Source organism: Enterococcus sp. 9E7_DIV0242 (genome assembly GCF_002140975.2).
In the GTDB taxonomy this organism is placed as follows: Bacteria; Bacillota; Bacilli; order Lactobacillales; family Enterococcaceae; genus Enterococcus_L; species Enterococcus_L clewellii.
In genome coordinates, this window is the sequence record NZ_CP147247.1 from 4,010,343 (window position 1) to 4,068,013 (window position 57,671).

Here is a 57,671-nt window from a genome sequence, read left to right on the forward strand (position 1 = left end):
GTTCGAACATTCACGCCCCACATTTCAGTGATGGGCTGGACCTTCCATAAGGTATTTGGAAGATCTTCGTAACGCCACTCAGCAATCGAATTTCCTGTATGTTTTGCTTGAACATCTAAAGCAACTTTGGCAAGCAGAGGATTATCTCCAATACCGATTGTTACATGGAGCCCGGTTTCTTTAAGAATTCGTTCTTTTATCTCTTCGGCCAGTCCAAATGCGTCTTTACCAAATAGTTTTTTACTATGCGTAATGTCAATGAATGTTTCATCGATAGAATAGACAAGAATATCACTGCTGGATGTGTACTGCTTATAAATTGCATTAATTTTCATATTTTCATCAATATATAGCTGCATTCTTGGCGGTACGATTTTAAGATCAGGATGATTGGGGATGTCCCATTTTCGCATAACGTTAGAAAGGCCAAGTCTTTCTTTGGCGGCAGGAGAAGCAGAGAGAACCAAGCCACCTGTGTTTTCAGCGTTACTCATGACTACCAGCATTGTGTCCAGTGGTGATAGACCTAGTTTGACACATTCTACAGAAGCGTAGAAGGATTTGACATCAATACATAAAATATCTCGGCGGGGTTCCTTTTCGTAATCGAATTTCATGAGTAAGCTCCTTTCTATGAATAAGTCTAAAGTAATTATACGAACGTTTGTTCGTTTTGTCTAGCATAAGATAATTTACTGGGAGCAAAAACTTTTTTTGAGAAAGAAATTAAAGAAAAAAGCTGCTAAATGAAGACGTTATCTCATTGGAAGCCATTATACTGGAAATAGTTGAGGATTTACTTACGAAGAATGAATGAATATAGTATAATTGAAAATGATAATCATTATCAATCGTTGAGAATAAAATAATGAAAGGATGAATACTGTGATCATTCAATCAGTAACATTTATTGTTAAAAAAGAGGGCAAAGAGCGTTTTGAGAATAAAACAAAAAAAGACGTTGCTTCAATGCTGGAAAGAGAAGCCTGTATATCCAGTGAATGTTGGTATACGGAAACAAAGGAAAGCTGTGAATTTGTCCTGGTTTCTAAGTGGCAGACAAAGAAAGACTTTCAAGATTGGCTGAAACGTCCGGAGCATCTGCAGCAGCACAGAGAAGCGCATAAAGAAAGAGGAACTAAGCCTAGTATAGTTTTGGAGAAAAGCCAGAAAAGCTATACTGTTTTGACATAGGATGGGAAGGAATAATCAGTAATAAAAGCATAGTGGATGAAGGGGTTCTAAAAAAGACCTTTATCTACTATGCTTTTTTATATTTCTGACTCATAGATAAAATTTTGATGCTGATACGTAAACATTAGAAAATTCTTATTTTTCTTTTTATGGATTTATATAAATTTTTAAAAGTCTAGACTGAGATTTTTTTCAAAAGAATGCATATATGCAATGTTTTTGTATAATGAGAAAAATTCGACATTTCTAAAGGCAAAAACACGATGTGAAAGCGTCTACATTTTGGTAGCATTGAGTTGTACAAAAGAATAGAGGGGGAAATAACCTATGGAAAAAGCAATTAATGTTTTTTCAGAAATTGGAAAATTGAAGCAAGTGATGCTTCACAGACCTGGTAAAGAATTGGAAAATTTGATGCCAGATCATCTGGAACGATTACTGTTCGACGATATCCCGTTTTTAGAACAGGCAAGAAAAGAGCATGATATTTTTGCGGATACGCTTCGTTCTAAAGGAGTTGAAGTTCTGTATCTGGAAGACCTTGCGGCAGAATCATTGACTTCACAAGAAATCAAAGAGCAATTTTTAACAGAGTATTTGGATGAAGCCAATATCAGTGGCACCAATATCAAGCAAGAAATAAAGGAATATTTTTTATCACTTGGTTCAAATCGGGAATTGATCGATCAATCAATGGCAGGACTTAAAAAGAGAGACTTGGTGCTAAATGGTAACGCGAAATCTTTGACCGACTTAGTAGATGATAATTATCCATTTTTCATTGATCCAATGCCAAATCTTTACTTTACCAGAGATCCATTTGCAACAATCGGAAATAGCGTGTCACTGAATAAGATGTATTCAGAAACACGACGTAGGGAAACACTTTATGGAAAATACATCTTTAAGTATCACCCAATGTTCAGAGATAACCCAATCAACTTACTTTATAACCGTGATGATAGTACACGGATCGAGGGTGGCGACGAACTAGTCTTATCCGATAAAGTTTTGGCGGTAGGTATCTCTCAAAGAACCGATGTGGCTTCGATTGAAAAGCTGGCTAGAAATATCTTTGACAGTGAATTAAGCTTCGAGCATGTCTTAGCATTCGATATCGGCGAAGAAAGAAAATTCATGCATTTGGATACAGTCTTTACAATGGTCGATTACGACAAATTTACGATCCATCCTGAGATCGAAAGTGACTTGACTGTTTACTCTATTTCAAAAGAAAACGGTGAAATCAAAATCTTGGAAGAGGTCGATTCTCTGGAACACATTCTATGTCGCTATTTGAATATACCAGCGGTTCAATTGATTCGTTGCGGTGGGGATGATATCACAGCTGCTGCGAGAGAACAATGGAATGATGGATCAAATACCTTGACGATTGCTCCTGGTGAAGTAATCGTGTATGACCGAAATGTGATCACGAATAAGAAGATGGAAGAGGCCGGCGTCAAACTGAATTATATTCCAGGAAGCGAACTAGTTCGCGGACGTGGTGGCCCTCGCTGTATGAGTATGCCGTTTGTTAGAGAAAATATTTAAAAATCAAGGAGGAAAAAACAATGACATCAATTTTTCAAGGACGTAGTTTACTAGCAGAAAAGGATTTTACAAGAGAAGAGCTGGAATACCTGATCGACTTCTCCATTCATTTAAAAGATTTGAAAAAGAGAAATATCCCGCATCGTTATCTTGAAGGAAAAAACATTGCTTTACTGTTTGAAAAAACATCTACACGTACACGGGCAGCATTTACTACAGCATCCATCGATTTAGGCGCACATCCGGAATTCTTAGGTGCTAATGATATTCAATTAGGGAAGAAAGAATCTGTTGAAGATACCGCGAAGGTTTTAGGTAGTATGTTTGATGGAATCGAGTTCCGCGGCTTCAGTCAGGAAGTTGTCGAAGACTTAGCGAAATATTCAGGCGTTCCCGTTTGGAATGGTCTAACGGATGAATGGCATCCAACACAAATGATCGCTGATTTTATGACAATCAAAGAAAATTTCAATACGTTGAAAGATATCACACTTGTTTATGTAGGCGATGGTCGTAACAATATGGCAAATAGTTTGCTTGTTACTGGCGCAATTCTAGGTGTAAATGTACGTATCTGTGCACCGAAAGAGCTGCATCCGGAGCAATCAGTGGTTGATTATGCGAATAAGTTCGCTTCAGAATCTGGAAGTCAGTTAATGATTACAGATGATGTTGCTAAAGGCGTAAAAGATGCCAACGTTTTATATACAGATGTTTGGGTATCGATGGGTGAGGAAGATAAGTTTGAAGAGCGAGTGAATTTACTGAAAGACTATCAAATCAATATGGATATGGTGAAAGCTACTGGAAATACAGAGGGTGACTTGATTGTTCTTCATTGTCTGCCGGCATTCCATGATACAAAAACAGAATATGGAAAAATGATCAAAGAGAAATTTGGCATCGATGAAATGGAAATCACTGACGAAGTATTCCGCAGTAAATATGGTAGACAATTTGAAGAGGCAGAAAATCGGATGCATTCAATCAAAGCGATCATGGCAGCGACATTGGGCAATCTCTTCATTCCAAAAGCATAGAGGCAGAAAGGAGCAGTTAGATTGACTCAGAAGAAAAAAATAGTCGTTGCTTTAGGCGGCAATGCGATTCTATCAGATGATGCAAGTGCACAGGCACAACAGCAAGCATTGGAAATGACTGCAAAGCATCTGGTTCAGTTGATTGATTCAGAAACTCAGTTGATTATTTCACACGGGAACGGACCACAAGTCGGCAATCTGTTGTTGCAGCAACAGGCGTCTGATTCAGAAAAGAATCCCGCAATGCCATTAGATACTTGCGTGGCTATGACCCAAGGGAGCATTGGCTTTTGGTTGCAAAATGCTCTGGAAAGAGAACTGAAAAACGCCGACTTGAAAAAAGAAGTTGCAACGATTGTTACACAGGTAATCGTTGATAAAGACGACGAAGCGTTCAAAAATCCAAGTAAACCAATTGGTCCATTCCTTACGCATGAACAAGCTCAAGCTCTGGAAAAAGAAACAGGAGCTGTTTATAAAGAGGATGCCGGGCGAGGCTGGCGCAAGGTCGTGCCGAGTCCCAAGCCAATAGCTATCCAAGAGCAGTATAGCATAAATACATTGATAAATAATGATATCATCACAATTTGTGCCGGTGGTGGCGGGATTCCGATTGAAAAACAATCGTCCCGTGGCGTAGAAGCAGTAATCGATAAGGATTTTGCTTCCGAAAAGCTAGCAGAGCTGGTAGATGCAGATTTGTTCATTATTTTGACTGGGGTAGATAAGATTGCTCTGAACTTTGGGAAAGAAAATGAGAAATGGTTGGATAAAATGACTGTTTCAGAGGCAGAGCAGTACATGAAAGAAGGGCACTTTGCACCAGGCAGCATGCTGCCGAAGGTTGAAGCAGCCGTACAATATGTAACAGCAAGACCGGATTGTAAAGCAGTAATTACCTCACTGGAAATGCTGGGAGGTATCGGAAAGGAGCGTGTGGGGACAGAGATAGTTTGTTGAACCGATAGGGTAGGAATGAACTAGGAGAAGAATAGCCTTTGGAGTGATTCGTATGGAAAAAAATGCTACAACTTCTAAAGTATCAATAATAAACGAGCATCCTTATTTCTTGAATTTGGATGAAGAAAATCGTGGGCTTCTAAACGAGAACATGTATTGCCGTTCTTATAAAAAAGGACAGGTTCTTTTTGACACGGGTGATAAGCGAGACAGGATATTTTTCTTGAGCAAAGGTCTGATTCGTATTGAACGATTGGATGATACAGCGTCGTATAATTTCTTAGAGTTTATTAGTGACAAGCAGCCATTTCCGTTACTTGATATGTTTGAATCTGAAAAATACTACTTCTCCGCTGTTGCCATCACAGACATAGAGGTCTGTTATGTCTCTTCCACAATTTTTGAAAAAATCGTTCAAATGGATTTGGATCATTTGCGCGTATTCAATACAGATTTGAATCGACTCGTAAAAAAACAGATGCGGAGAATTCAATACTGTGTGACATCAAAAGCGAAGCAACGAGTAAAAAACACCTTGTCTATTTTGATGGAGGATCTAGGGGAACGGGTGGATGATAAAATCATCATCCCCCATCCGATCCTCATTAATGATATTTCAAAATACAGTGGTACGACCAGAGAAACAGTCGGTCATACGATCAGAGAGCTGATCAAGCACAAGAAAATAACGTATAAATATAAAGAATTGGTATTTATCGATATTGATTATTTTACTTTAGGAAAATAAATGATATGAATTTGCTAAGATAGGCAATCGGGAAATAGAATACCAGTGGTCAACACAAAGCAATCCCGAAGATTCATATAATTAATCAATACAGAAAGGAGAACTATGAATGAGCTCCGATTGATTCATGAAGAGCGAAACAGTTTTTCTATAGGGCTTGTTTATAGTATAGAAGACTATGACGACCAAAAAAGAGAAAAAAGAAAAAAAGTCCATTTCATCATTTAGTATTCTATTCATCATTATTATATTACTGACTGTCGTTTCCTGGCTGTTTGCGGGTCAGTCGTTTACACCTACTATACCAGCCGGAGGAACCGAAGAAGTCAGCCAAGTTGTTGGGGCAAAGATTTCTGATCTGGTAATGTCCCCATTTAATGGCTTTAGAGATGCCATCGATATCTGTGTATTCATTTTGATTCTAGGCGGATTTCTGAATATCGTGAATCGGACGGGTGCTTTGGAGGCTGGTATACAGCATATTGTGCGAAAGCTGAAAGGTAACGAACTAGTGTTGATCCCCATATTAATGATTCTATTTTCAATTGGTGGTTCAACCTACGGAATGGCAGAAGAAACGATTCCGTTTTATTCACTATTGGCCGTAACAATGGTTGCCTCAGGCTTCGATACGATTGTTTCAGTAGGAACAGTTATGTTGGGCGCCGGAGCTGGGGTTATTGGTTCGACAGTTAATCCATTTGCAACAGGGGTGGCAATGGATGCCCTTCGAAGTGTTGGCATTACGCCAAATACGGGGACTATTTTAGCAATAGGCTTTGTATTATGGATCGTGACAACAGCCTATTGTATCTTCTGTGTAATGGGCTATGCAAGAAAAGTAAAAGCTGATAAAGGGTCAACGATTCTTTCACTGCAGGAACAAAAAGATATGGAGGAATCATTTGAAAAAACAGGTGCTCAGAACCTAGAGTTTACGGGCAAACATAAAGCAATTTTGTCTGTTTTTGCCTTCTCATTTGCCATCATGGTTATTTCCCTTATTCCGTGGGGATCATTTGGCATCACGATTTTTGATGGCTGGACTTCTTTCCTTACCGGAGAAAGCTTTGGCGATTGGTATTTTGGTGATTTAGCTATGTGGTTCTTCTTAGTAAGTTTAGTTGTTTCATTGATTCAGGGATTTTCAGAGAAGGAAATTATCGACACCTTTATCGATGGGGTAAAAGATATTCTCTCCGTTGTTCTGATTATTGTTGTGGCACGTGGCGCTTCTGTAATCATGCAAGTCACTCATTTAGACTTATTCATTTTGGATAAATCTGCCGGATTGCTTCAAGGGCTGTCGCCGATTCTGTTTGTTATCGGAGCATACGCATTATATCTGTTCCTATCTTTCTTGATTCCATCTACCTCAGGTTTAGCCTATGTATCAATTCCAGTCATGGGTGCGTTAGCTCATAACATCGGCTTGAATCCAAATGTCATGGTTATGATCTTTACCGCCGGCTGTGGATTAGTTAACTTGATTACACCGACTTCAGGCGTTATTATGGGCGGATTGGAAATGTCAAAAATCAATTATTCCACATGGACAAAATTCATGGCCAAGCCGCTTATTGTCATAGGTCTTAGTAACCTGGCGATCTTGATTGCGGCAATGCTGTTTCTTTAGGAAATAGGTTAGGGATAGGAGTAAAATCTCAGACTGTTCTTGTACTAAAATCTGAATAGGTGGTGGGTAGAAAGAACATCTGCCTCCACCTAGGCATTAAAACAAAGCAGGTGAAAGGTGATATGAAAAAAAGTGATCGGCAGGATATTATCAAGAAAATCATTGTTGAAAATGAGATAGAGACACAGGAAGAATTACTGGACTGTCTTAAGAATGAAGGGTTCAGCTTCACTCAGGCAACGATTTCAAGAGATATGCGTGAACTGAATATTGTGAAATCCTATACAAAAGAAGGAAGAAAAAAATTTACCATACTGGCTGTGGATAAAAATGATTCTGAATTAGAGCAAAAAATAAGGAAAACTATGAATGAATATACGCAATCGATCGAACGAGTAAATTTTATCGTAATCATTCATACTCTGCCTAATGGAGCGGACGTAATCGCCAATTATATGGATGAAAGAAGGTTTTCTGAAGTAGTAGCTACTGTCGCAGGATATGATACCCTAATTATTGTGACACGTTCAGATAAAAATGCAGATCAGTTTATTGCTAAGTTAAATACGTATCTTGATGAGTAAGCGAAAGGTATGGAAAATGGATTAAATCTTTTAAAGCAGCAATAAAAAAATTCTTCGTAAGTAAAAAAGTACACTCAGAAAGCTTTCGTGAAAGGGCTTCTCTGGATGTACTTTTTTAATGGTAACAGAGTCATTAATTATTTCTGCCAAACAAGGCTGAAACAACAATAACAACAATTGCTGCGCCCAAAATAGATGGAACGATTGCCATCCCGGCAAGGCTTGGTCCCCAGCTTCCGAACAATGCTTGTCCGACAGAAGAGCCGATCAAACCTGCAATGATATCAAATAGGCAGCCACTCGGCTTATCTTTATTCGTAACAGATCCGGCAATCGAACCAATAACAGCGCCAACGATCAATGTCCATAACCAACTCATAGATGATTCCTCCTTAACGTTCGTTTACTTCTTTATAATAGCATAAAGCAATCAGGGGAAAATCGGGCGGAGGACCTATCTAAATCTAGGTTTTATCGCTATACTTAGTAAAAAGGGGGCAGAAAAAAATGCTTACAAAAGAAGAACAACGAATCAGTAAAACCATTTCCTATGCGCTAAGGCATAAGCCGGAAGAATTTGACTTGTTACTGGATAGTGAAGGCTATACGGAGCTATCTGAGTTTATTGAAAAAATGAATAAGACGGCAGGTCTTGCGCTGACTGTCGACAAGCTACATTCTCTACTGGAACGAAGTGATAAAACGCGTTGGGAAATCACGGACCAAAAAATTCGAGCTGTCTATGGACATAGCATCAAAAAGAAAATAGAAAAAGAAGTAGCGGTCCCCCCGGAGTATCTGTATCATGGAACGCCACATAAATTTTTAGACAGCATTTTAACGAAGGGCTTGATCCCAAAGGGCAGACAGTATGTTCATTTATCACAGGAGCAAGAAACAGCTGTCACTGTAGGGAAAAGAAGAGATGATTCACCAGTGATACTTAAAGTCGATACTCGTAGTGCAGTCAATGAGGGCGTTTGCTTTTATCAAGAGCTGGAAGGCATTTGGTTAAGTGATCCGATTCCAGCGAAATATCTGGAAGTAGTAACAGACTAGTTAGATTTAGTGCTTGAATTTCCTTTTGTAATAATTTTTGAAAACCATCCATCAAAAGCCCGTTCAAAATGGGGAGCTTTTGATGGATGGTCATTTTTTCTAAAGAGTATTATTTAGGATTCGGTTGCTTGTTTATTGGCTGTCACATGTTGTTTGCTCAAGAGAGAGCTGTTGGTCAATACGATAGCAAGCAGACCTAAAAGCAACAGTAACGTCGCCATTCCGTATTTTCCTATGAGTGGAGAAATCATCATTGACAGGGAAGCCAGAATTTTTCCCAACTGAAAAATGATGCCATTGAAGGCGACATAGGAGCCGCGGCTGGATTCATCAATAATCTCTGCAAGAATTGTCTGTCGTGTCGGAACATACAAAAGCTCACCGAAAGAAAAGACCACTGTTGCGGCAAAGAGAATAAGCAGCTGATTTGAAAAGGCTGTTACAGCATAGCCTAGACTAAATAACAGGAAACCTGTAAACATGATTTTCTTTTGAGGGCGCCCTGTGACCCATTTCGCAATTGCTCCGGTAAAAAGAACGATAATAACTGTGTTGACTGCTGTCAGCAGACTGAGTATTCGAACACCATCAAGAGTGAGTGTACCAATATTTCCTAAGCTGATAGTCAAATGCTTCAGTTCCTCTGCTAAACGCACAGAGACGAAATTATTCCGTTGAAACTCTACAGTCATGATCGCAATTCCGGCCAAGGTGAATAGTAGGAAGCGCCGATCTTTCATCACCTTTTGGTAGCTCCTAAAAACAGCAGCAATACCTACATTCTTACCTGTACTCTCCTGTTTTACCAGTGTTTCTGAAAGGAGATGTACCGTTAGTCCCGTTGTCAGCAGCGAAAGTATAAACAAGGCAATCAGTAACAAGAAAAGGTGAGATTGGAAAAACCAACCGCCGACCATGACTCCAATCAATATCGATAAATTATTGGCCCAATAGCTGATAGAATACATAAATGCACGATTTTCTACAGTACTGACGTCGATCAGCATAGCATCAGCTGCCGGATTGATCATACCTTGGGCAATACTCACGATCAACATCATTAGGAATGTCAACCAGACAGAGTGGAAGATAGGCGAATTTGCCAGCAGCATACCTAGATAAGCAGCTGACTTCAATGCTTCTCCGGCAATCATGAGCTGTCGCCGACCAAAGATATCGGTCAGGTGCCCACCGTAAATACCGGCAATAAATTGAATGACTACATTGATTGTTACTAAGATTCCGGCAACTCCACTGTTCAATTCCTTCGTGAAATAAACAGCCATGAATGGAAAAATCATGGAGCCAACCACTTTACTGAGAAATTGAATGATGATCCGGGCCCGAATATTCGGATGTAAGCTTTTAAACATTTCATCACTTCCTTTCTTTAGATACCTGTGTTCCTTTTGTATTATGTGTAGCCATAGCTTTGGAAAATTACTTAGCAGATTAGGTATTGCACTTAATAAAAGGTTTGATATGATTATAAAAGAGGTTTTGAAAATTAAAAAGGGATTAAAAACGGGAATCATGTCCCCTTTTATTTGGAGGGAAGAGAATGGACTTTTCTTATTATCAGCTGCGAGCTTATTTATTGAAGAGGGAAGAAGCACAACACGCGGTATTCAAATTGACGGAGCTTGAGGAGCTGTGGCGGTGTACGGTCAAGCAATGCAAAAGACGTTTAAAACAGTACCAAGAATTGGGGCGGCTTGAGTATATTCCGGGAAGAGGGCGAGGCAATTACTCAGAACTGATTTTTCAACAGGCGTTTCAGCAGGAAATACAACGGGTCGTGGAGAAGGCGCTGAAGGAGGATTCTTTGACAGAGGTTATCGAATTGCTTCAGTTGGACATTCCGAAAGAATGGTTTGAAGAAGTATTCACAGAGATTCAGGGGATGTTTGGTGTTAAGCAAAGTCCAGATAATCAGGAGATTTTGCGGTATATTTTACGAAGACCGATCACTTCTTTGGACCCATTACAGACGGCAGTTTCCAGAGAGGCCTTTCTGATTCATCAACTGGGTGACACACTTCTTGTTCATGATGCAGCAACTCATCGGTTGAAAGCTGGTTTAGCTCATCATTGGCGAGTTTCCGAGGATTATTGCTGTTGGACCTTCTTTTTGAGAAAAGGGGTTCGTTTCCATCACGGTCGAACGATGACCAGTGAGGATGTTCGTCATACCCTGATGCGGGCAAAAATGGCAGGCTCGGTTGTTTCTTGGCAGCTGCAGAATATTGTAGCTGTTCGTTGCATCGATACTTATACGGTGGCTGTTGAGCTGAGAAAAGGGGAACCGTTCTTCGGTCATTATGTATCAACAGGTAACTTGACGATTCTACCTCATGACCTACCTTTTGAAGAGCAGAAATGGGTGTCAACAGGGCCATTTCGAATCAAAGAATTTTCAGATCAAAAGGTTATTTTGGAAGTTTTCGAAGAGTACTATGGAAAGCGACCATTAATGGATCGGATCGAGTTTTGGGTGATTGAAAGTCAGGAATTGCCTGTGACAGTTTCTACGGAAAGAGCTTTTTCCAAGGAGGATAGTTATGTTGAGAAATATAAAAAGAATACAGGTGTGGAATTTTTGATTTTCAATTTTCGACGTCAGAATATTGTCCAGCACCCTGACTTTCGTGAAGCAATTTATCATTTGCTGGACCCAGTATTGATGACAGAAGAGCTGGAGATGGGCAAAGTAGCGTCGAGATACTATCCTGAAAAATCCTGCATAGAGCCGCGAATGCCGGAAAAAATTCGTAGGCTGCTAAAAAAAGCTGATTATCAAGGGGAATCGATTGTTTTGGGGTCCTTCAATTATCTTGAAGCTAGAAAGAAGGCGCAATGGGTAAAAAACAGAGCGTCAGAATTTGGCTTGAATATTGAAATCAAGGAGCTTGCTATTGTCGATTCTTTTTATACAAAAGAGTTTGAAAAGCAAACGGATATGATGATGATGGGGGATATTCCAGCGACGGATAAAGAATTGGCTTTTCTGGATTTTTGCTGTAACCCGAATCTATTGTGCCAACGATTCTTTTCTGCAGAGATTCTTGAAGAGCTAGACAAGAAAGCTGAAAAAATGAAATTCGATCCGAATTATGAACAAAGGCAGATAGAGTATGAGCAGATCGAACGCTGGCTGACAGAGAACAATTATCTGGTCTATGTATCCCATCCGATAAAAAAGGAGCTCGTCCATTCTACAATTGAACAGCAAAATGGTGCCTTTTTTAGCTATTTGAATCTGCGGACAGCATGGGCGGAGAAAGATTATTAATCCGGATTATTTAAGAAATAGAGGAAGTCGGATAACGGAGTTTGATGGAGGATATGAATACAATAAACGAGCAGCTGAAGTGTATCAGACTGCTCGTTTTTGATTCTATTTCATTTTGTTTTTTTAGAAAATTAAAAAGTAAAAAATCAGAAAACCTATTAACGGAATGACCATGATAATGCTGATTATCAAAGGAATTAGCGGGAGGGCATACCAGCCATTCCCAAATTTCTTTTTCCTTTTCACTGTGGCGAGAGCACCAATCGAAAACAAACTTAAAACGAATGTGATGATCCCAGTCAGACCAACGATTAGAACACCTCCAAGAATGACTAGGAAGGCAATCATGAAAAGCATAAAAAATAATGCACCCAAAGCCAATACCCTCAACTCCTTTCATAGACCCCTTTTATTTTCTGGTCAACTTTACAACAACCTCACAACGAGCTGTTTGTGGAAACATATCGACTGATTGTAGATAGTTTATTTTGAATACTTTTGCCAGCTGAACTAAATCTCTGGCTAAGGTAGAAACATTGCAAGAAATATAAACCATTTTTTTCGGTGGTTGTCTGAGAATAGCTTGCAGCAGCTTATTGTCTAAGCCAGTTCGTGGTGGATCAACGATGATTCCATCTGGTCGGAAGCCTTCGTTCAGCCATTTTGGTAGCAGCTCTTCGGCAGTGCCTACCTCATAACGCGTATTCGTTACTCCTAGAGTTTCTGCGTTGTGGCGTGCATCATCGATTGCTGCAGGGATTGTATCCATTCCTCGAACTTCCCTTGCTTGTTTTGCCAGACTAAGGCCGATCGTTCCAACCCCACAATACGCATCAACCACTGATTCATTGGTTTTTAGATTCAGTGCTTTACGAGCCTCTTCATACAACCGTTCGGTCTGTTCAGGGTTCAGCTGGAAAAACGCTCGTGGTGACAAATCGAAGGTGATTTCACTGATTTTTTCTTCGATGCTTTCCTTCCCTGTAAGGTGGATGGTTTGGTCGCCCATAACTAAAGAGGTTTTCTTATTCTGAATATTTTGCATAACAGAAACCACTTCCGGCAGCTGTTCTTCCATCTCACGGAGGATCGCTTGTTTTTGCGGAAATTTTTGTGACTGGGTAATAAATACGACCTGTACCTCACCGGTCTGCACACCGATTCGAACCATCAGTGTTCGGAAAATCCCACTGTTTTTTCGTTCATCATAAATTGGCAGCTGATACTTATTTAAAAGCTCAACCAACTTGTTCATGACCTTAGTCACTACGACATTTTGAACGAGACAATCATCAATAGGAACAAGATGATGCGATTCCGGTTGATAAAGCCCGGCTTCGATTTTATCTTCATTTTGCCGTAATTGGAATTGCGCTTTGTTTCGATAATGCCAAGGATCGTCCATTCCGATTGTTTTTCTAAGCTCATAATTTTGATAATTTTCCGGTTTAAATTTTGTCAGCGCCTGCTTCAGCAGATCCTTTTTATAGACTAGCTGTGCCGGATAATTTAAATGCTGCAGTTGACAGCCGCCGCATGTTTCATAAACCGGGCATGGAGGTGTGATCCTGTCAGGAGACGGCTTGGTGATTTTAAGAAGCTGTCCCTCTATGAATTTAGGGTTTACTTTGGTTACTTGGATAGATACCTGTTCATTAGGTAGTGCATTTGGAACAAAGACGATCGTGCGCTTGTAATAGCCTAACCCTTCGCCGTTGATACCCAAACGTTTTATTTTTAATGGAATGACCTGTCCAATTTTTACTTGTTGATTATTCATAAGACCGTCCTCTTAAAAGAAATTTTTTTTGTTGAAAGCTTGTGATTTTTCGTATGTTATAAAGAGTCTTGTATAATTAAGCATTGAACTCCTGTTGGAACACTGTTCATTAAGCTTCTAAGAAAAGTTGCAATAGATAGCTTATAATTCCCAATATCCTGATGTTCTTCATTTTAGCATAGATTTTTCGGTTTGGCTCCCTCATAATAGATGTGATATAGTAGAATGTATGTTCTGATTAAGAAAGGCGGAAAAAGATGGAAACGATTGTAAAAATAACTAGAGAAAAAATGCAGTTCTATCTTATCTGGCTGTCTTCCGGTGAAAAATTGCGTGTATCGGAGGATATACTGGTCAAGCATCGACTGTTAAAAGGACAGGAAATGTCAGAGCAGTTGATTGCGGAAATCAAAAAAGCCGGTTCCTATGACGTTGGCTTACAGCTGGCTCTGCATTATTTGAGCTACCAGTTGCGCACCAAAAAAGAAATTCGCGACTACCTTAGAGAAAAGGAAGTTGCCCACCAAGATAGAGAGAAAATTATTGCACAGCTTCAAGAGTTGGCGTTACTGGATGACTACATATACAGCGAAAGCTATGTACGTACGGTGATGAAGACTTCGGACAAGGGGCCTTCACAAATTGCCCAACAGCTGAAACTAAAGGGAATTGAAGAAGAGGCTGTACAACAAGGCTTGTCACTTTATACACCGGAAGAACAGCTGATCACAGCTTCGAAAGCCGCTGAAAAAGGAATGCGGCGTTACCGAGAGAAAAGCTTTAAAGATGCAATTCAGAAAACGAAAATGTACTTGATTCAACGTGGCTTTTCAAAGGATATTGCGGAGCAGGCGATGGCTGATCAAGAGTTTGAAAAGGATGAGGATCAGGAGCTTGAGCAGTTAAAAAAACAAGGCGATCGACTGTGGGCAAGACACCGTAATTTAGAATCTGGAAAGCGAAGCTTAAAAATCAGACAGTCTCTATACCAAAAGGGATTTGATTATGAGTTGATTTCACAATTTATCAGTGAAAAGGAATTAGAAGATGACGAAGAATAGCTGGGCAGCATGGACGCCTGAAAAAACAGAGGAATTCCAATTAGCATTTATTGCATGGTATGAAAAAGAAAAACGTAACCTTCCATGGCGAGTCAACCTGGACCCTTATCGGATCTGGATATCAGAAATCATGCTCCAACAGACACGAGTAGATACAGTTATTGATTACTATTATCGGTTTATGGACTGGTTTCCGACAATCAAAGATTTAGCAGAGGCACCTGATGAGCGCTTGCTAAAGGCTTGGGAGGGATTAGGTTATTACTCCAGGGCGAGAAATTTGAAAGCAGCTGCCCAACAGATCATGGCCGACTTTGATGGACAAATGCCTCAAACAATTGATGAAATCAGAGAATTGAAAGGCATCGGACCATATACTGCTGGTGCAATCGGCAGTATCGCTTTTGAGTTGCCTGAGCCGGCTATCGATGGCAATGTGATGCGTGTTGTCAGTCGTTTGTTTGAGATCGATGCAGATATTGCTAAGGCATCTAGTCGAAAAGTATTTGATGAAGCCATGCGAAAAATCATTGATGAGAAGCGTCCGGGAGATTTCAATCAGGCAATGATGGATCTTGGCTCGTCCATCTGTACACCGACATCGCCGAAGTGTGAAGAATGTCCAATCAGTGCTTATTGCGATAGCTATGCGCAAGGGACGATGGTCAATTATCCTGTAAAAACGAAGAAGCTGAAACCAAAGGATGTCTATTATGTTGGAACGATCATCGAGAATAATCAGCAGGAATTTTTGCTGGAACAGCGGAGTGCAACAGGACTTCTTGCGAACATGTGGCTGTTTCCGATCCAAGAAGTCAGTCAGGCATTATTCGAACAGTTGAAAACAGAATGGTCAGAGGAAGAGCAGCAGCTATCACTGGCATTGGATCAGGAACAAGAATTGATGGTAGCAGAAGAACATGTAACACCACTAGAAGGGTATGATCATGTTGTTTGGCAAAAACGAAATTTAGGCGAGGTTACTCACATTTTCAGTCATTTGAAATGGCATATTCTGGTTTTTTACGGAAGAAATACTGGAGAGCTGATACTAAAGGAGAAGCAAGACTGGGTGCCCGCTGAACGTTTTTCTGAATTGGTCTTTCCCAAGCCGCAACAGAAGATGGTGGCGTTGTTTGAAAAAGAGAGACACTGAGACCGGACAACAAAGTAAGCATAAAAGTGGCTGGAACAGTATGTTGTTTCAGCCGCTCTTTCCTATACAAAATGAAACGATAGACGGAATGAAAGTGTATAAAAGATGGGATGTACTATATTTTCTGAAGATGGACAATCAAAGGAGATGAGAAGGTGGAGCTAAAGAAGAAGAAGGTACTGCTTGTTGATGATGAGCAAGCTATCCTTGATTTGTTGGAAGAAGTGTTAAAAAAGGAAGGCTTTCAGCATGTTTTGAAAACCTCAACAGGGGAAGCGGCTATTGAGCTCTGCCGAACAGAACAACCTGACCTGATTGTCTTGGACGTTATGCTGCCTGGAATCGATGGAATAGAGACCTGTAGGCGAATACGGGAATTTTCTTATTGCAGCATTCTATTTCTATCTTCAAAGGATGATGACATCGATAAAATATTAGGTCTTAGCATTGGCGGAGATGATTATGTAACGAAACCATTCAGTCCTAAAGAAGTGGTTTTTCGATTAAAAGCACAGCTGAGAAGGAAGAGATATGAGGAACAAGATCACCAAGCTAAAGAAACAATCAAGATCGGCAACATTCATATAAATATAGAGAGTCAACGAGTGTACAAGAACGAAAAAGAAATTGTTCTCACGGCTCGAGAATATGGACTGCTTACTTATTTTGCGCAAAACCCCGATAAAATTATCAGTAAGGACCGATTGTATGAACAGGTATGGGGAGAAAATAGCTTTGGAAGCGAGAACACTCTGATGGTTCATATCCGACATCTGCGTGAAAAGCTGGAAGATGATCCCTCTGCGCCTAAAATTATTGTAACGGTAAAAGGACTAGGCTATAAATTGGTAAAATCTTATGCATAAAATATCGGGATTTAAAAGTGTCATTTTTATCTATACCATCTCCATCATTCTTCTGATTGCGGCAACTCTTTCAATTGCTTGGTATGTAACACATCTTACAACGATTGTTCGTCCCGATGGACAATCCTCTACTAGTAACTGGCCGCAGCAGTATACAGAAAGTTTTATTGATAATATTACAGTTGAAAAGGGAATTCCGGTAATTAGTGAGCAAGGACGAGCTTCTTTGAGAAGGAATCAGCTTTGGATACAGCTTCTAGATAGCGAAGGGAATCAAATTATTCAATACGATAAACCAACAGATGCAATGGATAGTTACTCGTTCAGCGAGTTGCTTACAGTGCAGAAAACCAATCGCGTAGCGGAGCATACGGCATTTATCATGCCAATGACAGTTGACGGGGATGATCTGACCTATATTATCGGGTTTCCAGTGAACCTATCAAAAAGAACAATGTATTTTAACAGCGATTCCTACGGAGGTATGCGTTCAAGCATCTTTGCGTTGCTTATAGGTGTGGTTATTTTTGTTTTGATAGCTGGCTTGATTTATGGAGTATGGCTGACGAAGCACTTGTCAAAGATCGTTGTATCGTCAAGAGAAATTGCTACGAGAAGCTATTCATCGATAAAGGAGACAGGCGTTTTTTCTGATGCCTATAGCAGTCTAAATCAATTGGATATTGAAATACAAAAAAGTGATGCATTTCGGGAAAAAGCAGATGCAATGAAACAAGAATGGATCGCCAATATCACCCATGATTTAAAGACGCCGTTGTCTCCAATAAAAGGTTATGCAGAGTTATTAACGGATGGATTTTCAACGAATTCTGAAGAGGACATCGTACGATATGGGGAGAACATAGTGAACAACGTTCTCTCTACAGAGCGGCTGATCAATGATTTGAAATTGGTTTATCAGATGGAAAGTGGAGCTGTTCCCTTAAATATGCAACAGATCGATTTATCGAGTGAGGTCAGAGAAACAATAATTGACCTGTTGAATCAGCCGAAGTTTGCTGATCGGTCAATAGAATATCGGTGTGAAGATGCGCCTGTAAAAATAACAGTCGATCCCATGTTGATCAAGCGAACTATTGAAAATATCATCATCAATGCCTTGATTCATAATCCTGTTGAAACAGAAATCATTGTTGTGTTGGAAGTAGCTGACGAAATCACACTTTCTATCAAAGATAACGGAAAAGGGATTTCTGATGAAGAAATGAAAAAAGTATTTGATCGCTATTATCGAGGAAATCATAACGATGAGAAACCAGAGGGCTCAGGTTTAGGGCTCGCGATAGCGAAGCAAGTCATTGAATTGCATAATGGGAAAATAGCGATTCGAAGCACGAGTGATGAAGGAACAACAATTCTTATTCACCTACCCAAAAAAGCAGAAGAAAATTAAGGTTAAACTAAGGTTTACTGAAAGTTGCTATAAGGCTACAGGTCTATACTCATTTATGAGAGATCTGTCGTCTTTTTTTATTACTGGGAGAGGAGCAATAGATATGGAGCTTTCTATTCAGAATTTAAGTAAAAAATATCACGATAAGCTAGTTGTAAAAGAGATGAATGTAACGCTGACGCCAGGTGTGTATGGTTTGCTAGGTGCTAACGGTGCAGGGAAAACTACGTTAATGAGAATGCTGGCTGGTGTATTGAGACCAACTACAGGCAGTATTTCTTTTAATGGCGAAGCAATCCACATACTTGGAGAGGAATATCACGCTCAATTAGGGTATCTTCCTCAAGAATTTGGTTATTATCCTGAGTTTACTGCTAGAGAGTTCATGTTGTATATGGCGGCAGTCAAGGGCTTGGAGAAGAGCGTGGCAAAAAGAAAGACAGAAAAACTGCTTCATTTAGTCAATTTACAAGCAGTTGCTGATAAAAAAATCAAGTCCTACTCAGGAGGGATGAAACAGCGTTTGGGGATTGCTCAGGCAGAACTGAATGATCCTGCTATTTTATTGTTGGATGAACCAACAGCAGGACTTGATCCAAAGGAGCGTGTACGCTTTCGCAATCTTATTTCTGATTTTTCAAAAGAAAAAATTGTACTTCTGTCTACTCATATTGTTTCAGATGTAACTTACATTGCAGATAAGATATTGATGATGAAAGAAGGCCAGCTTTTCTTGCAGGGGCCGATGCAGACAGTTGCTGCGAAGATAAAAGGAAAGGTTTGGGAGGTTCTAGTTGATGCTCAGAAGGCAGTTGAATACAGTAAACGTTTTTCAGTGGTCAATCTTCGACATGAAGAAGTAGGAGTACGATTAAGAATCGTTCATGACACACAACCGAACAGAGAGGCACACCTGGTAGAGCCAAATTTAGAAGATTTGTTTCTTTATTACTTTGGAGAAATTGAGCAGAGAAGAGAGGAGCAGACAGATGCTGATCAAATATGAATTTCTCAAAATTATACGTAGAAGGTCAACGCTTATTATGCTGGCAGTTAGCTTGGTAGTAACAGGTTTTCTGTTTGGATTGCCAATCATGCAATATCAAACAGTTACTCAAAGCGAAACATTAAAGGGAACCGAAGCAATCTCCTATGAAAAAGAAAGGCAAGAAGCATTGTCTGTTGTCTTAACAGATGATTATGTTCAGGAAACGATCGAAGAGTACCAACAGCTTTTTCAAATTCCTGAAAATGTTGGTTATGATGGTGATGAGAGCTTTCTAATTGGTGATGCCTATTGGTCATTTGTTTCTCCGCGAACAAAATTGCTGAATATAGTAGCGGCAAATTATGATCGACCAGGAGAAAATTCAGGGTACAATAAACTACCGGAAATGGATCTGAAAAATGAACTTGACTTTTATCAACGACGTGAAAGCAAAATAAAAGAATTATTGGATACGCCATCCAGAGAATTAACGAAACAGCAAAAAAACTATTGGCTCACAATGAGTAGTAAAGTAAAGACGCCACTGCAATATGGCTATTATGAAGGATGGGAGATCATTATCAGTAGTTTTGAACTGTTAATGTTCGGGTTGCTGGCGGTTTGTATTACACTTGCACCTGTATTTTCGGGAGAGTATCTAACAGGAACGGCTGCCGTTCTTTTGGCGAGCAAATATGGAAAAACTAAATTGATCACAGCAAAAATCATTGCTTCGTTATTGTTTGGACTACTTGCGTTTACTATCCATGTCGTAGTGGCTTTTGGCTTACCTCTGGCTGCTTTTGGGATAGATGGCTGGAATTTAAATGTACAAATAGCCAACATGAGTATCCCATATCCACTAACTTTTTTACAAGCTGCGAGTATCAATCTTGCTGTAATTTATGTTCTGTTGCTCGCTATGATAGGCTTGACACTTTTGCTGTCTGCAAAAATGAAAAGTCCGTATCTTGTATTAACAATAATAGTACCAGTGCTCTTTATTCCGCTATTTCTCTCTCCCTCTGGCACTACTGGCTGGTATAATGGCTTGTTGTTTCTATTGCCTTATCGGGCTACCAGACCTGAATTAAATAATTATGTGTCCTATCAGATCGGTCAGTGGGTTGTAGATGTATTTACTATGCGGTTGGTGTGTTATGGTGGCATCTTTCTAGTCACACTGCCATTTGCACGATCACTATTTAAGAAGCATCAAGTTTCAGGATAAATAGACGACTGGATGGTTATAAAATTGAAGCACTGCACTAAAAAACATAGATAAAATTCTTCTTATAATTTAGACAGAATTTTATCTATGACTATTAGGTACATCTTAATAAAACCATATTGGCAGTTATTCACTATTGATTTTTAAGGAAGTCTTGTTTTAATAGGTAGTAGTAATTCATATCTCTAAATCTACCATACATTAATTTTTCTTCTTTTTGTGTTCCTACGAAAGTAAAGCCATTTTTTAATGCTACTTTATTACTTGGTATATTTTCGGTATCCGCTACGATAGTTAGTCGATTTAGTTCTAAATTTTTAAAGGCATATTCACATAACTTCTTAACTACCTTAGAAATTATCCCTCTATTTTCATACTCCGAATGAATCCAATAACCGATTTCAGCTTGTTGGCTAGTCAAGTCTATTCCATGAAAATCTGTACAACCGATTAATTTATTATTAATAGCTATAAAGAAGAGAGCATCGGTTTGCTTAGCTACACCTTCTAATTTCATTTTGAAATATTCTTCTTGGTTCGTGTATTCAACAACCCCGTCAACAAAATCTAAAAATTGTCTAAGATGTTCTCTATCGGAATCTATTAACTCAAACAATTCTTTTGCCATTCTTATCTCTGGATAAACAAGATACAACTCATCTTCAATAGGCATTTTAAAATAATTTTTATTCATAGTAATTCTCCTTTTGCATGCAATAATAGATCGTTCCTATCTAATTTATTTCAGGTAGTATATTCTTTTCTATTCTATCAAAGAAGTTCAATAGAAAAAAGAGAGCTAGTAGAAGTGCCAATATATGAGGAACAGTTGGATTTAGAACATCTATTTGAATTCATATCATTACAATAAAGAAATGAAGTGTTATTTTACATGTCGGTATCAAGAATAATTAGGACGTAAACAAATAAAAAGAAGAGAAAATTGTCCATAAAAAGTGGATTTTTTTCTCTTCTTTCTGTCTTTATAATAACATAAAATGCCCTAAAAAAACAGTCTGTTTATTTTTAGAAATCTATGGTATTAAGCATATACAGAAAGGGAGGGGCTAGTGTGAAATATGATATGGTATCGTTATTTAATGAACTGCAGGATCAGAATGGTATTTCGCTGAATCAGGTAATTCAACGACAAGAGCTGCATTTATCAGAGCTTCAGCTTCAAGAGCTTGCTGTAAAAAGAGAGGAATCGTTGGAAGCCAATCACCTCATTGATTTATCCTCAGATAGCCAGCGATACATTGCGACACAATTGGATCAATCAACATTGACAACAACGAAGAACTATTTTCAGCATTTGATCGACTTGCAGGAGAGTTTTTACTTTTTGAGAAGCAATCTACCATTTTCTTATTCGGATGAAGAGCTGCTGGAAAAATTGATTGCTACTTTTGAAAAATATGAAGGATCTATTTCTCCTATGCAAGGCGCGCTTGAGGAATGGTTGATCGAAGAAAATCTCAAGGGAGGCACACTAGATGACGGAATTGACAACTCGCTTGGAAAGAAATGACATTCTAATTCTATTGAGAAAAAAGATGTTAGAAAAAATGAGTGGTACGACAACTATGCCTATTGACGAAGCAGAAAATCTGCTGCAATCCATTTTATATGTTTTGGCCCATGCTGAGAGGATAGGAAAAGATGCATCTTCTGTATTTGAAAAATTTGAGCAAGGTAAGCAAGCGATAAAACAACAGCTTGCTCATGCTGCGGATGTGTACCATCTTGTATTGAAAACAAATAATCAGCTGCCGATAGACTCCTATCAGAATCTGCTAAAAGACTTTTCTGATTTTTTTACCAGCTATGATCTGGACTACGCTGCTCATCAAACAGGGCCACTATGGATCGATTATCAATTGGCATTTTCAGTGGATGACCAACAACTGAAGGGCGTCGATTTTGTTTCTGTTTATTTAGAAAATCTACTGTATGAGAATTTGTTTTGCCAATGTTTTCCCAAGCATGTGTTGAAAGAAATGTTTGATGTTTATGGAAAGCAGCTGCAAATGGATTATCGAACAGATATCAACAATATTTATGATCGTGTGCTTTTTCAAGTGTTCGGACGCTGGCTTACAGGGAGAAAGCAGTCTGATTCTCTTTTACTGACAGAAACTGATTTTCAATCGTTGGAGATTATGTTCGAGTATCAAGAAGAAGGTCAAATAGGAGAAGCGTTCAAAAAACTTTTAGTAGAGCTGCGATTACCGGAAGCTGCATACTATTGGCACACCTTTCAGCTTTTTTTTGATAGGGTGAACGAAGCGGGTTCCGAGGCAAATCGACGAGCCTTGTTCATTTTTGAACGTCCTGTGACTACCGTTTTTTTAGTGAATGAGGGAATGCTGGCAACTGATTTTTCAGCTGTATCAATAAGTGCAGAACATATGAATGGAGAAGAAAAAATCAAATTATTGATGAACAATTTTCAATCGATTTACGATTATCTGGACTTCTTCGAGCTGGGGGTTTTAGAGGATAATGAATACTTTTTGCTGTTCAACTGTTTAGGCTCAGAAATGCTTGCCGTGTTCATCAAATTTGCACTGAGAGACTTGCGAGAGGAATCTGGAAATTTGGAGGTATTCAGCCAGCAATTTGTTGAGGAGCGGTGGAAACAATTGCTGCAAAGCTACTTAAGATCAACGGATAAAAAAGTAAGAGCAGTGTTGGATAGCTATTTGAAAAAACTTGAGCTACCACCTGTAGATTTTCGATGAGAATAGGAACTCTCTTGTATGCAAAAAGAAAAATTGTGCTATAATTAAGGGGATATCGATGTAATGAGCACCTGAATGAAAATTTAGTTAAAATTTTCATACACGGGAAAGTAGGGGTACTATGAAGATTCCTAAAGAAGGAGAGTTTGTAACCATTCAGAGTTATAAACATGACGGTCACTTACATCGAACCTGGCGAGATACCATGGTATTAAAGACAAGTGAGTATTCTCTTATCGGCGTGAACGATCATACTTTGGTCACAGAGTCTGATGGTCGTCGTTGGGTCACTCGTGAGCCAGCTATTGTTTATTTTCACAAAAAATACTGGTTCAACGTAATAGCAATGATCAGAGAAAAGGGGGTTTCTTATTATTGCAATCTGGCTTCACCGTTTCTTTTAGATGACGAAGCTTTGAAGTATATCGATTATGATTTAGATATCAAGGTTTTTCCTGATGGCGAAAAACGCTTGCTTGATGTAGATGAATATGAATTTCACAGCAAAATCATGAATTATCCGAATGATATCGATTTTATTTTGAAGGAGAATGTAAAAATTCTTGTAGATTGGATTAATAATGAACGCGGACCATTTTCTGAGGCTTATATTGATATCTGGTATCAGCGTTATCAGCAACTAGCTAAAAAGTAGTCGATGTAAAGATCCGATTGAACATAAAACACCCTGCGCTGTTGAGCGTAGGGTGTTTTATTGTGTGTGGTAATGTTTACTGATCAAGGGAATCCTATCAACAAATATGATAAACTTCTGTCAGCTTTTCAATGGCTGCTAGTACATAAGGCTCTGTTGTCGCTTCAAGGCTGGCGAACATCAACGGTTTGTCATGCTTCAAGAAGCTGAGAATTTGGTTGTATTTCATCCAACCCGTTCCAACAGGCACGATTTTGACTTGATTGTTTTCAATGACAAAATCTTTGAGGTGGAAACAGCTGATGTCATCACGCAGCTCAGTCAAAGCATTGAAGACAACTTCTTCCTGTTTTTGATAGTTGTCTAATGAGATCAGATTCGCGCAATCCATGATGATTTTCAAATTGGGCGACTGAATTTCATCGATCAGCCGCCGTGCTAGAGCTGAGGTATGAAGCGGATGATTGATTCCTGCTTCAATGCCGACCGTAACACCAAAATTTTCTGCAAATGCCACTAGCTCGATAATTGATTCCCGTGCAGCGACATAGGCTTCTTCTGTAAAATTCTTCATTGTATAGCCATTTCCAACACTTCCGGTTTCAGTCCCAACCAATGCAGCGTGGTAATCCTTTGCCAGAGTAATATGGTGTTTAAAAATAGCCAGTTCTTTTTCCCTGATGAACGGATCTGGGCTGGCAAGGTTGATATAACAGCCAAGTATAGAGACTTTGATACCCATATTTTGCAGATAATCCCCAATGTAACTGGCTGTGCCGCTGGAAATACTGGTCAAATCCGGTGCTAGTTCAGGAAAGGATTTTTTCACAGCAAATTGAATATGAGAGAAGCCGTATTTTTGGATTTTGTGCCCAAGCTCTTCACGTGTTTCAGCAGTAAGATCATGGGCGCGAATCCCTAGATTTAAAGGAATCATTGTGTAACCTCTTTTCTTAAGTGGTTCATTGATTATTGCTAAATGATCGATATTCTCTGCTATTTAAAACGCAAAATAGTTTTCTGCATTCGTGTAGCTGACGGCTTTCACCAGATTACCTAAAAGCTGTTCATCCGTCGGTGCTTCCCCACGTTCAACGATTTCACCGACAAACTCACAAAGGACGCGACGGAAGTATTCGTGACGTGTATAAGATAGGAAACTGCGCGAATCCGTCAGCATACCTACAAAATTATGAAGCACACTACCATCTGCCAACTGAGTCAATTGTTGGCGCATACCGGCACGTGTATCATTGAACCACCAACCTGATCCTAGCTGTAGCTTGCCGGCAACCTCTTTTTGGAAACAGCCAAGCAATGCAACTAATGCAGGATAGTCATTTGGATTCAGAGAATATAAAATTGTTTTTGGCAACTGATCCGTCTGTTCTGCTCGATCAAGCAACTTTTGTAAAGGAATTGTTAGTGAAAGATCGTTGATTCCGTCATAGCCAGTATCCGGGCCTAACTGTGCTTGCATCCGTCCATTACAATTACGATAGGCATGGATGTGGAGCTGCATTGTCCAGTTGTACTTGTGGTAAAAATGGATCAGACGAGTCAGTGTTTCTGTTCGGTAGGCATCGACTTCTTTTTCAGTCAAGGCATGGCCAGCCAATCCTTTTTGGAAAATTACTTCTAGTGTGTCGCTATCTGCCTTTTCATAGCGAAGAATATCTAATGCGTGATCAGAAAGACGACCACCAAGCTCATGGAAATAATCAACCCGACTGCCTAACGCTGCAATCAGCTCTTCATAGGTAGTGACAGGTTGTTCGCAAGCGTCCGCTAAACGACTGATCCATGCTGAAAAATCCGCTTGGTTGATATTCAATGCTTTATCAGGACGGAAAGAAGGGAGGACTTTAAAACGTGATTCCTCTTGTGCTAATAGCTTGTGATAGCTTAGATCATCTGCGGGATCATCTGTTGTGCAGACAACCTTTACATTGGAGCTGCTGATGATTTCACGACGCTTAAAGCTGTCAGCTGCCAGTTTTTCATTTGCTAGTTGCCAGATTTTTTCTGTGTTCTCTTTATTTACCAGCAGATCGATACCAAAGAAACGTTTCAACTCTAAATGAGTCCATGTATAAAGCGGGTTTCCAATGATTTTTGGAACAGTTTCACACCATACGGCAAATTTGTCATAGTCTGAGGCATCTCCTGTAATATGAGATTCCGGAACACCGCATGCTCGCATCAAGCGCCATTTGTAATGATCGCCATAAAGCCAAGCAGCAGTAATGTTCTCAAAATTCTTGTTTTCATAGATTTCCTTTGGTTCCAAATGGCAGTGATAATCTATGATCGGCATAGCAGCTGCGTGATTATGATAAAGCTTTTTTGCCCAGTCTGTGGATAGTAAAAAGTCGTCGTTTAAAAACATAAATTTCAGTCCTTCTTTCTGGATAATTTCGTGTTGTATTAGGATAAGTGATGGACATCACAAAATGTGATAGGTCAATTGTATGAATAACAGACATACAATTGCTATTCGACATAGAAGCTATTTAGTAAGAACAACAATTGTATGCTTAGCGAGCAGTGATACTCAGATTTAGAGGTTGGGACAGAAGTGTTCAGCTTCAAGCAATAAGGCGGAATTCACGAAAAATGCATCACAAATTTTTCGTGAATTTCGACTTATTGTCGAAGAAGTTGCTTCTGTCCCACCGTTTATTCGGTTTTAGATGTATAGAGGTGTGTGGGATTGAGTTATCTCCCACACTCTAAAGTGTCACACCATTTTTAAAGATAGCGACTTCGCGAACGTCATTTTCTTCATTGCGCGTTTGTTCACCACTGGCAACGGCCACTAGCTTATCAATAAAGTCCTGTAAGACATCATCCATTGAGCGCTCAAGTAAAGAGCCTGCGTTGAAATCCATCCAATGACCTTTTCTTTCAAAAATCGTGTTGTTTGTTGCAATCTTGACTGTTGGCACATAGGCACCAAATGGCGTTCCTCGACCCGTTGTAAAGAGAACCATATGACAATCTGAGGATGCCAATGCAGAAGCAGCGACAAGATCATTACCGGGCGCTTGTAATAAGCTCAAGCCTTTCTTAGAAAGCTTTTCGCCGTATTTTAAGACATCGACAACGGGGGCAGTACCGGCCTTTTGTGTACAACCTAATGATTTATCTTCTAGAGTAGTGATTCCACCTGCTTTATTTCCAGGAGATGGATTTTCATAAACCGGCTCACCGTAGGATAAGAAATACTGTTTAAAATCGTTGATCAAATGAACAATGTCTTCGAAGACTTCTTTATTCTCTGCTCGTGCCATCAGCATTTGCTCCGCTCCGAACATTTCCGGTACTTCAGTCAAAATAGTGCTGCCGCCTTGGGCAATCAGAAAATCAGAAAAAGCACCCAAGAGCGGATTTGCCGTGATTCCTGAAAAACCATCGGAACCACCACATTTCAAGCCGACATTTAGTTCAGACAGTGGAACATCTTCGCGTTGATCATTTTTCGCTGCTTGGTAAAGCTCTTCCAGAAGCTCTACGCCTTTTTCTACTTCATCATAGACCTCTTGGGCAACGAGGAATTTTACACGAGTTTCATCATATTCGCCTAGCTTTTCTTGGAAGGCTGGAATCGTATTGTTTTCACAGCCAAGTCCGAATACCAACACTCCACCGGCATTCGGATGCTTCACTGCATCGATCAGGACATCACGTGTATTTTGATGATCGGTTCCCAACTGTGAACAGCCATAGGGATGTTTAAGGATCGTGATATTATCGAAGGGACCAAGATCAGGATGATTGGCCTTAAATTCTTTCAGCATCAATTCTGCCATACCATTCACACAGCCAACAGTAGGGATGATGAATAGATCGTTTCGAATCCCGACTTTTCCATTTGGACGTTTGTAGCCTTTGAAAGTTAGATTCGTTTTTGGATAGTGGACCTGCTGTAAATTCGGCTGATAGGAATAATCCAGTTCACCAGCTAAATTAGTTTTTACGTTGTGTGTATGCAGCCAGTCACCGATGACTACATCACTAATCGTATGACCAATAGGATAACCGTACTTGATGACATTATGGCCGTCCGGCATATTTTGCAAGGCAATTTTGTGTCCCTGAGGAATTTCTTGATTTGCTGTGATCTCTTGCTCATCGATAGTCAGATGTTCTCCTTGTTCGATCGGACGAAGTGCAACTGCTACAGTGTCGTAAGGATTGAGCTTCATTAAGGGTGATTTGGTCAATAATTCAGGCATAAACTTTCTCTCCTTTGTTTAATTGCTGGATCAGATTGCGAGAGCCAATTGTTTCCAGTTGTGTGATATAGTGTTGGACTTGGGTTGAAAGACCGGGTACGGTTGTTAAATCCTGTCCCCACAATACGTCGTCAGAAAGAACTGTCTCGACAACAGATTCCGGTGTTTGCCACGCTTTTTCAAAGCGGGTGACAATGGCAGCATCATCTTGCGGTGCAATTTTTTCGCCTCGATAAGTCAGTATCAAAGCAGCTAAGGCAGCAGTCATATATGGCGGCAGTTCATTCCTATTTTTCTGATAATCCAAAAGAACTGGAAGAAGCCGAGCCTTGTATTTTGATACACTATTTAGAGCAATTGACGTCAACTGATGATGAACAAACGGATTTAAGAAGCGTTCTTTGATTTGTTCGGCGTAGGCGGTCAATTCATCTTCAGGAAGACTGAGCATTGGGATCAATTCATCAGCGAATAGATGGTCGACAAAGTAACGGAAGTCTTGATCCTTCATGACCTCTTCTACTGTTTCTATATCTGCAAGCAATGCTAATGGAACCATTGCAGTATGAGGGCCATTCAATAAGTGAACCTTTCTTTCTCGGTAGGGGGTCATATCGTCTGTAACGATGACATTTAGACCGGCTTTTTCTAAAGGCAATGTGTCTTTCAGTGATTGCGGACCTTCGATGACCCAAAGCATGAACGGTTCAGCCTTGACCATCAGGTTATCTTCATAGCTGTGCTTCTTGTTAAGTTCAGCTGCTGAATCTCTTGGATAGCCGGGAACAATTCGGTCGACCAAGCTACAACAGAAGATATTTTCGTTTTCCAACCAATCGGTGAACGCGTCTCCTAGCTTCCAATCTTGGGCATAAGTCAGTACGATCTCTTTCAGCTTTTCGCCATTACGGTCAATCAATTCACAAGGAATGATCGTAAAGCCTTTTTTCCCAAGCTCAAATCTGCGATATAAAAGAGCAGTCAGCTTTCCGGGATAGCTCTGCTGCGGATGGTCAGAAAGTTGGTCAGCTGGATTGTATTGAATGCCGGCTTCGGTTGTATTTGAAACAATAAATTCGATTGTATCGTTTTCAGCTAATGCCAAATAATTAGCCCACTCTTTATAAGGATTGATGACTGTATCGATCACAGAAATAACTTCAGAAGTGTTGATGATTTCCTTATTCAACAAGCCTTCAAGTATCACTGTGTATAGATAATCTTGTTCTTTGAGCATATCACCTAACCCTTGATCGATAGGTTGTACAACAGCGACATTTCCCTTAAACAGCTGTTGCTTGTTCATTTCTTGAATTTGCCAGTCGACAAACCCTCTCATAAAGTTTCCTTCCCCAAATTGAATGATTTTCACTGGTTGCTCTTTGTTGGTTTCAATTGTTTTTCTCGATAATTTCTCCATTGTTTCATCAAGCTCCTTTTTAGTTTTTTTGCACACGTGAACATTTTTATTCAAAACAAAGACATTACGTCTTTGAAATAGTTGATACAGACTCTCTTATCTGTAGACTGGTTTTGATTCGATATTGTTGTGGGCTGATTTTTTCTCCATTGATCATTTTCAATAGCAGTTCGGTTCCTGTTTGACTGATTTTTTTGATTGGCTTGTGCACCGTTGTCAGCGGAGGATTTAAATAAGCAACTAGTTTACTGTCGTCGAATCCGATTAAAGAAATGTCTGTCGGAATTTGAAAATTCTTTTCTGCAGCAGCTCTCATTGCACCAATAGCCATATCATCATTCGCACAGAACACAACTGTAGGGAGGGGAGAAAGAGCCAAAATGTGCTGCATTTCAGTAAATCCACTTTCAATGCTATAGTCTCCTCTGAAAAAGTAGTCATGATTGACAGGGAGTTGATTTTTTTCCATGCTGTTGATCATTCCCTGTTTTCGTTCATTCGAAGAACGAAAATCATCCTTACCTCCGATATAGGCGATTTTTTCATGTCCCAACTCTATTGCATAATCGATCGCTTCTGTTACACCTTCTGCATCGTCTGCAAGGACATTGATGATATCCTTGTCGTCTAAAGGACGGTTCAGGACCACAAAAGGAATTTTTTGTTGTTTGACATAGTCAATAAAGGAACTATCATTATCGCTCTGACTCATAATAACTATTCCATCGTAGCGCTGAAAATTGACGCGCTCCAAGGCTTGAATTTCATCGATTCCTTCAACAGACAGACTATAGCTTTCATCTAAAATAGAGTGGATACCGGTGATTACATCAACCAGAAAGCTCGAGCTGGTACCTTGATCGATACTGGAAAAAAATAACCCAATCATATAATTTTTTTGATTGACCAGACTTTTGGCATTGAAATTTGGGACATAGTTTAATTCTTCTGCAATTTTCTGGATTTTTTTTCGTGTATCAAGCTTGATCAAGGGGTTATCATTCAGCGCGCGTGATACGGTTGTATGAGAAACACCGGCTACTTTTGCGATGTCTTTTATTGTGACCATAACCCACCTCGTTTTCAATAATTGTGAACGTTAACATCATAGTATGAAATAAGTAGATTGTCAACATTAAAATGCTTGTTTAACAGCAATGCACACGTGAAAATGTTATTGGAATTTTTACGGAAATATGATAGGCTATTGATGAAGAGCTGATTTTGGATGAATGCTTCTGTTTTAAGATGAAAAGGCATTCAATGATGAACAGAGTAGCTGGAAATAAATGAGAGGAATCATAATAAATCAAGAAAAAGACTGTAACTATTCTACTGCAGAAACAGTTTTGCTTTTGTTCGGTTCCTACTCAGAAAATACTAGGAAAGTCACATTTTTTATTTAATGAAAGGGGTTTGATCATGATACAGGTGGATTATATAATTACAGATTTTGGTGCATCATCTGACAATCAGATGAATACACAGGCGATTCAGAAGGCCATTGATACTGCAAGCCACGCGGGAGGAGGACGAGTTGTTATTCCGGCAGGTACATTCGTAACAGGAGCATTGTTTTTAAAAAGCAATATTACTCTTTATTTAAATGCAGGTTCTGTGCTCAAATTTTCTGATGATCAAAAGGAATATCCGGTCGTCATTTCACGTTGGGAAGGAGTGGAGCAACAAGTTTACGCTTCTTGCGTTTATGCTGAACATGCAGAGAATATCTCAGTAACTGGTTTTGGTGTACTTGATGGGAACGGAAAAAATTGGTGGCATGTTTTTCGTAATGACCAGTCAGCGCTTAAGTTTCCCCGCCCAAAACTGATTAGCTTCCACAAATGCAGCAGAATCACGATCAGAGATGTTCGATTGATTGATTCACCAAGCTGGACGATCAATCCAATTCTTTGTGAGGATGTCACAGTAGATAATGTATCGATTCTGAATCCAAGTGATTCGCCTAATACAGATGGAATCGACCCAGAATCTTGCAAAAATGTTCGTATCAACAATTGCCATATCGATGTCGGTGATGACTGCATTGCGGTGAAAGCAGGAACGGAAGAGACCGAAGAAAGAGTTTCTTGTGAAAATGTGACAATCACGAACTGTACGATGGTTCATGGACATGGTGGAGTTGTTTTAGGAAGTGAGATGAGTGGGGGTATTCGTAATGTGACTATTTCCAACTGCGTTTTTCAAGGGACAGACCGTGGCATTCGACTAAAATCTCGCCGCGGCAGAGGCGGAACGGTAGAAGATATTCGAATCAGTAATATTGTGATGGATCGGGTGATTTGTCCGTTTATCATTAATTTGTATTACTTTTGGGGACCAAACGGTGAACAGCAGTATGTCTGGGATAAGACGCCACAACCAATCACGAATGAGACACCGTGCTTCAGACGACTTCATTTTATGAATATCACTGCGAAAAATGTACAGGCAGCAGCAGGCTTTATTTATGGCTTGGCAGAGCAGTACGTGTCAGATATAACCTTTGACAATATTCGCATTTCTTTAGCAGAAGAAGCAGAAGCCGGTGAGCCGGCGATGATGATGGGAATTGAAAAAATGAAGAATCAAGGCTTTATGGTTAATTTTGCTGAAAACATCGTTTTTGAACGCGTTTCGATTGAAAATCACGTTGGGGAAGCTTTTCAGATAGAGCAGTCAAAGGAAATAGAAGTTTTGAATTGTCGCTCAAAAAAACTGGGTGGGAAACAGTTCAACAGAATATAAGCAGGCGGACTGGATAAAACGAATTTCTGCTGGAAAGGACAAACCAAGCTATGAAGGAAAAACAGGAAAAATCGCGCTCGCTAAATACGGTTCTTAACACCTTCTATATCCTGTTTGTTGCGGTCATCATCATTTTTTCTTTGATTTTTTCCAGTATTACAACAACCAGAGAAGTAACAGATACTGCCTACACCAATGTAGAAAATACGTTGAAAGACCGCTACAGCGTGCTGGAGAGAACCTTCGATCAGATGTTTGAGCAGGTAGTGAATCTGAATAACAATCCGAATTTGCTTGAAGTGATCAACAATGAGCGTGATGCGCTGAAGCAGGCAGTCAATATGAACACTAGTATCAAAGACCTATATTATCGGTTTCAGGATGTGCTTGATTCTATCTATATCAATGTAAACGATGGGGAGTTCTTTTTTAATGGTGGAGAAATCGCTCAGGGCTTGAGCGAGATTGATTACCAAACGTTTTTTGAACAAGCAGACGGCGAAGCTAAGTATTTTTGGCTGGATTTTGATGAAAGTCCTTTCTCACAGAATGAGCGACGGACGATTTCCATCTGCAAAATAATTGGTGACAGTTTTTCTGAGGCCAGCGGGGTGATTGTATTCAATTTGAGGTATGATTATATCGAGAATTTATTGAATGAAAGCTTTATAACAGAAAACGGTCGTTTATTCTTGGTCAGTCCTAAAGGAAACATTTCTACATCAGACCGTCTGTTTCCAAAAGAGCTGTTTCAGGAACTGACCGATAATTGGCAAGTACGTGCAGTAGATGGTATGAGCTACCATATCGATAGCCAGACATTCGACCTAAATCAGTGGCGATTGGTTGCAGTTTTTCCAGATAAGGATCTGCAAAAGAGTCAATCCGCCTATCTCACTTTAGCAGCAGCACTGTTTCTGTTTCTATTTCTTGCAGGGACAATTATGGTGATCGTTGTCGGTCGTTATATTTCGAAGCCGATCCAAAATCTTGCGAAAGAAATCGAAGCAACCAGTATTACCGATCATAAAGGCCCTCTGGCAATCAATCAAAAACATTTCAATGAGCTGGCCGTATTGTACCGCAGTTTTAATTCAATGATCGAAAAAAATGAACGGCTGTTGAATGAAAATGAAAAAAATCATGATGAGCGAAGCCGTTTGGAAATCGAGTTGTTGCAGTCACAGATTAATCCGCATTTTCTTTATAACACGCTATACTCCATTCAAAGCTTGAGCGATATGGGCATGAATAAGGACGCGTCATTGATGACTCGTTCTTTGGCAGAATTCTATCGAACAGGAATCAGTAAAGGCAATCTGCTCGTTTCTTTAGAGGAGGAGCTGGAGCATGTTAAGAACTATCTGACGATTATGGGGTATCGCTATAGAGACCGCTTCGACTACACGATCTTAGTAGAAAATCCTAAGCTATTGCAAGCTAAAATCCCTAAAATTTCACTACAGCCGATTGTTGAAAATTCAATTTATCATGGACTGAAAGAACTGTCTGTTAAAGGCCTTTTAGAAATAGAAATCAAAGAAAGCAATGGCGATGTTCTTTTGGTTGTAAAGGATAACGGACGAGGTATTTCGGATGAACGATTGAAAATAATCAATGAAGAAATCAATCTATCTTCTTTGAACAGTAGAAAGGTAACGGGGATCGGTCTGCGGAGTGTCAATGTACGAATCAAAAATTGTTTTGGTGCTTCTTATGGCTTATGGATTGAAAATTGTGAAGCTGGAACACTAATTAAAATTGTTATACCTAAAGGTCCGAATGGGTAAGCGATGATTCGAAAAGAGTATTTGTTGCTAATGTGTTAGTCACTGTAGGGTGTTGTAGAATTGGATAACTAAGGAGAAAAAACATGAGAAAGCTATTGATCGTAGAAGATGAGTGGATCATTCGTAAGGCACTGATGTCTCTTCCTTGGGAGACGATCGGTGTGACAGAAATCTTTGAAGCGGATAATGGGCAAGAGGGCTTGGCATGCTATAAAGAGCAGCAACCTCAAGTTGTACTCTCGGATATCAACATGCCTTTTGTCGATGGAATTGCAATGGGAAAAGAAATTGTTGAGCAAAATAAAAATTGCCAGATTATTTTTCTGACAGGCTATAGCGAGTTTAGCTATGCACAGGCTGCGGTCAGCCTAAAGGCGTTTGATTATATTTTGAAGCCAGTGGATGCCACAGTTTTACTGCCCCAGGTCAATGAAGCATTTAAGCAAATCGAGGAAGAGGAAATGGCAGAGCTGGCTTCCAGAGATTATCAGCGGAGAGAATGGATAAAAAGGATCATTCTTTCAAAAAAAAGTGAAAACAGTGAACAATTCAACACACTCTTTTCCGTTAATGGTCCATTTCAATGTATGTGCTATTTCACGAATAAGGCGACGCTTGAAGTGCCAGCTATGTTTCAAAAGGATAGTTTACGATTGGAGGATAACACTTATTTTACGTTGATTCAACTGGGGGAACAGCAGCCTGAATTTCAACAGTGGTTGGATAGTCCTGAGTTGAAGGAATTTCTATTTCGACAAGAAGGGTGGATCGGACTCAGCACAATTAGTTCAGATCCAAAGGAAATCAGTGATAAAATTGTCGAAGCGCGTATCAGCTTTGAAAAAAATAAGTTTGATCAGCCGGGGATCTATGCTTATGATCCACAAACCTCGCGATTGGATTTTTCGCCGATTTTGATCGAGCTGGAGCAAAAGCTGATTCAGCAAATTGAGAACAGAGCACCTAAAAAAGTCTATGCACTGCTTGATTCTTTGGAAATGAATGGGACTCTGATGACGTTGCCGTTGTCACAAATTCGTCCATTTCTTATGAAACAGGTATTTATGCTATTTCAGGCAGCCAAAAATGTCATCACCTGTGATGAGTTTGCAGTGTATCAGAAGATTACTTCCAGTACAGTGGTAGAGGATATGCTGGCGCCTGTTAAAGAGATGGTGGATTGCTGGCAAAAGAATCAGGAGGTAGGCAGTAAGTCTGGTACGATCATCCAACAGGCCAAACGATTTATCGACAGTCACTATGCAAATGAGGAGATATCCTTACAAGTAGTGGCCGAAAATATTCATGTGTCGCCTCCTTATTTGAGCAACCTATTCAAAAGCGAAACAGGGAAAAACTATACAGAATACTTATTTGAACGACGGATGGAAGCAGCCTATCAGCTGCTTCGAAATACGAATAAAACAATCACGGATATTTCTTTAGAGACAGGATTCACGAATCCTAATTATTTTTCAAGCTGCTTCAAAAAAGACAGTGGCGTATCACCAAAACAATACAGGAATATCTACAAAGAGGAACAGAAAATATCAACTCCGTAAATGTAGCTCACTGTATCTAGTTATGTTTTTCTTTATAGAAACTGCATATAATCACTTATTTGTATAGGTAAAAAGATTTTTATCCGCTACAATAGCTGGAATCAAATTTTTTGAATCTATAATTGTGATCTCCTTTTTTTCAATGTAAGACATGGCTTGTGGTATATATTTTGTAAACTCATTTGAGATAGGTAAAATTATAGATTTATTTGAGTGGGTAATCAAATTGATGAAAAAAATATCTGGATTAAAATCAAAAGGACTGACTCTAACTCTTTTAGTATAAATAAGTTCAAGAGATAGAATCTCTTTGTAAGGAATAAACACTTGATTCGTAGATCTTCCTAAACTATTTTGTCCGATGGCTAAAAATTTTTTTGTCGTTGATTTTGGATAGAGAGTAATAGTTAGGCCATGTTTGTCAATAATCCAGAAATCTTTTATAAGAGTAGGTAAAATACAAGTCAACCCCAGCATAAGAACAAATAGAAAGACACCTAAAGGTTGATAGCCAAAACCAGTTAAAAATAGAGCGATACCTAACCAGATCAAGGCAAAGAATAAAAAATAAGAGGGACGATAGTTTTTTCCTACCATAAATGGTTTTCTAAAATAAAAGCTTCCTCTAATCAGTTGATCCAGAGATATGTCGTATAGATCACTTAGAGCTAATAAATTGTCAATGCTGGGCGTATTGATCCCATTCTCCCATTTAGAAATGGTTTGATGAGATACAAAAATTTTTTTGGCTAACTGGTCTTGCGTAAATCCATTTTGAATCCTAAAGGTTTTTAAGAGCTGAGCTAGGTTCATTTTTAATCCCTCCATGTTTTTCAATAAATTAAATATAGCAGATGCTTGAAAAAAGCGCCTGCACTTATAAGGTGCAAGCTTGGTGTGACAAGGATTGGTTGAGAAATAACAGCAATTACGTAGTCATAAGAATTAATTGGAATAATTCTATGCTGGAAATATCTGGTTGCAAGAAATAGTTTAAGATGGGTAGCTTGACACAAAAGTATCAGATACACAATGATTCGTTGATAAAACAGAGCAAAGAAGGGGGCCCCTGCTTAGCTTCTGTTTTATCTTTTTTTATCTTGACGTTTGTAGAAATATGGAAACTAACCTTCATTTTTTTCTCCTCCGTTCCTTCATTCTTAAAATATTATAAGTTTGTCTTAAAATAATGAATGTTGGTTGTAACCGTTTTCTAGTATTTTATATATAGAGATGAGCGTTACTAAATGACAGCAAAACAATGATTGCTGTTTAGTGAGATTCATAGAGAAAATGTTAGGAGGAAAAAAATGGAAACAGAAGTTACACTGCCAAAAGTGCAGAAAAAAAGGAAAAAGATTCAAAAAGCCCCATATTTGCTCTTATTGCCAACGTTGATAATGATTACAGCTCTTTTGTTCTTTCCGATGGCGAGAATCTTCTATTATAGTTTTCAAAATTACGATATCTCGGCTCCATTTTATGATTCGTTTGCCGGCTTCGACAATTTTGTGAAGATATTTACAGAAGATGCTTACTTCATCCCAAGCTTAATCAACAGCTTAAAATGGGTGGTTTCCCAAGTTGCTTTGCAGTTGGGATTAGGAATGGGAATTGCGTTGATCTTAAACAAAAAATTCAAATTCAGAGGTTTGACAAGGGGATTTGTTTTTGTCCCTTGGGCAATCTCAGGGGTACTTACCTCAGTAATGTGGAGTCTGATGTACAACGAGCACATGGGGGTGTTCAATGACATTCTATCGAAACTGGGCCTTATCAGTGAACCACAAGCGTTTTTGGCTAGTACAAACAGTGCCTTTATCGCAGTAGTAGTTGCGGAACTATGGCGTGGGATTCCATTTTTTGCAGTAACATTGCTAGCTTCTCTCCAGAGTATTCCGGAAGAACTGTATGAAGCAGCTGCTATGGATGGATCCAATCGTTGGACATCGTTCATTAATATCACATTGCCGCAGTTAAAGCGGACAATTGTATTGACAACTTTGTTGAGAACCGTTTGGGAATTCAACAACGTGGATTTGATGTACAACCTGACCAACGGTGGACCGGCCAATTCAACCATGACATATGCAATGTATATTGCTAAAACAGCCGTACACGGTAGTGATTTCGGTTACGGGTCAGCGTTGACAGTTGTCGCATTCTTGATTCTGACAATTATTGCGTTAGTCTATCTGAAAATTTCTAAATTCGAGGAGGCATAGTCTTGTGTATAATAAACAGGGAAAACTAGATAAAACATTGACCTTTTACTTTCCTTTAGCCATGATGCTGGTTTGGACATTGTTTCCGATTTATTGGACATTGAACACTGCATTGAAGCCGGAGGGAGATATCATTAAAACACCACTTCAATATTTACCATCCAGTCCGACATTTCAGAATTTTATCAATGCTTGGAATGATGTTGGATTTGAAAAGTATTTTACCAACAGTGTAGTGGTTGGTGTAGGTACCGTACTTTTGACCTTGGTATTGTCCGTTTTAGCGGGCTATGCTTTAGCGCGATATGATTTCAAAGGAAAAAGAGTGTTCATGATGATTTTACTGATGACACAGTTCATTCCACGTTCTATGCTGATCATTCCATTGTTTGTTATGTTCAGCAATATCGGGATGATCAGTAACCCGATTTCATTGATGCTGGTCTATTCAGCGGTTCAGATTCCATTTTCAGCAATTTTGATGAGCGGATTTATTTCCGGGATTCCAGCTGAATTGGAAGAAGCTGCGGCAATTGATGGTGCAACAAGAATGCAGGCGATTCGCCAGGTCATTGTACCACTCTTATTACCGGGTGTTGTAGCGACAGGAATTAACATTTTCGTTTATGCTTGGAATGAATTCCTACTAGCACTAATGTTGACAAATGTACAGAGCAAATTCACCTTACCAGTTGGATTGAGCTTTATGATGGGTGAATTTAACGTAAATTATGGCGCATTGGCTGCAGGTAGTATTATTGCTTTGATTCCATCGATCATTCTCTTCATGTTTGCACAGAAACATTTAGTTAATGGGATGGGCGGAGCTGTTAAAGGATAAATTAGGAGGAATAAAAATGTCAAAGAAAGCTTTAAAATTAGCGAGTGTATTGGCGTTATCTGGGTTATTGGTTGCCGGCTGTGGCTCGGGGAGCAGCGGTTCATCAAAGTCAGCGAAAAGCAGTTCCGGTGATGGAGAAGAGGTCAAATTAGTTTTCTGGGATGAAAATTCCGGCCCAGATAGAACACCGGTTTGGGAAAAACTGATTGATGATTTTGAAAAAGAAAATCCAACTATTACTGTTGAATATGTTGGGTTGCCAAAGGATGAAGCAAAATCAAAACTGGATGCAGCGATCGCAGCAAATGATACACCAGATGTTGCTTCCTTACAGTCCAGCTGGTTACCGGAATTTTCAATTCGTGGGGCGTTACTGCCATTGGATGACTATTTGAAAGACTCAGAGCTTAATGACCTGATCAATGAAGGGGCGATTGAATTTAACAAAGAGATCGTTCAAGATGGCAAGCTTTACGGCGTTCCTTACACACAAAACTTAGATATTCTATGGATTCGTGAAGATGTATTTGCCGAAAATAATTTGGATGCGCCTGAAAGCTGGGACGATTTCTTCACAGATGTAGATAAATTGACAACAGATGATATGTACGGCTACACGATTCGTGGAGGTGCCGGCGGGTCATTACAATTGCAACGTTTGATGTATGCATACTCAGGAATTACTGAATATGTTGATAAGGATGGAAAAGCAACAGTGAATGATCCAAAACATGTTGAGTTTCTTGAAAAGTATTTTGCCTTATACCAAAAAAATACACCGAAGAGTGATATCACAAATGGCTACAAAGAAATGGTTGCGGTTTTTGATACAGGAAAAGCAGCAATTCTGCATCACAATATTGGTTCATTCGGTGAACACAGCAAATCATTAGAAGCTGATCAGTTTGAAGCTGTACCATTACCAAAATCAGCAGAGGGGAATTATGTAGCAGAAGGTGGAAACACAATTGGAATCTCCGCGTTTGCAAATACGGATCATCCGGAAGAAGCATGGAAGCTGGTTGAATTCTTGAATTCAGCTTCAAGCCAAAGCTACTGGAATGAAAAAATTGGACAGATTCCGACAAACTCTGATGTATTGAACGAAGACTGGATCAAAGATGCACAGCATATCAAGGTTGCCTTTGAAGTGTACGATGATTCTGAAACGAAACTGTACGAACCTCCATTCTACTTGCCTGACTACCGTTCTATCTTGGACAACAAAGTAGATCCTGGCATTCAAGCTGTAATGAGTGGGGACAAGACTGTTGAAGCATTCCTTGATGAGTGGGCAAAAGCAATCGAGGATTCAAAAGTTAAATATGATGAAGCAATGAAATAAACGACTAAAAAAGTCTTTATGCTCGAAAAATAATAGAGAAGCGAACAAGGGAAATTGGGAGATAGTATTCGAATAATTAGATAAAAACAGGAATGAGACCGTGCCTTAGGCAGTGCGGTCTCTTTTTGTACCGTGATTACTGAAATTGATGGTAAGCTTCCCAAAACTGTAGAAAATTGCAATAAAGCCTTTCCGTGTCTCTATACAAAAGAAATTTTTATTTTCGGAACACCATTTATACGTTATTAGGAAATTGAGACACGGGACACGTGATTGCTTTTTTATAGTAAGTTACCGAGGAGAGAAGCGCAATGAAAGAGACAAATCAGAATGAGCCAAATAATTGTAGAAATTTTATTAAGGCTCTATGATTACTTTATAAAAGAAGAAAGAAGGTCTTTTCATGACAAAAAGAATTTCTTTAGAAAAATCAGCACTTGAATTTAGCGAAGCGAACGCAAATCCGCCGTTTATCTATCAATTACCTGTAGATGAGGCCCGTGCGCTGTTGGAGGAGGTTCAGGATTCACCAGTAGAAAAGCTGGATGCGGCAATTGAAGATCAGCAATGGGATCTTGGTGACCATGGAAAAATCAATGTACGCACAGTAAAGCCCAAAGATGCAGAAGGAAAACTGCCAGTGATTCTGTATATTCATGGTGCCGGTTGGGTTCTTGGTAGTGCACATACTCATGATAAGCTCGTGAGAGAACTTGCAGTCAGAACAAATTCGATTGTTTTTGTGCCTGAATATGATCGTTCCCCCGAAGCTAAATATCCGGTTGCAATCGAACAAAGCTATGCGACACTTTTAAAAATCGTTGCGGATGCAGGAGACGATTATGATATAAATCGTCTGTCTATTGCCGGAGATAGTGTTGGTGGGAATATGGCAACAGTGGTCACGATGTTGGCAAAAGACCGTAAGGGCCCTAAGATCAATCAGCAACTATTGTTTTATCCTGTAACGAATCATGGGTTCGATACAGACTCATACAATCAGTTTGCGACAGACTATTTCTTAGCTAAGGACGGAATGAAATGGTTCTGGGACAACTATCTACCAGAAGGGCAAGATACGACGATCAAAACGATCTCCCCATTACAAGCAACAAAGGAAGATCTGACAGGACTGCCTGCGGCAATGATTTTAAATGGTGAAGCAGACGTATTGAGGGATGAAGGTGAAGAGTACGCTCGTCATTTACGTGATGCTGGAGTAGAGGTAACACAAGTTAGATTCCAAGGAATGATCCATGATTTTGTGATGGTCAATTCAATCGATCAAAGCCATGCAACGAGAGCAGCAATGGACCTTGCAACTGACTGGCTAAATAAGAAAAATGATTTAAAATAGCAAGATATCTTTAGGTAATGAGGTTGGATACTTGCTACAAAAGATAGAACCCTCTCTTTCAGCAGAAAATTGCCGAAAGAGAGGGTTTTCTTTTATTGATTGAAATAAACTTAGAATGGTAACTTGTAAGGGGCAAGCTTTTTCCAATCAAAGGTAACACCGATGCCAATTTCCTCAGGCGCAACTGCCATGCCATCTTCTTTATCAATCACAAGGGGCCTTGTGGTATATTGATCGATTGGGAAGCTGTGCATTTCCAGATAACCTGCGTTCGGCATAGCAGCTAGCAAACTGACATGAAGCTCTTGCATGCCATGTGTTGAAACAGCGAGATTGTTTGCCTGTGCCAGGTAGGCCACTTTCAACCACCCTGTGATTCCGCCAACATTTGAAGCGTCTGGTTGAGGAAAATCAACATGTCCATATTTCAGTAGATGATGGAATTCTGTAAGCGTGCGGAGATTTTCTCCTCCGGCAACAGCGATATGTCCTTCTTCAGCAATTCGGGCATATCCTTCATAATCCTCTGGAATCGTCGGTTCCTCAAGGAAAAGAATATTATATGGCGCCATTGCTTTAGCAGCTTTGATTGCTTTTTCAACAGACCAGCTCATGTTTGCATCTACCATGAAAGTGACATCTGGTCCAACCAACTCTCTTACAGCAGCGATTCGTTGAATATCCTCGTCCAATGTCTTTTGCCCTAGTTTGATTTTGACAGCCTTCAAGCCCATATCAAGGTATTTTTGATTATTAGCCAGCAGTTTTTCCAATGGAAAGTTCAAATCGATTGCTCCGCCATAGCATTTTACCTTGTTGCTGACACCACCGAGTAATTTATATAGAGGCTCATTGGCCTTTTTTGTACGCAGATCCCATAATGCTATATCACAGGCTGCAATAGCAAAGCTTGCCAAACCACCTCGGGCAACGTAATGAATTCCCCAATTCATTTCATCCCATAATGCTTCAACGCAACTGGCATCTTTCCCAAGCAAAATATTTTTCAGTTCAATGTCAATGAGAGAACAGATAGCGCGACCACCAAAACCACCAGTATAGGTGTAGCCAATCCCTTCACGGCCATCTTCAGTTTCTATTTTTACAATAGGGACTTCGAAATGAGTATGCAGTCCATGCTTCGCATCCTCCATGAGCTCAGGTAATGGAATACGGTAATATTCAGTTGTGACAGCAGTAATTTTTGACATGATCATTCCTCCTATAATCGTTTGTTCACGTGTGCATTTTTAATAATAAAAAAAGAATTCGCTTACATAAATTCTACCAAATTTATATGGACAGGTCAACAACACAGTCTATGAATTTCATTTTTACGTTGTTGACCTGAGAAAAAAAATCAAACGGATTTATCCATCTGATAGTGTGGAATATTCGCATCCATGAACAGTTCACCATGCTTCGAATAACCTAATTTTTCGTAAAAATCGACTGCAGTGAGCTGAGCACCCAACGTAATCGTATTGTATCCTTGCTGTCTGGTGAAGGCTTCCGTCTCATTAATAACTGCGCGTCCAAGACTTCTCCCTCTATACTCTTTCAAGACTGCCATTCGTTGCAGCTTCATTACACCGTCTTTCAATGGTAGTAAACGGCAGGTTGCAGCAGCTTGATTGTCTGTATAAAGAACAAAATGGATACAAGCAGCTTCATATTTATCAATTTCGATATCCTTTGGAACACCTTGTTCGACCATAAAAACTTGATTGCGAATACGCAACGCATCAAGATAAATATCACTCATTGTATCCTTTGTATGAACGATTTTCATAATTGACCTCCAAAAAATAAGATAGCTTGATTATACTACAAGTTGGTTTATTTCTGTTAGCAGAGTGAAAAGAATTAATCATTGCGTATTTATTTGTATAGACTACGACTGATTTACTTAGTTTTTATTAAATTTCCATTCCTTCTGTCTGAATAGGATTCTTCTCTGTGTTCGCTAATGATAGAATGGAGGAGGGACAATTACTGTTCTTTTATCTGTAAACTATGCTAGAATCTATTAAATAACGTTTTTGTTAGGAGGGGTATATTGTTTGAAAAATTAAAACAGTCGAAGCTAATGTTCTGGTCGGTCGAGTTATTGGTATTGGCGACACTTGTATGGGTCTCCACAAAAATCAATTTCTTATTCGAGCCAATCGGCACATTTTTCTCGACATTGTTTGCACCTGTTTTGATAGCAGGCTTTCTATATTACATTTTAAATCCTTTGGTAAAGCTATTGATGAAGCTAAAGCTTAAACGAATCTATGCAATTATTATTGTATTTGTTTTGCTGCTGGCCGCTATTGTTCTTATCTTGGTCAGTGTTATTCCAAGCTTGGCAAATCAGCTTTCAAGTCTTGCTTCAAGTATCCCGGATGTTTTCAAAAGCATAGAGGATTGGGTGTATCAAATGGCTGCATTACCAATATTCAAAGATCTTGATTTGACGAGCTATATTGAACAGTTGGATATTTCTTATGGAAATATCATTCAACAGTTCTTGAGTGGCTTATCTAGCAGTCTTGGCTCGATCGTATCTACTGTTGCATCTACAACGATAGTCATCTTTACAGCACCGTTTATCTTGTTCTATATGTTGAAGGATGGCGACCGTTTGGTTCCTGGCATACAAAAATTTATGCCGGAAAAGCGAAAAGCAGACATTGTGAATCTGTTGGAGCAATTGGATAAAACTTTATCCAGTTACATCAGTGGTCAGGCAATCGAGTGTTTGTTTGTTGGAACTTTTACAATTATAGGCTACTCATTAATTGGTGTCAGATATGCTTTTCTGTTTGGTGTGATTGCAGGTTTGACGAACTTGATTCCTTATCTTGGACCATACTTAGGTCTTGCACCCGCAGTATTTGTGACGGTTTTTAACGAACCCTTTAAAGCGTTGCTCTGTTGTATAGTTGTTGTGATTGTACAGCAGCTTGACGGAAATGTTATCTATCCAAATGTAATTGGAAAAACATTGAAGATCCATCCGTTGACAATCATCTTGATTTTACTGGTTGCTGGAAATCTTGCCGGCCTATTAGGAATCTTCCTTGGTGTCCCATTTTATGCAATTTGTCGTACAATCGTTCTCTTCATTATTGAACTGGTTCAACGTGGAAAGCAAGAAGAACGAGCAGCCTTGGTTCTTGAGAGTGCTGCAGAGACGAAAAATAGTGGACAATGATTGAAATAATTATCCACTTATGATACGCTTTTATCGTGACTACGAATTGAATGTAGTCACGTTTTTTATCACTTTTTTTAAACAAAGAGCCAGCTTTTTTTGCATAAATGAGATAGATAAAACCAGCATTTATATGTCTTATTCAAGAGAAAGAGGATGATTTGAAAGAAAAGAGTGAAAGGACCGTATATTTTTATTGTGGAAAGAAGCTTTAAGAAAATATTTTCCCTGTCCCCATTAGCCCGAACAAGGCGATCGCTGTGTGGATGGTAAATGACTAGCTCAAACCACAAGCAAGAGTAGTACAATTTTCTAGAGCAAGACCATCTAGAAAAATTGACATCGGACCACCAAAATGAAGGAACTGGTCAATAATTTGAGCAGTTTCATCAACAAGCAAGAGGAGAGCCTCTACTCTGGTGTAAATAAGAAACCTAGAAGTAGAGGACATCGGACCACCAAAATGAAGGAACTGATCAATAACTTGAGCAGTTTCGTCAACAAGTAAGAGGAGAGCCATTGTTCTTATGTAGGACCATCTAGAACAAAGGACATCGGACCATCAAAATGAAGGAACTGGTCAATAATTTGAGCAGTTTCATCAATAAGAAAGAGGAGAGAACACAATTATGAACAATGCTGACCCCGAGAGTCAGTCGCTTATCGCGCAAATTTTATTATTAGTCATTTTGACATTGATCAATGCCTTTTTAGCTGCTGCTGAAATTGCTGCCGTTTCTGTCAACAAAAACCGTTTGGAACAAAAGGCTGAGGAAGGTGACACTAAAGCTGGAAAACTATTGAAAATCTTAGAAGATCCCAATAATTTTCTGTCTACGATCCAAGTAGGGATTACGCTGGTCAATATCCTGTCAGGGGCATCTTTAGCAGATACTTTGTCATCACGTTTAGCACCGTTACTTGGTGGCGGAGCATTTGCCAAAAATATGGCAAGTATCATTATTTTAGCGTTATTGACCTATGTATCGATCGTGTTTGGTGAGCTTTATCCGAAACGAATTGCGATGAATAAATCTGAAGAGGTAGCAAAATTCACTGCCGGACCCGTACAGTTTCTGGGAATGATTGCACGACCATTTGTTTGGTTACTTTCTGCTTCTACAGACTTGATTTCACGACTGACACCGATGAAATTTGATGATGAAGATTCAAAAATGACAAGAGACGAAATGCGTTATATGCTGGAAACAGAAGGCGTTTTGGAAAATGATGAGCTTGAAATGCTTCAGGGTGTCTTTTCATTAGACACCAAAGTTGCTCGTGAAGTAATGGTTCCAAGAACCGACGCATTTATGATTAATATTGAAGATGAGATCAACGAAAATATCAATCTTGTTTTGTCTGAGAATTATTCAAGAATCCCTGTTTATAATGATGATAAAGATAAAGTAGTCGGCATATTACACACAAAAAATCTATTGAAAGCTGCTCATACTAAAGGTTTTGACAATATCAATCTTCAGGAGATCATCCAAGAACCACTATTTGTACCTGAAACAATTTTTATTGATGATTTGTTATATGAGTTAAAACGGACACAGAACCAGATGGCTATTCTATTAGACGAATATGGTGGTGTAGTAGGATTAGCTACCCTAGAAGATTTGTTGGAGGAAATTGTCGGAGAAATAGATGATGAATCTGATGAAATAGAGAACCTTTATTCAAAAATCAATGACCATGAATACCTGATTCAAGGTAGAATGCTTATTGATGAATTTAACGAAGTCTTTGAAACCGATCTGCATATGAGTGATGTGGATACGATGGCTGGTTATTTGATTACTGCCTTGGGTACGATTCCTGACGAGGGAGAGAAGTTATCCTTTGATGTAGGCAACATCACTCTTATTTCAGAAGAAATGGAAGGCGCGAGAATCCTTGTACTGAGAGTGATTTTTCATGATGAGGAAGTCGTTGATGAAGAACCGGAAGAAGGACGTCGTTTGTTTCGAAGAGATGTAGAGGATGATGAACCTAGACGTTAACAGTCTATGCAAAAAAGCTAGTATGATCAGCGATCATACTAGCTTTTTTTGTTCTTTTCGTGGGCATTTTTATTCATTTGTACTTCTTTTAAAGTCTGGTATAAGTCAATGAATTGTCGGTGATTATCAAGGGAATACCTGAAAACAAACTTAGGGACCGGACAATATTCTGGTAATAAATAGGAAGAAGTCGCTACAATCAAATCGAAGTCTGTACAGGAATCAGTCATAGATCCCAGCTCTACAAAAACAAATTCATCCAAATAATTAATCAGTTGCTGCGTCAGTAAATAGTTTGATTCAGCGATCAACCCAACCTTGATTGTTCTGTTGGTCTGTAGATTTTCCCATGTCGGATAAAGAAGTAAAGCAAAAGCCGTGGCGAGTTGACTGATATATTCTGTAATCCAGCCATAGTTTTTTCTTTTGGATACCTTCTTGAAAAAGGTTTTGAACGAACCAAAGAGCTCCAAAAAATATTTATTTTGAAGAAAACTAGATTTTGCATTGATTGTTAGAATACCGGGCAAGGTCTTCTTGAAAATAATTACTGGAAAAAGAATATTGGCAATGTTTCCATAAAGAACCTTATGATCTAAAAGACTGAGGCTGTATTCTTGTTCCAAAAAAGCCCAAAACTCATGAAAAAGTGTAGTCGCTTGATTGTCTTCTGTTTCAAGATACAACTGAAGCAATGGGAAGCGGGGATCAGCTTCAGTGTAAAAATTAGGTGATATGGTCAGAAGCAACGCTGAAAATTGACATTCAGCTTCCATGACCACAGGATCTTTCACGATTGCATCGAAAAAAACTTTTCCTCGTTGGAGACTCATAGGAACGTAGGAAGAGATTTTTATCTTATCCTTTAGTACATAGCCATTAGTAATGCGAAGGTAAACAATGTCCAGCATCAGACAGATTTGTTTCGTCGCAGAATAGCTGTGGCTTTCCGGGAAACAAGGGCTGATATGATCAATGACTGCTTTGTAATCAACATTGATATTTGCTTTGGGAAGATTTACACTCTGAGAGGTAAACCAGATCAATGTGTATAATACAATTCGAATGATACGCTCTTCACCGGAGAGCTTTAGTTGTGAGATGTTTAACTTGATACCAAAATGTTTTAGATAATCATTCAACGGTTTTGATTTTCTGATGACTGAAGCTTTACTCAAAAAATTTTTTCTACAAAAATCATCCAAAGTATCTTTTGGGTAATAAACAATGGATAGAATCAGCAGATAAGGAATACTTTGAGTAATAAGATATTGGTAGTACTGGTCATAAGAGATTGTTCGATCATAATGGATTCCTTGATCTGTTATGAATGCGACAGGCTCTTGTTTGATATCATCAAGATCCTGTTGAATCAATTCCAACAGATAGGAAACCCGACTGTAAGAGTAATCCAAATTGTTTTCTAAGAAATTGATACTATAGTAATCATCCGGTAGTTGCACCAGTAGATTAAATAAGGTCAGCTTTCTTTTAGTAACTTCCTCCAGAATGAGTTTTTCAAACATGAAGTGCTCCTCCTTATCTTTCTATTATTTCAAGATAATTCTGACAATTGCATAAAACTACACTATTCGATAACCGTTCTCTTATACAAGCGACCTGTCAAAAACAACTAAGTGTTATAAAGATTATATATTATTTCTCAGAGAAAAGCTCAAAAAAAAGTATAATTTTAAGGAAACTCACGTATTTATAATTTTGAAATTACTCCCTATTCCATGATATACTACATTAGTTGAATTTATTTATAGGAGAAAGTCCAATGTAGACAAAAAAGTAAAACAACGTTTCACATACATTTAAACCTTGAAGAAATGGAGCATAAACTATAATGAACAATCCGCATTTAAAAGAACAGGTTGACAGTCGTCGTACTTTTGCGATCATCTCCCATCCGGATGCCGGTAAAACGACGATTACTGAACAGCTACTGCTATTTGGGGGAGCAATTCGCCAAGCCGGCACAGTGAAAGGGAAGAAGACAGGCAATTTTGCGAAATCTGACTGGATGGAAATTGAGAAGCAGCGTGGGATTTCTGTTACCAGCTCAGTGATGCAATTTGATTACGATGGCAAGAGAGTAAACATTCTGGATACACCGGGACACGAGGACTTTTCAGAGGATACGTATCGGACATTGATGGCTGTTGATAGTGCTGTCATGGTCATTGATAGTGCCAAAGGGATCGAGGCACAAACAAAGAAGCTTTTTCAAGTTGTTAAAAAGAGAGGAATTCCGATTTTTACCTTCATTAATAAGTTAGACCGTGATGGAAGAGAACCACTGGATCTTTTGGAAGAATTAGAGGAGATTCTTGAAATCGAGTCTTATCCAATGAACTGGCCAATCGGTATGGGTAAAGGACTTGAAGGGTTATATGATATCCACAACCAACGTGTTGAATTATATCGTTCAGGTAAAGAGGGGGATCAGCGATTTATCCCTTTGGAAAACGGGACGATTCCTGAAGCTCATGAATTGAATCAGAATAATTTATACCATCAAGCGTTAGAGGATGTAGAACTGCTTCTGGAGGCAGGAGATGCCTTTGATGAGGAGAAAATCGCGCAAGGGAATCAGACACCGGTATTCTTTGGCTCCGCTTTAACAAATTTTGGGGTTCAAACATTTCTGGAAACTTTCTTGCAGTTTGCGCCGAAGCCTCATGCCCATAAGACAGAAGACGGTGAAGAGGTCAGTCCCTATGAGGAAGAATTTTCCGGCTTTGTTTTCAAGATTCAGGCCAATATGAATCCAGCACATAGAGATAGAATCGCCTTCGTCAGAATTTGTTCCGGTACCTTTGAAAGAGGGATGGATGTAACCCTGGAAAGAACTAGTAAGAAAATCAAGCTGAGCAATGTGACCCAATTTATGGCAGACGCTAGAGAAAATGTTGAGGAAGCAGTAGCAGGGGATATAATTGGAGTGTATGACACTGGAAACTATCAGATCGGTGACAGTCTGTATGAAGGTAAGATGAAGGTTCGATACGAAGAACTGCCGTCCTTCACGCCAGAGTTGTTTATGAAGGTCACTGCGAAAAATGTCATGAAACAGAAATCTTTCCATAAAGGAATGTATCAATTGGTTCAGGAAGGGGCTATTCAGCTTTATAAAACATATTTGACTGAAGACTATATTATTGGTGCAGTAGGGCAGCTTCAATTTGAGGTTTTCCAACATAGAATGTTGAATGAATATAATTCTGAAGTTATTATGACCCCAATGGGCTCTAAAATTGCCCGCTGGATCAAACCCGAAGATCTGGATGAGCGTATGAGTTCCAGTCGTAACATTTTAGCGAAGGATCGTTTTGATCAGCCGTTATTCTTATTTGAGAATCAATTTGCGATGCGGTGGTTCGCCGATAAGTACCCGGATGTCGAACTGAATAGTTTATTATAAAAAATACAGCTTCCGTTTTTTTCGGAAGCTGTATTTTTCAAGTTCTAACTAAATTACCTGCTAACGGAATAGATATTTCTGTAATACCTTTCAGTTCAATTATTTCGATTTTTTCTTTTTGAATCAATTCTTTAGGAATTCGTTTAAGGAAAAATTTCAGAATCTCATTTGCCTCGGCTTTTCGAATCGACCGTTTTTGGTTTAGGATCAGAATTTCGACATGCTGTTCTGCTTCAGAATATATCGCAGTCGTGTTACCGGCAGAATACACTTTGACAAGATGAGCATCTGTGCTTTCCAGCTGTTTATTGACCATCTGTCTATGGCTGTTGGTTACGTTAATTAACTTCATCATTTCACCTCTCTTTTTTCGTTCTGTTTTATCAGAGCTATGTAAACTATATAGAACAATACCATTATAAAATGCTTTTATGAAAATAAAAAGAATTATGCTTAAATTTTACCATAAAATGCTTTAAAAATATGTCTTGAAACATCAATTTTTTTGTTTTTTTATCCAAACCTCTTAATTTGTATAAAAATAGCCTGAATCTACAGAGGAAATATGTAGACTCAGACTAAGTATTCTTTGATTATCTTAAATAGGTGTTATTAATTACTCGGTTTCATTCTCATCCGTTTCGGTTGTTACTTCTGGTTGAGCTGTCTGACCTGTTACGATAATTTTTCCTTCGTCAGTCAAGACTGCAGTCAACTCATGATCTTCAGGATGATCGAGATAGTATTCAGCAATACCGTCTTCGATTTGTTCTTGAATCGTCCGACGTAATGGACGAGCACCCATTGCTGGATCATAGCCTAAATCAACGAGTTTTTCTTTCACATCAGTTGGCACAGCGATGTGAATTTTTTGTTGAGAAAGAAGCTGATTGACATCGTCCAACATCAAGCTTACGATCATTAATAAATTTTCTTTGCTTAGTGCACTGAATTCAACTATTCCGTCAAATCGGTTCAAGAATTCAGGCGTAAAGAAATTGTTTAGCTGACCAAGAATTGAACGAGTCACTCCTTCACGCGCTGCACCAAAACCAACGTTGGCTTCGATTTTTCCACTACCAGCGTTACTGGTCATGATAATGATCGTATCTTTGAAGCTGACCGTTCTACCTTGCGCGTCTGTCAAACGTCCATCATCGAGAATTTGCAGGAACATATGCAAAACATCTGGATGGGCCTTTTCAACCTCGTCAAGGAGAATGAGGCTATATGGATTGCGGCGGACTTTTTCTGTTAACTGTCCGGCTTCTTCATAGCCAACATAGCCGGGAGGTGAACCAATTAGTTTGGAAACACTGTGTTTTTCCATGTATTCACTCATATCAAAACGAATCATGGTGTCTTCAGAACCAAAAAGTTCGAAGGCCAACTGTTTAGCCAACTCTGTTTTACCTACACCGGTAGGTCCGACAAATAAGAAGGAACCGATTGGTCGATTCTTCTTGCCCAAGCCAACCCTGTTTCTGCGAATCGCTTTTGCTACTTTGTCGACTGCATCATCTTGTCCAATGACATTGGCTTTTAGATCAACAGCTAGATTTTTCAGCTGTGTTTGTTCTTTTTCTTTCAGTTCACCAACAGGGATCCCTGTTCGTTGTTCCACGATTGCTTCAATAATTTTTTCAGTGATTACAGGTGTTTCTTCATCACTAATCTGTTTATCCTTCATTACCTGTAATTTATTGATTTGATCACGATAATAAGCTGCTTTTTCAAAATCTTCTTCTGCAGAGGCTTGTTGTTTTTGTTGTTCCGCATCTGCTAACTTCTTTTCAATGGTTTTTGGATCAGCAATTTGAATCGTCAAGTTCATCTTAGAACCAGATTCATCCAATAAATCGATCGCTTTATCTGGAAGGAAACGATCTTGAATATAGCGATTAGAAAGGTAAGCTGCTCCTCTGATTGCTTCATCTGTATATTTTACATGGTGATAATCTTCATAGCGTTTTTGCAAACCTTTTAGAATTTCGATCGTTTCATCAACGGTTGGTTCATCTACTCGTACCGGCTGCATCCGACGTTCTAACGCTGCATCTTTTTCGATGATTCGATATTCGGTCAAAGTTGTCGCCCCAACCATCTGTAGTTCGCCACGAGCGAGGGCTGGTTTCAAAATATTGCCGGCATCCATATTGCCATCGCCGGCTGCTCCGGCACCAACTAATTCATGAACTTCGTCAATGAAAAGGATGATGTTTTCTGCTTGTTTGATTTCTTCAATCAACTTCTGCATCCGCTCTTCGAATTGACCGCGGATACCTGTTCCTTGAACTAAAGAAGCGACATCCAAGCGAATAACTTCTTTTTCCAATAGTTTTTGTGGTACATCGCCATCAATAATTTTTTGTGCCAATCCTTCTACAACGGCTGTTTTACCCACACCAGGTTCGCCAATTAACACAGGATTGTTTTTTGTTCTTCTATTCAGGATTTCGATAACACGTTTGATTTCTTCGTCACGACCAACGACTGGGTCGATATCTCCTTGTCTGGCAGCTTCAGTGATATTGATTCCGTATTCACCGAGTAAACCATTCCCTTGTCCACCTTTTCTTGGTGGTTGGCCATTAATACCATTGCCATCACCAAATTGTGTAGGCGGTGTTTGTTGCCCAAGTTGATCTCCTTGTTGCATTTGGCGAGAAAGAGAACGGTATAAATCATCTAAGCTTCCAAACCCAAAGGGGTCTTGAGACATGGTTGGTTGTGTGTTGTTTGCTTGCGCTTTTAATTTTTGATAGCAACTTTGACAATAGTCCAACTGTTTTCTCTGACCATTGACATTTGCGTATAAGTGAATTGTAGCTTCATTTTGTTTGCAGTTTTGGCAAATCATCTACTAATGCACGTCCTTTCACTTGTAAGACTGAATTTTAAGTCAAAATTAAAGATCAAAAACCAACTGACCTTTTTTGACCTTTGAAAATATTATAGCACGTTTTCCAATAGAATCAAGTAATTGGCTCTATAAAATGAACGAGGTTCAATCATTTTTTTATCGCTTTGTTATGGGAAAGAATGAGGACTAGGTAAAGGAAACAGACCTTTCGAGTTGCAAAAATAATAGAATCTGTTTAAATAGATAGCGTATTTTTTACTGCTCAGGTAATTCAAATTCAGAATTTAGACAAATAGAACTGTTTCCTATAAGATAGATACGTCCCAAAACTTTTTTTAGTTTAAAAAGGGCATTTACTGAGGCATATCCATTAGGTATGCAAGCAATAATATAAAGCATGGAGAATGATTATTGCTAGTTGATATGGACTCTTGGTAGAATGGAGTGAGCAAGAAAAAGAAAGAAGGTGGCGTCTTTTATGCCCGAAAATCCATTTGAGGATAGCATCCGACAATTAAAGGAAGGAACGATTTCAGAAATTGTCATTGAACAAAAGGATTTCAGTACATTCAGAGAAGCATGGAAAAACGATGAAGATCGTGAAAAAATTGTTGGTGAGGCTGGTTTAAGCGGAAAAATTATTTATCGATTTACAGATTAATTGAAAAGGTTTACTAGATTCCTTAAATTTTCGTTGAAAACAGTTGTAACAACTTCAAAAAAATGGTAATCTTAAAAATTGAAAGGGTCGTTTTTTATACAAAATATGTATGGATAGAAAACCCTAACATAAAAAAATATTTTACTTACGAAGGAGACCGATTCATATGGAAAAGAAAGACTTTCACGTTGTAGCAGAAACAGGGATTCACGCACGCCCAGCTACATTACTAGTACAAACAGCAAGCAAATTTAACTCTGATATTAACTTAGAGTACAAAGGTAAATCAGTTAACCTGAAATCAATCATGGGCGTTATGTCTCTTGGTGTAGGTCAAGGTTCTGATGTTACTATCACTGTTGATGGTGTTGACGAAGCAGATGCAATCGCTGCAATCGTTGAAACAATGAAAAAAGAAGGACTGTCTGAATAATGACTGAGATGCTTAAGGGAATTGCCGCAAGTGATGGTGTTGCAATTGCTAAAGCCTATCTTCTTGTTCAGCCGGACTTATCATTCAATAAAGTTACTGTAGATGATACTGCTGCTGAAGAAAAACGTTTAGAGGATGCTCTAGCTAAATCTACAACAGAACTTCAGGCTATCAGAGAAAAAGCAGCTAAAAGTCTTGGTGAGGAAGAAGCGCAAGTTTTTGATGCACACTTGATGGTTTTAGCTGATCCGGAAATGATCGGACAAATTAAACAAAATATTCAAGACAATAAAGTAAATGCTGAATCAGGACTAAAAGAAGTTACTGATATGTATATCGGTATGTTTGAAGCTATGGACGACAATGCGTACATGCAAGAACGTGCTGCTGATATTCGTGACGTAGCGAAACGTGTTTTGTCTCATTTACTGGGAGTGACTTTGCCAAACCCTTCAATGATTAATGAAGAGGTAATCGTCGTTGCTCATGACTTGACACCAAGTGATACAGCTCAGCTGGACAGAACATACGTAAAAGCTTTTGTTACTGACATTGGCGGACGTACATCTCACTCAGCAATCATGGCTCGTTCACTTGAAATTCCTGCTATTGTAGGAACAATGGAAATCACTGCTAAAGTTAAGGCTGGCGATATGCTAGCTGTCAATGGTATCGATGGAGACGTGATCATTCACCCTTCAGATGCTGAAAAAGCAGATTTCGAAGCAAAAGGCCAAGCCTATGCTGACCTGAAAGCTGAATGGGAAAAGCTGAAAAATGCGAAGACCGAAACAGCTGATGGAAAACATTTCGAGTTAGCTGCCAACATTGGTACGCCGAAAGATTTAGAAGGCGTACACAAAAATGGTGGGGAAGCAGTTGGCTTGTACCGTACAGAGTTTCTTTATATGGATTCACCTGATTTTCCAACTGAGGACGATCAGTATGAAGCATATAAAGCAGTTCTTGAGGGAATGGACGGTAAACCTGTTGTTGTCCGTACGATGGATATCGGTGGCGACAAAGAATTACCATATCTTCAATTACCTCATGAAATGAATCCTTTCTTGGGCTACCGTGCGTTACGTATCAGTTTATCAGATTTGGGAGACAGCATGTTCCGCACTCAAATGCGTGCATTGCTTCGTGCTTCTGTTCATGGTAACTTGCGAATCATGTTCCCAATGGTTGCTACTCTGAAAGAATTCAGAGCTGCGAAGAAAATCTTTGATGAAGAAAAACAAAAATTAGTAAGTGAAGGAACAAAAGTATCTGATACGATTCAAGTGGGTATCATGATCGAGATTCCTGCTGCAGCTGTAATTGCTGATAAATTTGCTAAAGAAGTTGACTTCTTCAGTGTTGGAACAAACGACTTGATCCAATACACAATGGCTGCTGACCGTATGAACGAACGCGTTTCTTACTTGTACCAACCATATAACCCATCAATTCTACGTTTAATCAAAAATGTTATTGATGCAGCACATGCTGAAGGTAAATGGGCTGGTATGTGTGGAGAAATGGCAGGAGATCAAACTGCGGTACCTCTATTAGTAGGTATGGGACTGGATGAGTTCTCAATGAGTGCGACATCTATCCTGAAAACACGTAGCTTAATGAAACGTTTGGATACTGGTAAAATGGCTGAACTTGCGGATCGTGCGCTTAATGAGTGCGATACAATGGAAGAAGTCGTTGCATTAGTTGAAGAATATACAAAATAATCAATTGATTAATCAACCTGCAGATGGCGAAATCCATCTGCAGGTTTTTGTGTATTATAGGGGAAACCGATTTTGAGAATCAGTGATTACAAACAATTTCATATTTTATACCATCAGGGTCTTTAAAAAACAAGGCATAGTAATTCGGTCCATGAGAATGATGGATTTGTGGGGGATCGATGATTTCTGTATTTAGAGGCAGTAACAAGTTATAGATAGCATCTACGCCTTCTCGTGTAGTAGCGCGAAAGGCAATGTGATGAGTAGCACCAGGTTTTCTTCGGTGGATGGTTTCCTCTTCGTATTCGGGCAAGGGAGAACAGATACCAAAATCATAGGCGTCATCCAGATACTCAATGACTTCCATATTCAGTTCAGGTAGATAGGCATGAATTTTTTTTGAAAGATCAAAGCCTAATGCTTCACAAAGAATATCATAAAATGGTTCAGCAGTTTTCAAGTCTTTTACAGTAACCTGTACATGATCAATAAGATAGTCCATCTCTTTTTTTCCTTTCCACAGTTAAATTACCCAATATTTTTTCCCATCAATGGTTCGTCCCAACATGCCATATTCAATCAAGTATCTACGAACCGTTACATGGTCATCAAACATAGTAGAGATAGTTTGATTCACTTCCGCCTCAGTATAATGTTTTTCAGGTAAAAATCGTTCCATAAGCTTGCGGAACAAGATGATCCGTTTCTTTTCTTTCGTCGGAATTTTTATCGCATGTCCATGCTTATCAAGAAATGTTGCTATTATTTTTTCATCTTTGCTATTTTGTAAAGTGAGACGTGGGATTTGTTCTGCTATCTGTTCGTATTCATTAGCCGAGTCATCTAGTAAATTGAGCAATGCAATCAAAGTAGTTGCTTGTCGCCTCTTCTCTTTCAATTTGAATCGATGGTTTCGTACAGCGGACTTAGAGATAGTCATTTTCTCTGCAATTTGCTCATCAGATAATCCTTGATTAACAAGTGAAAGAAAATGCTTTTGAATATCAGTCAGTCCTGATTCGTTTTTATCTAATTGAAGTAGTGCTTCAGCAGCTCCTCCATGTTGAGAGTTCAGATGCTTTTTAATCATAAACTCCGCGTTTGCAAGATTCTCGTTATCAGGATAAACGAAGGAAGTATGATAGCTTTGGGCACAGTATAGGCATAGAAATTGATTGCTTTGTTCAACGTAACCGTTCTCCATATCAGTAATAGTAATTTTTTTCATGATATCACCTCTTTGTAATTCTAACATAAATTAAATATGCAATCAAATTTAGTTGCGATTTTAGTTTATGTTTATATTTAGTTGTTAGTCACTTTGGAATTGGCTGACCGTCAGAACAGAATACTTTTGCCTAAATTGAATAGGGCACCAAAAACGATTGAAAAGGCTATTAATGTTGTAGCGATAAAGGTCTCAGCTGAGAGAGCATAGGTAGGAAAATAGATTTTGAAGAAATTTGTTTCTTTGTTGATCAAGCTGAGTTTAGCTATTAGACGTCAAATCTGGAAAAGATGACCGTTTCCTATGATTATCGAAAAAAACGATTATTTTAGAGGAGTCGATTCCGACAATTTGAAGAGGATTAGAATAAAAAATTCCGGATTTAAAAAAAATTCCGTTTTCTATTATCGGATATCATCTAAAATATTTACATTTTCCCAGTGATAGTGTACTATTTAAAGGTATGCATAGCAAAACTATAATGTATAAATAAAAGTTATTCGGAGGGAATTTAATGTCTGCGAAATGGGAGAAAAAAGGCACAAACGATGGCGTGCTGACTTTTTCAATCGATAGTGAAACAATCGAAAAAGGAATGAAACAAGCGTTTAACAAAGTAAAAAAAGGGTT

General features: G+C 39.1%; 51 protein-coding genes (2 of these 51 cut by a window edge). 32 read left to right on the top strand and 19 right to left on the bottom strand.

The genetic code is table 11. The features are described from left to right. On the bottom strand, positions 1 to 617 hold the 5' portion of the coding sequence (locus A5888_RS18785; protein ID WP_086348980.1) for a Y-family DNA polymerase. The gene continues 709 nt to the left of window position 1, outside the view; only the first 617 of its 1,326 coding nucleotides appear in the window; its start codon is at positions 615 to 617; its stop codon lies off the left edge, out of view. Between the two features lie 268 nt (positions 618 to 885). Here A5888_RS18785 and A5888_RS18790 point away from each other — a divergent pair, with 268 nt between their 5' ends. The 7 genes from A5888_RS18790 (at position 886) to A5888_RS18820 (ending at position 7,716) form a co-directional block, all read left to right on the top strand. Further along, complete coding sequence (locus A5888_RS18790) at positions 886 to 1,194, top strand: antibiotic biosynthesis monooxygenase family protein (protein ID WP_086348981.1); 309 nt, start codon at positions 886 to 888, stop codon at positions 1,192 to 1,194. A 327-nt stretch (positions 1,195 to 1,521) separates the two neighbouring features. Further along, complete coding sequence (gene arcA, locus A5888_RS18795; protein WP_086348982.1) at positions 1,522 to 2,748, top strand: arginine deiminase; 1,227 nt, start codon at positions 1,522 to 1,524, stop codon at positions 2,746 to 2,748. Between the two features lie 20 nt (positions 2,749 to 2,768). After that, positions 2,769 to 3,788, top strand: coding sequence for an ornithine carbamoyltransferase (argF, locus tag A5888_RS18800; protein ID WP_086348983.1), 1,020 nt, complete (start codon positions 2,769 to 2,771; stop codon positions 3,786 to 3,788). 21 nt (positions 3,789 to 3,809) lie between these two features. Beyond that, positions 3,810 to 4,748: a carbamate kinase gene (arcC, locus tag A5888_RS18805; protein WP_086348984.1), complete on the top strand. Its 939-nt coding sequence runs from the start codon at positions 3,810 to 3,812 to the stop codon at positions 4,746 to 4,748. A gap of 52 nt (positions 4,749 to 4,800) precedes the next feature. Then, positions 4,801 to 5,496 (top strand): Crp/Fnr family transcriptional regulator, encoded by a 696-nt coding sequence (locus A5888_RS18810; RefSeq protein WP_086348985.1) that lies wholly within the window; start codon positions 4,801 to 4,803, stop codon positions 5,494 to 5,496. Between the two features lie 178 nt (positions 5,497 to 5,674). Continuing rightward, positions 5,675 to 7,132: a YfcC family protein gene (locus tag A5888_RS18815; protein WP_086348986.1), complete on the top strand. Its 1,458-nt coding sequence runs from the start codon at positions 5,675 to 5,677 to the stop codon at positions 7,130 to 7,132. A gap of 122 nt (positions 7,133 to 7,254) precedes the next feature. Further along, complete coding sequence (locus A5888_RS18820; protein ID WP_086348987.1) at positions 7,255 to 7,716, top strand: arginine repressor; 462 nt, start codon at positions 7,255 to 7,257, stop codon at positions 7,714 to 7,716. Between the two features lie 133 nt (positions 7,717 to 7,849). Here the strand turns inward: A5888_RS18820 and A5888_RS18825 are convergent, their stop codons facing one another. Then, positions 7,850 to 8,095: a GlsB/YeaQ/YmgE family stress response membrane protein gene (locus A5888_RS18825; RefSeq protein ID WP_086348988.1), complete on the bottom strand. Its 246-nt coding sequence runs from the start codon at positions 8,093 to 8,095 to the stop codon at positions 7,850 to 7,852. Positions 8,096 to 8,223: 128 nt separating this feature from the next. Between A5888_RS18825 and A5888_RS18830 the strand changes: the two genes are divergently transcribed. Then, positions 8,224 to 8,775, top strand: coding sequence for an RNA 2'-phosphotransferase (locus A5888_RS18830; RefSeq protein WP_086348989.1), 552 nt, complete (start codon positions 8,224 to 8,226; stop codon positions 8,773 to 8,775). 113 nt (positions 8,776 to 8,888) lie between these two features. Here the strand turns inward: A5888_RS18830 and A5888_RS18835 are convergent, their stop codons facing one another. After that, complete coding sequence (locus A5888_RS18835; RefSeq protein ID WP_086348990.1) at positions 8,889 to 10,148, bottom strand: MDR family MFS transporter; 1,260 nt, start codon at positions 10,146 to 10,148, stop codon at positions 8,889 to 8,891. 188 nt (positions 10,149 to 10,336) lie between these two features. Here A5888_RS18835 and A5888_RS18840 point away from each other — a divergent pair, with 188 nt between their 5' ends. Next, complete coding sequence (locus A5888_RS18840) at positions 10,337 to 12,067, top strand: ABC transporter substrate-binding protein (RefSeq protein WP_086348991.1); 1,731 nt, start codon at positions 10,337 to 10,339, stop codon at positions 12,065 to 12,067. 123 nt (positions 12,068 to 12,190) lie between these two features. On the opposite strand, the gene A5888_RS18845 is transcribed toward A5888_RS18840, so the two are convergent. Together A5888_RS18845 and rlmD are read right to left on the bottom strand one after the other, a co-directional pair. Then, positions 12,191 to 12,448 (bottom strand): hypothetical protein, encoded by a 258-nt coding sequence (locus A5888_RS18845; protein ID WP_086348992.1) that lies wholly within the window; start codon positions 12,446 to 12,448, stop codon positions 12,191 to 12,193. A 28-nt stretch (positions 12,449 to 12,476) separates the two neighbouring features. Continuing rightward, positions 12,477 to 13,847 carry a 23S rRNA (uracil(1939)-C(5))-methyltransferase RlmD gene (gene rlmD / locus A5888_RS18850; RefSeq protein ID WP_086348993.1) on the bottom strand — a complete coding sequence of 457 codons (1,371 nt, stop codon included), beginning with the start codon at positions 13,845 to 13,847 and terminating at the stop codon, positions 12,477 to 12,479. Between the two features lie 257 nt (positions 13,848 to 14,104). Here rlmD and recX point away from each other — a divergent pair, with 257 nt between their 5' ends. The 6 genes from recX to A5888_RS18880 all read left to right on the top strand — a co-directional run bounded on the left by recX (position 14,105) and on the right by A5888_RS18880 (position 20,563). After that, positions 14,105 to 14,908, top strand: a complete 804-nt coding sequence (gene recX / locus A5888_RS18855) for a recombination regulator RecX (protein WP_086348994.1) — start codon at positions 14,105 to 14,107, stop codon at positions 14,906 to 14,908. Continuing rightward, entirely contained in the window at positions 14,895 to 16,064 is a 1,170-nt protein-coding gene (mutY, locus tag A5888_RS18860) for an A/G-specific adenine glycosylase (RefSeq protein ID WP_086348995.1), read from the top strand. The genes recX and mutY overlap by 14 nt, the downstream gene beginning before the upstream one ends. A 155-nt stretch (positions 16,065 to 16,219) precedes the next feature. Further along, positions 16,220 to 16,930, top strand: a complete 711-nt coding sequence (locus A5888_RS18865; protein ID WP_086348996.1) for a response regulator transcription factor — start codon at positions 16,220 to 16,222, stop codon at positions 16,928 to 16,930. Next, positions 16,923 to 18,344: a sensor histidine kinase gene (locus tag A5888_RS18870; protein ID WP_086348997.1), complete on the top strand. Its 1,422-nt coding sequence runs from the start codon at positions 16,923 to 16,925 to the stop codon at positions 18,342 to 18,344. The genes A5888_RS18865 and A5888_RS18870 overlap by 8 nt, the downstream gene beginning before the upstream one ends. Before the next feature lie 103 nt (positions 18,345 to 18,447). After that, a complete protein-coding gene (locus tag A5888_RS18875; protein WP_086348998.1) occupies positions 18,448 to 19,350 on the top strand; it encodes an ABC transporter ATP-binding protein in 903 nt (300 codons plus the stop codon). Beyond that, complete coding sequence (locus A5888_RS18880) at positions 19,334 to 20,563, top strand: ABC transporter permease (protein WP_086348999.1); 1,230 nt, start codon at positions 19,334 to 19,336, stop codon at positions 20,561 to 20,563. Before A5888_RS18875 ends, A5888_RS18880 begins: the two co-directional genes overlap by 17 nt. Before the next feature lie 133 nt (positions 20,564 to 20,696). On the opposite strand, the gene A5888_RS18885 is transcribed toward A5888_RS18880, so the two are convergent. Further along, positions 20,697 to 21,257, bottom strand: coding sequence for a GNAT family protein (locus A5888_RS18885; RefSeq protein WP_339101781.1), 561 nt, complete (start codon positions 21,255 to 21,257; stop codon positions 20,697 to 20,699). 378 nt (positions 21,258 to 21,635) lie between these two features. Between A5888_RS18885 and A5888_RS18890 the strand changes: the two genes are divergently transcribed. The 3 genes from A5888_RS18890 (at position 21,636) to A5888_RS18900 (ending at position 23,962) form a co-directional block, all read left to right on the top strand. Then, entirely contained in the window at positions 21,636 to 22,094 is a 459-nt protein-coding gene (locus tag A5888_RS18890) for a DUF6323 family protein (protein WP_086349000.1), read from the top strand. Further along, positions 22,060 to 23,307 carry a DUF6179 domain-containing protein gene (locus A5888_RS18895; protein ID WP_086349001.1) on the top strand — a complete coding sequence of 416 codons (1,248 nt, stop codon included), beginning with the start codon at positions 22,060 to 22,062 and terminating at the stop codon, positions 23,305 to 23,307. The genes A5888_RS18890 and A5888_RS18895 overlap by 35 nt, the downstream gene beginning before the upstream one ends. A gap of 121 nt (positions 23,308 to 23,428) precedes the next feature. Next, on the top strand, positions 23,429 to 23,962 hold the full coding sequence (locus A5888_RS18900) for a nucleoside tri-diphosphate phosphatase (protein WP_086349002.1): 534 nt from the start codon (positions 23,429 to 23,431) through the stop codon (positions 23,960 to 23,962). A gap of 97 nt (positions 23,963 to 24,059) precedes the next feature. Here A5888_RS18900 and A5888_RS18905 read toward each other — a convergent pair whose 3' ends face one another. The 5 genes from A5888_RS18905 to A5888_RS18925 all read right to left on the bottom strand — a co-directional run bounded on the left by A5888_RS18905 (position 24,060) and on the right by A5888_RS18925 (position 30,689). Next, positions 24,060 to 24,899, bottom strand: coding sequence for a sugar phosphate isomerase/epimerase family protein (locus tag A5888_RS18905; protein WP_086349003.1), 840 nt, complete (start codon positions 24,897 to 24,899; stop codon positions 24,060 to 24,062). Positions 24,900 to 24,962: 63 nt separating this feature from the next. Then, the gene (uxaC, locus tag A5888_RS18910; protein ID WP_086349004.1) at positions 24,963 to 26,351 is read right to left on the bottom strand and encodes a glucuronate isomerase; all 1,389 of its coding nucleotides are present in this window, start codon (positions 26,349 to 26,351) and stop codon (positions 24,963 to 24,965) included. 343 nt (positions 26,352 to 26,694) lie between these two features. Further along, the gene (locus tag A5888_RS18915; RefSeq protein ID WP_086349005.1) at positions 26,695 to 28,200 is read right to left on the bottom strand and encodes a UxaA family hydrolase; all 1,506 of its coding nucleotides are present in this window, start codon (positions 28,198 to 28,200) and stop codon (positions 26,695 to 26,697) included. Beyond that, positions 28,193 to 29,620, bottom strand: coding sequence for a tagaturonate reductase (locus A5888_RS18920; RefSeq protein WP_086349006.1), 1,428 nt, complete (start codon positions 29,618 to 29,620; stop codon positions 28,193 to 28,195). The genes A5888_RS18915 and A5888_RS18920 overlap by 8 nt, the downstream gene beginning before the upstream one ends. Before the next feature lie 64 nt (positions 29,621 to 29,684). Further along, entirely contained in the window at positions 29,685 to 30,689 is a 1,005-nt protein-coding gene (locus tag A5888_RS18925) for a LacI family DNA-binding transcriptional regulator (RefSeq protein WP_086349007.1), read from the bottom strand. A 353-nt stretch (positions 30,690 to 31,042) separates the two neighbouring features. Here A5888_RS18925 and A5888_RS18930 point away from each other — a divergent pair, with 353 nt between their 5' ends. The 3 genes from A5888_RS18930 to A5888_RS18940 all read left to right on the top strand — a co-directional run bounded on the left by A5888_RS18930 (position 31,043) and on the right by A5888_RS18940 (position 35,720). Continuing rightward, positions 31,043 to 32,368 carry a glycoside hydrolase family 28 protein gene (locus tag A5888_RS18930; protein ID WP_086349008.1) on the top strand — a complete coding sequence of 442 codons (1,326 nt, stop codon included), beginning with the start codon at positions 31,043 to 31,045 and terminating at the stop codon, positions 32,366 to 32,368. 50 nt (positions 32,369 to 32,418) lie between these two features. Then, positions 32,419 to 34,158 carry a cache domain-containing sensor histidine kinase gene (locus A5888_RS18935; protein ID WP_086349009.1) on the top strand — a complete coding sequence of 580 codons (1,740 nt, stop codon included), beginning with the start codon at positions 32,419 to 32,421 and terminating at the stop codon, positions 34,156 to 34,158. Between the two features lie 83 nt (positions 34,159 to 34,241). Then, positions 34,242 to 35,720, top strand: coding sequence for a response regulator transcription factor (locus A5888_RS18940; protein ID WP_086349010.1), 1,479 nt, complete (start codon positions 34,242 to 34,244; stop codon positions 35,718 to 35,720). Between the two features lie 51 nt (positions 35,721 to 35,771). Here A5888_RS18940 and A5888_RS18945 read toward each other — a convergent pair whose 3' ends face one another. Next, positions 35,772 to 36,533: a helix-turn-helix domain-containing protein gene (locus A5888_RS18945; RefSeq protein WP_170924763.1), complete on the bottom strand. Its 762-nt coding sequence runs from the start codon at positions 36,531 to 36,533 to the stop codon at positions 35,772 to 35,774. A 497-nt stretch (positions 36,534 to 37,030) separates the two neighbouring features. Here A5888_RS18945 and A5888_RS18950 point away from each other — a divergent pair, with 497 nt between their 5' ends. The 4 genes from A5888_RS18950 to A5888_RS18965 all read left to right on the top strand — a co-directional run bounded on the left by A5888_RS18950 (position 37,031) and on the right by A5888_RS18965 (position 41,488). Beyond that, entirely contained in the window at positions 37,031 to 37,945 is a 915-nt protein-coding gene (locus A5888_RS18950; RefSeq protein WP_086349012.1) for a carbohydrate ABC transporter permease, read from the top strand. Between the two features lie 4 nt (positions 37,946 to 37,949). Then, a complete protein-coding gene (locus tag A5888_RS18955; protein WP_086349013.1) occupies positions 37,950 to 38,786 on the top strand; it encodes a carbohydrate ABC transporter permease in 837 nt (278 codons plus the stop codon). A gap of 16 nt (positions 38,787 to 38,802) precedes the next feature. Then, positions 38,803 to 40,131 (top strand): ABC transporter substrate-binding protein, encoded by a 1,329-nt coding sequence (locus A5888_RS18960; protein ID WP_086349014.1) that lies wholly within the window; start codon positions 38,803 to 38,805, stop codon positions 40,129 to 40,131. Between the two features lie 403 nt (positions 40,132 to 40,534). Next, a complete protein-coding gene (locus tag A5888_RS18965) occupies positions 40,535 to 41,488 on the top strand; it encodes an alpha/beta hydrolase (protein ID WP_086349015.1) in 954 nt (317 codons plus the stop codon). 110 nt (positions 41,489 to 41,598) lie between these two features. Here the strand turns inward: A5888_RS18965 and A5888_RS18970 are convergent, their stop codons facing one another. Continuing rightward, a complete protein-coding gene (locus tag A5888_RS18970) occupies positions 41,599 to 42,699 on the bottom strand; it encodes a mandelate racemase/muconate lactonizing enzyme family protein (protein WP_086349016.1) in 1,101 nt (366 codons plus the stop codon). A gap of 149 nt (positions 42,700 to 42,848) precedes the next feature. After that, entirely contained in the window at positions 42,849 to 43,280 is a 432-nt protein-coding gene (locus tag A5888_RS18975) for a GNAT family N-acetyltransferase (protein WP_086349017.1), read from the bottom strand. 267 nt (positions 43,281 to 43,547) lie between these two features. Between A5888_RS18975 and A5888_RS18980 the strand changes: the two genes are divergently transcribed. Further along, positions 43,548 to 44,690 carry an AI-2E family transporter gene (locus A5888_RS18980; RefSeq protein ID WP_086349018.1) on the top strand — a complete coding sequence of 381 codons (1,143 nt, stop codon included), beginning with the start codon at positions 43,548 to 43,550 and terminating at the stop codon, positions 44,688 to 44,690. 629 nt (positions 44,691 to 45,319) lie between these two features. Further along, on the top strand, positions 45,320 to 46,699 hold the full coding sequence (locus A5888_RS18985; protein WP_086349020.1) for a hemolysin family protein: 1,380 nt from the start codon (positions 45,320 to 45,322) through the stop codon (positions 46,697 to 46,699). 38 nt (positions 46,700 to 46,737) lie between these two features. On the opposite strand, the gene A5888_RS18990 is transcribed toward A5888_RS18985, so the two are convergent. Next, positions 46,738 to 48,225, bottom strand: coding sequence for a helix-turn-helix domain-containing protein (locus A5888_RS18990; RefSeq protein WP_086349021.1), 1,488 nt, complete (start codon positions 48,223 to 48,225; stop codon positions 46,738 to 46,740). Between the two features lie 326 nt (positions 48,226 to 48,551). Here A5888_RS18990 and A5888_RS18995 point away from each other — a divergent pair, with 326 nt between their 5' ends. Further along, entirely contained in the window at positions 48,552 to 50,129 is a 1,578-nt protein-coding gene (locus A5888_RS18995) for a peptide chain release factor 3 (protein ID WP_086349022.1), read from the top strand. Positions 50,130 to 50,166: 37 nt separating this feature from the next. Here the strand turns inward: A5888_RS18995 and A5888_RS19000 are convergent, their stop codons facing one another. Then, positions 50,167 to 50,481 (bottom strand): DUF1827 family protein, encoded by a 315-nt coding sequence (locus A5888_RS19000; protein WP_086349408.1) that lies wholly within the window; start codon positions 50,479 to 50,481, stop codon positions 50,167 to 50,169. Between the two features lie 264 nt (positions 50,482 to 50,745). Beyond that, positions 50,746 to 52,989, bottom strand: coding sequence for an ATP-dependent Clp protease ATP-binding subunit (locus tag A5888_RS19005; protein ID WP_086349023.1), 2,244 nt, complete (start codon positions 52,987 to 52,989; stop codon positions 50,746 to 50,748). A 481-nt stretch (positions 52,990 to 53,470) separates the two neighbouring features. On the opposite strand from A5888_RS19005, the gene A5888_RS19010 reads away from it, so the two are divergent. The 3 genes from A5888_RS19010 to ptsP all read left to right on the top strand — a co-directional run bounded on the left by A5888_RS19010 (position 53,471) and on the right by ptsP (position 55,813). Then, a complete protein-coding gene (locus A5888_RS19010; RefSeq protein WP_086349024.1) occupies positions 53,471 to 53,653 on the top strand; it encodes a hypothetical protein in 183 nt (60 codons plus the stop codon). Positions 53,654 to 53,819: 166 nt separating this feature from the next. Further along, on the top strand, positions 53,820 to 54,086 hold the full coding sequence (locus A5888_RS19015; RefSeq protein WP_086349025.1) for a phosphocarrier protein HPr: 267 nt from the start codon (positions 53,820 to 53,822) through the stop codon (positions 54,084 to 54,086). Continuing rightward, the gene (ptsP, locus tag A5888_RS19020; RefSeq protein ID WP_086349026.1) at positions 54,086 to 55,813 is read left to right on the top strand and encodes a phosphoenolpyruvate--protein phosphotransferase; all 1,728 of its coding nucleotides are present in this window, start codon (positions 54,086 to 54,088) and stop codon (positions 55,811 to 55,813) included. Before A5888_RS19015 ends, ptsP begins: the two co-directional genes overlap by 1 nt. Before the next feature lie 79 nt (positions 55,814 to 55,892). On the opposite strand, the gene A5888_RS19025 is transcribed toward ptsP, so the two are convergent. Continuing rightward, the gene (locus A5888_RS19025) at positions 55,893 to 56,315 is read right to left on the bottom strand and encodes a VOC family protein (protein WP_086349027.1); all 423 of its coding nucleotides are present in this window, start codon (positions 56,313 to 56,315) and stop codon (positions 55,893 to 55,895) included. Positions 56,316 to 56,336: 21 nt separating this feature from the next. Beyond that, positions 56,337 to 57,041 carry a DUF2087 domain-containing protein gene (locus tag A5888_RS19030; RefSeq protein WP_249274470.1) on the bottom strand — a complete coding sequence of 235 codons (705 nt, stop codon included), beginning with the start codon at positions 57,039 to 57,041 and terminating at the stop codon, positions 56,337 to 56,339. 514 nt (positions 57,042 to 57,555) lie between these two features. Here A5888_RS19030 and tig point away from each other — a divergent pair. Then, a protein-coding gene (tig, locus tag A5888_RS19035) for a trigger factor (RefSeq protein ID WP_086349028.1) crosses the window boundary here: on the top strand, positions 57,556 to 57,671 show its beginning. 1,168 nt of this gene lie beyond the right edge of the window; the window shows 116 of its 1,284 coding nt (coding positions 1-116); its start codon is at positions 57,556 to 57,558; its stop codon lies off the right edge, out of view.

Excerpts from the sequence above, each read along its gene's own strand:
- A5888_RS18965 (WP_086349015.1), top strand. The coding sequence starts at position 40,535 with ATGACAAAAAGAATTTCTTTAGAAAAATCAGCACTTGAATTTAGCGAA.
- A5888_RS18825 (WP_086348988.1), bottom strand. The coding sequence starts at position 8,095 with ATGAGTTGGTTATGGACATTGATCGTTGGCGCTGTTATTGGTTCGATT.
- A5888_RS18830 (WP_086348989.1), top strand. The coding sequence starts at position 8,224 with ATGCTTACAAAAGAAGAACAACGAATCAGTAAAACCATTTCCTATGCG.
- A5888_RS18810 (WP_086348985.1), top strand. The coding sequence starts at position 4,801 with ATGGAAAAAAATGCTACAACTTCTAAAGTATCAATAATAAACGAGCAT.
- A5888_RS19030 (WP_249274470.1), bottom strand. The coding sequence starts at position 57,041 with ATGAAAAAAATTACTATTACTGATATGGAGAACGGTTACGTTGAACAA.
- A5888_RS18960 (WP_086349014.1), top strand. The coding sequence starts at position 38,803 with ATGTCAAAGAAAGCTTTAAAATTAGCGAGTGTATTGGCGTTATCTGGG.
- ptsP (WP_086349026.1), top strand. The coding sequence starts at position 54,086 with ATGACTGAGATGCTTAAGGGAATTGCCGCAAGTGATGGTGTTGCAATT.
- A5888_RS18995 (WP_086349022.1), top strand. The coding sequence starts at position 48,552 with ATGAACAATCCGCATTTAAAAGAACAGGTTGACAGTCGTCGTACTTTT.
- A5888_RS18875 (WP_086348998.1), top strand. The coding sequence starts at position 18,448 with ATGGAGCTTTCTATTCAGAATTTAAGTAAAAAATATCACGATAAGCTA.
- A5888_RS18835 (WP_086348990.1), bottom strand. The coding sequence starts at position 10,148 with ATGTTTAAAAGCTTACATCCGAATATTCGGGCCCGGATCATCATTCAA.
- A5888_RS18915 (WP_086349005.1), bottom strand. The coding sequence starts at position 28,200 with ATGCCTGAATTATTGACCAAATCACCCTTAATGAAGCTCAATCCTTAC.
- A5888_RS18925 (WP_086349007.1), bottom strand. The coding sequence starts at position 30,689 with ATGGTCACAATAAAAGACATCGCAAAAGTAGCCGGTGTTTCTCATACA.
- A5888_RS18985 (WP_086349020.1), top strand. The coding sequence starts at position 45,320 with ATGAACAATGCTGACCCCGAGAGTCAGTCGCTTATCGCGCAAATTTTA.
- mutY (WP_086348995.1), top strand. The coding sequence starts at position 14,895 with ATGACGAAGAATAGCTGGGCAGCATGGACGCCTGAAAAAACAGAGGAA.
- A5888_RS18895 (WP_086349001.1), top strand. The coding sequence starts at position 22,060 with ATGACGGAATTGACAACTCGCTTGGAAAGAAATGACATTCTAATTCTA.
- A5888_RS18970 (WP_086349016.1), bottom strand. The coding sequence starts at position 42,699 with ATGTCAAAAATTACTGCTGTCACAACTGAATATTACCGTATTCCATTA.
- recX (WP_086348994.1), top strand. The coding sequence starts at position 14,105 with ATGGAAACGATTGTAAAAATAACTAGAGAAAAAATGCAGTTCTATCTT.
- A5888_RS18820 (WP_086348987.1), top strand. The coding sequence starts at position 7,255 with ATGAAAAAAAGTGATCGGCAGGATATTATCAAGAAAATCATTGTTGAA.
- A5888_RS19025 (WP_086349027.1), bottom strand. The coding sequence starts at position 56,315 with ATGGACTATCTTATTGATCATGTACAGGTTACTGTAAAAGACTTGAAA.
- A5888_RS18920 (WP_086349006.1), bottom strand. The coding sequence starts at position 29,620 with ATGGAGAAATTATCGAGAAAAACAATTGAAACCAACAAAGAGCAACCA.
- A5888_RS18975 (WP_086349017.1), bottom strand. The coding sequence starts at position 43,280 with ATGAAAATCGTTCATACAAAGGATACAATGAGTGATATTTATCTTGAT.
- A5888_RS18940 (WP_086349010.1), top strand. The coding sequence starts at position 34,242 with ATGAGAAAGCTATTGATCGTAGAAGATGAGTGGATCATTCGTAAGGCA.
- A5888_RS19000 (WP_086349408.1), bottom strand. The coding sequence starts at position 50,481 with ATGAAGTTAATTAACGTAACCAACAGCCATAGACAGATGGTCAATAAA.
- A5888_RS18840 (WP_086348991.1), top strand. The coding sequence starts at position 10,337 with ATGGACTTTTCTTATTATCAGCTGCGAGCTTATTTATTGAAGAGGGAA.
- A5888_RS18905 (WP_086349003.1), bottom strand. The coding sequence starts at position 24,899 with ATGATTCCTTTAAATCTAGGGATTCGCGCCCATGATCTTACTGCTGAA.
- argF (WP_086348983.1), top strand. The coding sequence starts at position 2,769 with ATGACATCAATTTTTCAAGGACGTAGTTTACTAGCAGAAAAGGATTTT.
- A5888_RS18945 (WP_170924763.1), bottom strand. The coding sequence starts at position 36,533 with ATGAACCTAGCTCAGCTCTTAAAAACCTTTAGGATTCAAAATGGATTT.
- A5888_RS18870 (WP_086348997.1), top strand. The coding sequence starts at position 16,923 with ATGCATAAAATATCGGGATTTAAAAGTGTCATTTTTATCTATACCATC.
- A5888_RS18930 (WP_086349008.1), top strand. The coding sequence starts at position 31,043 with ATGATACAGGTGGATTATATAATTACAGATTTTGGTGCATCATCTGAC.
- A5888_RS19005 (WP_086349023.1), bottom strand. The coding sequence starts at position 52,989 with ATGATTTGCCAAAACTGCAAACAAAATGAAGCTACAATTCACTTATAC.
- rlmD (WP_086348993.1), bottom strand. The coding sequence starts at position 13,847 with ATGAATAATCAACAAGTAAAAATTGGACAGGTCATTCCATTAAAAATA.
- A5888_RS18900 (WP_086349002.1), top strand. The coding sequence starts at position 23,429 with ATGAAGATTCCTAAAGAAGGAGAGTTTGTAACCATTCAGAGTTATAAA.
- A5888_RS18935 (WP_086349009.1), top strand. The coding sequence starts at position 32,419 with ATGAAGGAAAAACAGGAAAAATCGCGCTCGCTAAATACGGTTCTTAAC.
- A5888_RS19015 (WP_086349025.1), top strand. The coding sequence starts at position 53,820 with ATGGAAAAGAAAGACTTTCACGTTGTAGCAGAAACAGGGATTCACGCA.
- A5888_RS18885 (WP_339101781.1), bottom strand. The coding sequence starts at position 21,257 with ATGAATAAAAATTATTTTAAAATGCCTATTGAAGATGAGTTGTATCTT.
- A5888_RS18990 (WP_086349021.1), bottom strand. The coding sequence starts at position 48,225 with ATGTTTGAAAAACTCATTCTGGAGGAAGTTACTAAAAGAAAGCTGACC.
- arcA (WP_086348982.1), top strand. The coding sequence starts at position 1,522 with ATGGAAAAAGCAATTAATGTTTTTTCAGAAATTGGAAAATTGAAGCAA.
- A5888_RS18950 (WP_086349012.1), top strand. The coding sequence starts at position 37,031 with ATGGAAACAGAAGTTACACTGCCAAAAGTGCAGAAAAAAAGGAAAAAG.
- A5888_RS18880 (WP_086348999.1), top strand. The coding sequence starts at position 19,334 with ATGCTGATCAAATATGAATTTCTCAAAATTATACGTAGAAGGTCAACG.
- A5888_RS18815 (WP_086348986.1), top strand. The coding sequence starts at position 5,675 with ATGACGACCAAAAAAGAGAAAAAAGAAAAAAAGTCCATTTCATCATTT.
- A5888_RS19010 (WP_086349024.1), top strand. The coding sequence starts at position 53,471 with ATGCCCGAAAATCCATTTGAGGATAGCATCCGACAATTAAAGGAAGGA.
- uxaC (WP_086349004.1), bottom strand. The coding sequence starts at position 26,351 with ATGTTTTTAAACGACGACTTTTTACTATCCACAGACTGGGCAAAAAAG.